The organism is Pseudomonas sp. GM79, from assembly GCF_000282495.1.
Taxonomy (GTDB): Bacteria; Pseudomonadota; Gammaproteobacteria; order Pseudomonadales; family Pseudomonadaceae; genus Aquipseudomonas.
In genome coordinates this window covers 1-57,671 of sequence record NZ_AKJE01000006.1, presented here as the reverse complement: position 1 = coordinate 57,671, position 57,671 = coordinate 1, and the positions used below count along the sequence as shown (strand labels likewise).

The window sequence follows — 57,671 nt, the reverse complement described above, 5'->3', positions numbered from 1 at the left end:
GAGCAGATGCGTATCGATGAAGAGCATCATGCTGAAAGTGCGCTGGATGCGGGTGGATTTCGTTTTCCGGCACCGGTGAAGTTCGGGATGAGTCTGTTGGCCAAGGTAATGACCAAGAGTACGTATCGGATCTAAGCATTGCAGCGCCCGCGACGTCCCCATCGCGGGCAAGCCCGCTCCCACAGGGACCGCGTTTCGGTAATAAAAAAGGCGACTACCCAATGTAGTCGCCTTTTTTGTACTCGGAACTCTTAGTTCAGCATGTTGCGCGCGTAGAAAATTTGCATCACCTGAGTCTGCACGTCGATTCAACCGAGCTCGATGATTTCGTAGTCGTGGGTAATCGCCACGCCAGCCGCGCCGAGCATGATCGAGGCCGAGCAATACTTCTCGGCCGACAGCTCGATGGCGCGCTTGACCTGGGCTTCTTTCAGCCCGCGGCCCTTGACCACGAAGTGCATGTGGATCTTGGTGAAAACCTTCGGATCTTCGGTCGCACGCTCGGCTTCGAGGAACGCTTCGCAGCTTTCGACGGCCTGACGGGACTTCTTGAGGATGCTGACCACATCAAAATTGCTGCAGCCGCCAACACCCAGCAGGAGCATTTCCATCGGCCGGACACCCAGGTTACGACCGCCGGCTTCGGGCGGTCCGTCCATGACCACGACATGACCGCTGCCGGATTCGCCGAGGAACATGGCTTCGCCAGCCCATTGGATGCGTGCCTTCATCGCCAAGACTCCACTGTCTAAAAAAGGGTCGCCAGCTTAGCACAGGGCCCTTGGTTGGCAGCGCTTCGCCTTCCTAGGACATAACCATCTGCGTCGTAGGCAAATTCTCGAATCCTGAAGGAATGCGTCTGTTAAGCTGACGCCAAATCAATGGCGTATCGCCAGCTTTGCAGCGAATAAAAGGACCGCAGGCTTCGCCAGCGCCTACAAAAAAACAAACATACCGTGCAGTCTTTTCGGGATACAACCATGGTTGCTATTACCCCCACACCCAAAATCAAGAACCTCGACAAACTGTTGATGCACTGCCAACGCCGTCGCTATGCCGCCAAGAGCAACATCATTTGTGCCGGTGACCGCTCGGACACGCTGTTTTTCATCATCAAAGGTTCGGTGACCATCCTGATTGAGGATGACGACGGCCGTGAAATGATCATTGCCTACCTCAACTCCGGGGACTTTTTCGGCGAGCTGGGTCTGTTTGAGCAAGCGGGGCTGGAACAGGAGCGCAGCGCCTGGGTGCGCGCCAAAGTCGAATGCGAAGTCGCGGAAATCAGCTACGCGAAATTCCGCGAGCTGTCCCAACAAGATCCAGACATTCTTTACGTACTCAGCGGACAAATCGCACAGCGCCTGCGCAATACCACGCGCAAGGTCGGTGACTTGGCATTCTTCGACGTGACCGGTCGCGTTGCACGCTGTCTGCTGGAACTGTGCAAGCAGCCTGACGCCATGACTCACCCGGACGGCATGCAGATCAAAGTGACCCGTCAGGAAATCGGCCGGATTGTCGGTTGTTCCCGCGAAATGGTCGGCCGCGTGCTCAAGGATCTGGAGGAGCGCAATCTGGTCGACGTCAAGGGCAAGACCATGGTGGTCTTCGGTACGCGCTAAGCTCGAAAACCAGGACCCGAGAATTTAAGCTCCGAGCATGTCTGCCAGCAACTGTCGGTACAGCGTATCGAGCCGTTCCAGTGCATCAGGAGCGGCAAACTTTTCATGCAGGGCGATGTGGCTTTCAGCGCGAACCCGCTGCTCCAGGCCACAGGCTTCGTTAAAACGATTGACCGCCGCCACCATCGACTCTCGCTCGTCATCGATCAACATCGCCCCATGCACCAGGCCGACCGGACGCTGACCGCCCTTGCTCTGGCGCCACCGCTGGGCGGTGCCGACCATCTTTCGACCATCAAGGTTGACGTTGAAACGGCCGTCGCAGAACGCGCCCTCAATTTCGCCCAACGACGAAGTGCCGCCCAGCTCATCGAGTAACTGACAGATCGGATCGCACAGACGCCGGTAGCCGGTTTCAATGCGGTTCAGATCGCTTTCACTGCGTGGCGGGGCATAAACCAGTGCAATGTTGATGGTCGAGGCCGATTGCGGCACTGGTTCACCGCCGGTTTCGCGCAGCAATACCGGCCAGCCGGCGGCAGCGGAGACTTCGCAGGCATCCTCGAACTGTGGCAGACGATTCAAGCGACGAGGCATGACCAATGCGCGGTCAGTGGGTTGCCAGAACAGCAGACCGAATTCCGACTCACCGGTGCACACATGGGCCAGCAGGTCCTGCTCGGCGAGCAGGCCGGCTTCGATGGTCAGGGGGATTGGTGAGGTCATAAGGTCTTCCATAGGACGGTCAGTCTGTGGTGCATCTTATGCCGCCTTCGCGAGCAAGCCCGCTCCCACAGTGGATTCGCGTTGTCTGGATGAACGCGGACTAATGTGGGAGCGGGCTTGCTCGCGAAGGGAGCGCCCCGATTTTCAATCAGTCGAGCGTAGAACCGCTCACTGGAATGCCACGCTCGGGAAAGAACAGGCGCTGCAGTTCGGTACCCGGGCTTTCGGCGCGCATGAACGCTTCGCCGACCAGGAACGCATACACGTCGCTGATTTCCATCAGCTCGACATCGGCCCGGTTAAGAATGCCACTCTCGGTAATTACCAGACGATCACGCGGGATACGCGGCAACAGGTCGAGGGTGGTTTCCAGATTGACTTCGAAAGTGTGCAGGTTGCGGTTGTTCACGCCCACCAGCGGCGTGTCGAGTGTCTTCAAAGCCCGCTCCAGCTCATCACCGTCGTGGACTTCCACCAGCACATCGAGACCGACGCTTTTGGCTACAGCCGCCAGCTCGGCCATTTTCACGTCATCCAGTGCGGAAACGATCAACAGCACGCAGTCAGCACCCAGCGCACGGGACTCGACGATCTGATACGGATCGATCATGAAATCCTTGCGGATCACCGGCAGCTTGCATGCCGCCCGAGCCTGTTGCAGATACGCATCGGCGCCCTGGAAGTAATCGATGTCGGTGAGCACCGACAGGCAAGTCGCCCCGCCCTTTTCGTAACTTTTGGCGATGTCGGCGGGAACGAAGTTCTCGCGAATCACGCCTTTGCTTGGCGAAGCCTTCTTGATTTCAGCAATGACCGCCGGCTGTTTCGTCTTGGCCTGATCGATCAATGCCTTGGCGAAACCACGGGGTGCATCGGCCGCCTTGGCCAGATTTTCCAGCTCCGCCAGGCTCACACGGGCGCTACGCTCGGCGACTTCCTGAACTTTGCGGGCCAGAATATTTTCCAGAACCGTCGGCACACTCATCCCTCATTCTCCACTTTGAATACCGCGGTAAATGCACCCAATTCCTCAAGTTTTTCCCGAGCGAGGCCTGTGTGCAGCGCATCGTGCGCCAGGGCAACGCCTTCTTTCAAACTGCTGGCATGGTCGGCGGCGTACAACGCGGCACCGGCATTGAGCACGATCATCTCGGCGGCTTTCTGACCGTTCTCGGTCTTGCGCTTGCCCAAGGCATCGCGAATCAGCTCAAGGGAAGCCGCCGGGCTTTCCACCGCCAGACCGTGCAGGCTCTGGCTCTTCATCCCCAAGTCTTCGGGTTCGACCCAATACTCGGTGATCTGGTCATTCTTCAATTCAGCCACAAAGGTCGGAGCCGCCAGACTGAACTCGTCCAGGCCATCCTTCGAATGCACCACCAGCACGTGTTTGCTACCCAGACGCTGCAAAACTTCGGCCAATGGCCGGCACAACGCCTGACTGAACACACCTACCACCTGATGTTTCACACCGGCCGGATTCGTAAGCGGGCCGAGCATGTTGAACAAGGTGCGCAAGCCCAACTCACGGCGCGGGCCGGCGGCGTGCTTCATGGCGCTATGGTGAGTCTGGGCAAACATGAAACCGATGCCCACGTTATCGATGCAACGCGCCACCTGTACCGGGGTCAGGTTCAGGTAGATACCTGCGGCTTCCAGCAGGTCGGCGCTGCCGCTTTTGCCCGACACCGCACGGTTACCGTGCTTGGCCACGGTGCAACCGGCCGCGGCAACGACAAACGAAGAAGCGGTGGAAACGTTGAAAATGTTCGCACCGTCGCCGCCGGTGCCGACCACATCGACCACGCCGTCGAGGGTGTTGAGTTCAACCTTGTCCGCCAACTCGCGCATCGCCGTCACGGCGCCGACGATCTCATCGATGCTTTCGCTCTTCATGCGCATGGCCATCATGAACGCGCCGATCTGCGCATCCGTGCATTGCCCGGTCATGATTTCGCGCATGACATCGCGCATCTCATCGGTACTGAGGTCGAGGTGGCCGACGATACGGCTCAGGGCTGTCTTGATATCCATGGAAAGTCCTTAGCGCGTGCCGCCGGTTTGTTTGAGGAAGTTGGCGAACAATTCGTGTCCCTGTTCGGTGAGGATAGACTCAGGGTGAAACTGCACACCTTCGATGTTTAGCGTCTTGTGGCGCAGGCCCATGATCTCGTCGACCGAGCCGTCTTCGAGCTGGGTCCAGGCGGTCAGCTCCAGGCAATCGGGCAGGGTTTCGCGCTTGACGATCAGCGAGTGGTAGCGGGTGACCGTCAACGGACGATTCAGACCTTCGAATACGCCCTTGTCCTCGTGGAATACCGGGCTAGTCTTACCGTGCATGACCTGACGGGCACGGACCACATCACCACCAAAGGCTTGCCCGATGGACTGGTGCCCCAGGCAAACGCCGAGAATCGGCAGTTTGCCGGCGAAGTGCTTGATCGCTTCGATGGAGATACCGGCTTCGGTCGGAGTGCAAGGACCAGGCGACACGACGATGCGCTCAGGGTTGAGAGCTTCGATTTCGGCAATGGTGAGTTCATCGTTGCGCACGACCTTGACCTCGGAGCCCAGCTCGCCAAGGTATTGCACAACGTTGTAAGTAAAAGAGTCGTAGTTATCGATCATCAGCAACATGGCGTTAAGAACCTCTTGAATTCACTGACTTTTAAGACGGCCTTCGAATGATTTACCCGCAGTGCGCTGCGCTTTGTCAGGTGCTGGAGTGGCGCCAGCAAAGCGGCATTTCATACAGGTAAAGAAGGCAAAGCGGTACAGGTCCGGCCAGGCCGGCAGAAAAGATTCAGGCGCGCCAACGCCAACGGGCGTGTGCCTTGATGACTTGATCCAGGAGTTTGCTGACGATCAACACGGGGAAGGTCTCATTCATACGTCTCGGCACAGTAACTTAGCTGGGCAGAGCGTGCAATATGGCCGGGGCGACAGCTCGCGAAACAATCAAAGGGTTCGCGACAGATGGCAAAGGGCCGGAAGTTTTTGGTACTGTCGTTTCGTTTACAACAACAATAAATAAACGGACTTGCTCATGATCAAACAGACGTTGTTTGTACCGCTCGCCGGATGCCTGCTCGCTGCTGCCTGTTCCCAGGCGATTGCCGCGCCCAACCCGTATTCGAATTTCGTCGTCTTTGGCGACAGCCTCAACGATGCCGGGCAGTTTACCGACACGGGTGGCCCTGCCGGTGCGACCCAGCGTTTTACCAACCGGACCGGGCCGGTCTACCTGGATGGCAGTGGTGAATTTCGCTCGCTGAATTCCACGCAATTGTTGGGCGGACGTCTCGGGTTCTCAGCAGACCAGACCGCCGCCTCGACGTCGGCTGTACGCGCCAATGAAGGGCTGGTGGATGGCAACAACTGGGCCGTGGGCGGTTACCGCACCGACCAGATTCTGGATTCGATCACTACCGAATCCGCCACGGGCGAACGCACCCGACCAGGCTATCTGCCGACGAACAATTTCCGCGCCGATCCGAATGCGCTGTATTACATCTCCGGGGGCGGCAACGACTTCCTTCAAGGCCGCGTACTCAATACCGCCCAGGCCAATACCGCGGCGAATCAACTGGCCGACAGCGTGCAGACCCTGCAAACCGCCGGCGCCAAATACATCGTGGTCTGGCTGCTGCCCGACCTTGGATTGACGCCCGCCGTCAATGGCACTCCATTACAAGCCTCGATCTCACAGCTGAGTACCGACTTTAATCAACAGTTGGTCACACGCCTGGCGGGGATCAATGCCGAAATTATCCCGCTGAACATTCCACTGCTGCTGCAGGAAACCTTCGCCGACCCGGCGCGTTTCGGCCTCGCCACCGGCCAGAACCTGACGGCCACCTGTTTTAGCGGCAGCGGTTGTACGGAGAACGCCGTGTATGGCATCAACAGTGCCACCCCGGACCCGAGCAAGCTGATTTATAACGACTCGGTTCACCCCACTGAAGCCGGACAAAAGCTGATAGCCGATTACGCCTATTCCTTGCTGTCGGCGCCTTGGGAACTGACGTTGCTGCCGGAAATGGCCCACGCCACCTTACGCGCCCATCAGGATGAACTGCGTAGCCAGTGGCAATCCGACTGGGAGAACTGGCAGGCCGTCGGCCAATGGCGCACGATTGTCGCCGGCGGTGGCCAGCATCTGGATGTCGATAGTCAAAGCAGCGGCGCCAGCGCCGATGGCAGCGGCTACAACCTGAATATCGGCGGCAGCTATCGCCTCAATGAAGCCTGGCGCGTGGGTGTGGCAGCAGGCTTCTATCGTCAGAACCTGGACGCCGGTAGTAACGATTCGGACTACAAACTCAATAGCTATCTGGCGACCGCCTTCGCCCAGTTTCAGCAGAATCGCTGGTGGGCCGATGCCGCATTGACCGGTGGCAAACTGGATTACGACAACCTCGAACGCAAATTCGACCTGGGTGTCAGCGAAGGTGGGGAAAAGGGTGATACCGATGGCCACCTCTGGGCCTTCAGCACTCGCCTCGGCTATGACATTGCGCAACCGGGCAGCGAATGGCATCTGTCACCGTTCATCAGCGCCGATTACGCCAAAGTGGAAGTCGACGGCTACTCGGAAAACAGCAACCGCTCCACGGCGCTGACCTTTGATGATCAGACCCGAGACTCGAAACGCCTGGGTGTCGGCTTGCAAGGCAAATACAACTTCACACGTCAGACCCAGGTATTTGGCGAATATGCCTACGAACGCGAATACGAAGATGACGTTCAGAAGGTAAACATCGCCCTCAACAGCCTGCCGGCGAACGACTTTACGCTGGAAGGTTATACGCCGCAGAGTCACTTGAACCGCGTGAGCCTGGGGGTCAGCCACAAGTTGACCGCCGACCTGGCGCTGCGTGGTGGTTACACGTTCCGCAAGGATGATGACTTTACCCAACAGGGCATCAGCGTTGGGGTGGCGCTGGATTTCTAAACCGCAGGCAATAAAAAACGCGGAGCCCTCACAGGCGCCGCGTTTTTTATGGTGGTGAGATCCATGTGGGAGCGAGCCTGCTCGCGATAGCGATGAACCAGGCAACATCAATGTCAGCAGTGCTGGCCCCATCGCGAGCAGGCTCGCTCCCACAGGTATTGCATGAACTCAGGTGTCCGGCGTCTGCTCGGCCAGGGCCACCGCGCGGAACATGGCGCGGCGCTTGTTCAGGGTTTCTTCCCATTCCAGTGCCGGCACAGAGTCGGCGACGATGCCGCCACCCGCCTGCACGTGCAGTTCGCCGTTCTTGATCACTGCGGTGCGGATCGCAATCGCAGTGTCCATGTTGCCGTTCCAGGCGAAGTAACCGACCGCGCCGCCGTAGACGCCACGCTTGACCGGTTCCAGCTCGTCAATGATTTCCATCGCGCGAATCTTCGGCGCGCCAGACAAGGTGCCGGCCGGCAGGATCGCCCGCAGTGCGTCCATCGCCGTCAGCCCGGCCTTCAATTGGCCAGTGACGTTGGACACGATGTGCATCACGTTGGAATAACGCTCGATCACCATCTTCTCGGTGAGTTTCACCGAACCGATTTCCGAAACCCGACCGGTGTCGTTGCGGCCCAGATCGATCAGCATCAAGTGCTCGGCGATTTCCTTGTCGTCCGACAGCAGGTCTTTTTCCAGCGCCACGTCAGCCTCTTCGTTGGCACCTCGCGGACGAGTGCCGGCAATCGGGCGCACGGTGATCAGGTTGTCTTCGACCCGCACCAATACTTCCGGCGAACTGCCGACGACGTGGAAGTCGCCGAAGTTGAAGAAGTACATGTAAGGCGTCGGGTTGAAGCAGCGCAGCGCCCGATACAGATCGATAGGCGCTGCCTTGAAGTCGATCGACATACGCTGGGACGGCACGACCTGCATGCAATCACCGGCCAGGATGTATTCCTTGATGGTGTCGACGGCTTTTTCGTAATCGTTCTGGGTGAAGCTGGAGCGGAACACCGGGTCAGCCGATTGCTGTTTGCTGAAGTCCAGGCCGCGGCGCGGGGTGATTGGCTGACGGAGTTGTTCGAGCAGCGCTTGCAGACGCGCCTGACCTTGTTCGAAGGCGTCTTCCTGCGATGGATCGGCCAGGACAATCGCGTGCATTTTGCCGGCGAGGTTGTCGAACACCACCACCGCATCGGACACCATCAGCAGAATGTCCGGTACGCCCAGTGGATCCGGGTTCGGGCATTTGCCCAGACGCTTCTCCACATAGCGCACGCAGTCATAACCGAAGTAGCCCACCAGACCACCATTGAAGCGCGGCAGACCGGCGATGGTCGGCACGTTGTAACGCGCCTTGAAGGCTTCGACAAAGGCCAGCGGGTCTTCAACATCGTGGCTTTCGATCTCGACGCCGTCGTGGGTCACGCTGACGTGGTGATCGTGAACCCGCAGCACGGTGCGGCACGGCAGGCCAATGATCGAATAACGGCCCCATTTCTCGCCGCCCTGCACCGACTCCAGCAGGTAGGAATTGGGCTCGTCGGCCAGTTTCAGGTAGATCGACAGCGGTGTGTCGAAGTCGGCCAGGGTTTCGCAGGCAAGCGGGATGCGGTTGTAGCCGGCAGCGGCCAAACGCAGGAATTCTTCGCGGATCATGAGGTGCCTCGTGGCTTGAGGGTCTAACGGTCAGGTGTGCAAACGCGCCGGTACGCCGGCCAGGAACAAGTCAGGCGCGCCAACGCCAGCGGGCCAGGGCCTTGATGACTTTCATCCAGAGTTTGCGAGTGACCACCACGATGGCGTTTCCAGGAGGGGATTGAACAGCGTCGGGCAACGTTATCTCAGCGGCCGGATCCAGGCAACCGGGAATTAGTTTGCGCAGATCATCGATCACCAGCGCCGGCGATTCTTCGGCGATTGGCCGACCGTGGTTATAGCCGTAACTGAGGGCCACGCATTTGACCCCCGCCGCTTTCGCCGCCAGCACGTCGCTGCGCGAGTCGCCGACGAACAACGATTGGGACGCTGGAATGTTGGCCATTTTCATCACGAAAAACAGCGCGGCCGGGTCGGGTTTCTTATTCGGTAGAGTGTCGCCACCGATGATCCATTTGAAGTAACGGCCGATCTTCATCTGATCCAGCAGCGGCGCGACGAAGCGTTCCGGCTTATTGGTGATCAGCGCCATTTCGACGCCTTGTTTGTTCAGCCACTTGAGGGTGTCACGCACGCCGGGGTAAACCACCGTCAGTTCGTGACCGTCCTCATAAAAGCCGTTGAACAATTCCAGGGCTTGCTCGGCCTCGACCTCATCGACACCCTCGGCGTCGATGTGGTTGGCCAAGGCCCGGCGCACCAGCACGTGCACGCCGTTGCCGACCCACTCCCGTACCGCTTCGATACCGGCAGGTTGGCGCCCGAGTTTGAGCAGCATGTTATCCACGGCCGCCGCAAGGTCGGGGACTGAATCGACCAGCGTGCCATCCAGATCGAACATCACCAGCCGCGGCAGACGCCCGGGGAACAGCTGCTCAAAACCGCTCATGGGCGAGCCAGCGCCAGTTCGGAGCGCATTTTTTCAATCACTTCCTGGTAGTTCGGCGCATTAAAGATCGCCGAACCGGCCACGAAGGTGTCGGCGCCAGCAGCAGCGATTTCGCGAATGTTGTTCACATTCACGCCACCGTCGATCTCCAGGCGGATATCACGACCGGAGGCATCGATCAGTGCCCGCGCTTCACGCAGCTTGTCGAGCGTGCCGGGAATGAACTTCTGCCCGCCGAAGCCCGGGTTGACACTCATCAGGAGGATCATGTCGACCTTGTCCATCACGTACTTGAGCACGTCCAGCGGGGTCGCCGGGTTGAACACCAGGCCCGCCTTGCAGCCGCCCTCGCGGATCAGTTGCAGGGAACGGTCGACGTGCTGCGTGGCTTCCGGGTGGAAAGTAATGTAGGTCGCACCGGCTTCGATGAAGTCACCGACGATGCGGTCTACCGGGCTGACCATCAAGTGCGCATCGATCGGCGCGGTCACGCCGTACTTGCGCAGCGCGGCACACACCATCGGGCCGATGGTCAGGTTTGGCACGTAGTGGTTGTCCATGACATCGAAGTGCACGAAGTCGGCGCCGGCGGCCAGGACGTTGTCCACTTCCTCGCCCAGGCGGGCGAAGTCGGCGGAGAGAATCGACGGAGCAATGACGAAGGGCTGCATGACGCACCTTTTTTGAGCAGAATCACGATGGCGCGCATTGTATACCTCATGCTTTGACCCGCGCACCGTGCTGCGATGATTGGGTACTAATAGGCCGCCCGGTAGATCTTCTCGATATCGACGGTACTCAACTTGCGCGGATTGTTACGCATCAGGCGCTCAATCCCAGCGGCTTCCACGGCCATGGCGGGAATCGCATCCTCGGGGACCCCGAAACTGCGCAGGCCCAGCGGGATTTCTACCGCTGCACACAGCTCGGTCATCGCCTCCACGGCTTTGTCCGCCGCTTCATTGGCGCTCAGATGAGCAGTCTTCACCCCCATGGCCTCGGCAATATCCTGCATGCGCTCCACGCAAGCCATCTTGTTCCAGGTCATGACATACGGCAGCAGCAAGGCATTGCTGACGCCATGGGCAATGTTGAAACGCCCGCCCAGTGGATACGCCAACGCATGCACCGCGCCGACCCCGGCATTGCCGAACGCCATGCCGGCCATCAGGCTGGCGGTGGCCATGTCTTCGCGGGCTTGCAGGTGGGATGGATTGGCGTAGGCCTTGGGCAGCGCCTGGGTAATCAGCTTGATTGCGCCAATGGCCAGGGCATCGGTGATTGGCGAGGCATTGAGCGACAGGTAGGACTCGATGGCGTGCACCAGCGCATCGACGCCACTGGCAGCGGTGACACTGCGCGGGCAGGTCAGGGTCATTTGCGGGCTGATCAGTGCCACGTCCGGCAACAGGTAATCGCTGACAATACCTTTCTTCAGTTGCGCGATTTTGTCGGAGAGGATGGCCACGTTGGTCACTTCTGAACCGGTACCGGCAGTGGTCGGGATAGCAATCAGCGGCGGGCCTTTGCGCGGCACCTGATCGACGCCGAACAAGTCTTCCAGAGCGCCGTGGTAACCGGCATAGGCTGCAACACTCTTGGCGATGTCGATGGCACTGCCGCCACCGAGGCCGATCAATCCGTCATGCCCGCCTTCACGGTAAACCCGCATGCAATCTTCGACGATGGCGATTTCCGGATCCGGCAGCACCCGGTCGAAAATCTCGTAACTGCGCTCGCCCAGCTGCGCCAGCGCCAGCTCTACCGTGCCGGACTTGACCAGTGCAGCATCGGTGACGATCAGCGGGTTATCGATGTCCAGACGTGTGAGCTCAGCCGCCAGTTGCTCGATGGCACCTGCGCCAGTGATCAGTTTGTGAGCGATTTTGAAAGAGGAAAGACTCATGTGCGCAGCCTCTTATAGATAGGGGAGCTGGGCACAATAGTAGCTGGGGATTGGGGGTTGTCTGCTATTAAGTTGGTGAATGACCGCCGATCCTGAAAACCACACAAGTGTGGGAGCGGGCTTGCTCGCGAAGGCGGAGTGTCAGCCGACGTGTAGGTCGAATGTTCCACCGCTTTCGCGAGCAAGCCCGCTCCCACATTTTGAGCTGTGTGTAATTTCAGACCTGCGCGGTACGCAGTTTTTCGCTACGCCCACGCAGCCATTCCAGTGTCAGCAACAGGACCACCGAGAACGCAATCAGCAGCGTCGCGGCAGCGGCAATCGTCGGGCTGAGGTTTTCGCGGATGCCGCTGAACATCTGCCGAGGCAATGTCGCTTGTTCGGGACCTGCGAGGAACAGCGTCACCACCACTTCATCGAATGAGGTGGCAAAGGCAAACAGCGCACCGGAAATCACGCCCGGCGCAATCAACGGCAAGGTCACCCGCCGGAATGCGGTCAACGGCGAAGCCCCCAGGCTTGCAGCGGCCCGTACCAGGTTCTGGTTAAACCCCTGCAACGTCGCCGATACCGTGATGATCACAAACGGCACACCCAAGACGGCGTGCACGACGATCAGCGAGGTATAGCTGTTGCCAAACCCCAGTGGGGCAAAGGTCAGGTAACTGGCCACACCAATGATCACAACCGGCACCACCATCGGCGAAATCACCAGCGCCATCACCAGCGGTTTGCCCGGGAAATCGCCCCGGGTCAGGCCGATCGCTGCCAGCGTACCGAAGATCATCGCCAGCACGGTCGCCGCCGGAGCCACAATCATGCTGTTCTTCAACGAACGCATCCATTCCGCCGAAGCAAAGAAGTCCTGGTACCAGTGCAGTGAGAAGCCTTGCAGCGGATAGACCAGAAAACTCCCCGAGTTGAACGACAGCGGAATGATCACCAACACTGGCAAGATCAGGAACAACAAAATCAAGCCGCAGAGAATCCGCAAGCTGTAGAACCACACCCGTTCGATGGGCGACATGTAAGGACTCAGCATTTCATTCTCCCCTTAGCTCAGGCGCAGGCGACTGGCGCCCACCAGCCAGCTGTAAATCAGATAAAGCACCACCGTCGCCAGCAGCAACAGCCCACCGAGCGCGGTCGCCATGCCCCAGTTGATGCTGGTGTTGGTGTAGAAGGCGACGAAATAACTGACCATCTGATCGTTCGGGCTGCCCAGCAACGCCGGGGTGATGTAGTAGCCGATGGCAAGGATGAACACCAACAGGCAACCGGCGCCGACACCGGCATAGGTCTGTGGGAAATACACCCGCCAGAAACTGGCGAACGGGTGGCAGCCGAGGGAAATCGCCGCGCGCATGTAAGTCGGCGAGATGCCTTTCATTACGCTGTAGATCGGCAGAATCATGAATGGCAGCAGGATGTGCACCATCGAGATATAAACCCCGGTGCGGTTGAACACCAGCTCCAGCGGCTTATCGATAATGCCCATGGCCATCAGCCCGCTGTTGATCAAACCGCCCGACTGTAGCAACACGATCCACGCGGCGACCCGCACCAGAATCGAGGTCCAGAACGGCAACAGCACCAGAATCATCAACAGGTTGCTTTGCCGCGACGGCAGGTTCGCCAGCAGGTAGGCCAGTGGATAGGCCAGCACCAGGCAGATCACGGTGATGATCAGGCCCATCCAGAAGGTCCGGGCAAAGATATCGAGGTAGATCGCCTGATCGGGGGTGGCCGGGGCCAGCTCACCAAGGTCGTCGATACGATGATCGACAGCGGCCAGCAGGTAATAAGGCGTCACATTACTGGTATTGCGGCGCACGACCTGCCAATAGGCCGGATCGCCCCAACGCTCGTCCAGCGCTTCGAGCGCTTCCTTATAGGAAGTCGGCTCGGTGGCGAACGGCAAGGCGCGTGCGGTTTTGGTCAGCAGGCTGCGGTAGCCGGCCAACTCCATGTTCAAGCGCTTGGACAAGTCACCCAAGGTCTGATTCTTGCGGGCTTCGGCGAGGTCTTCGCTGGCGGCCTTATACACAGGCTCTGCCGGCAGGCCTCGGCCATCCCAGCTGGCGATGGCTGCCACGGTGCGCGGCATGGCGCCAACCACTTCGGGGTTACCGACGCTTTTGTAGAGCAGCGCCACGATCGGCACCAGGAACACCAGCAACAGAAACAGCACCAACGGCGCGATCAAGGCTTGAGCTTTCCAGCGGTTGATCCGCTCGGCGTGCTTGAGCCGCTGCTTCAAGGTGGGGTCGGTGCCCGCGTTCAGGGGAATGGCGGTGGCCATGGCGTACTCCGGAAATCTTTGATCAATACAGAGATGGGAACACCACCTCGATCGTTATGTGGGAGCGGGCTTGCTCGCGAAGGCGTCGGCACAGCCGGCATCAATGCCGATTGATCTACCGCTTTCGCGAGCAAGCCCGCTCCCACAGGGTGGGCAAGCCCACCATCACAGGTCGTGGTTACTTCGCAGCCCAGGAATTGAAACGCTGCTCCAGTTGCTCGCCGTTGTCAGCCCAGAAGCTGACGTCGATCTGCACCTGGTTGGCGATGTTTTCCGGGGTGGTCGGCATGTCTTTCAGGACATCCTTGGACAGCAACGGCACGGCTTGGGTGTTGGCCGGGCCGTAGGCGATGTTTTCCGAGTAGGTCTTCTGCTGCTGCGGAGCTACCGAGAACGCGATGAATTTCTTCGCCGCTTCAGCACGGGTCTTGTCCAGACCTTTTGGAATCGCCCATGCGTCGAAGTCGTAGATACCGCCGTTCCACACCACTTTCAGGTTGCTTTCTTTCTGTACCGCCGCAATCCGGCCGTTGTAGGCAGAGCTCATGACCACGTCACCGGAGGCGAGGTATTGTGGCGGTTGAGCGCCGGCTTCCCACCACTGAATGCTTGGTTTGAGCTCATCGAGTTTCTTGAACGCACGATCCTGACCATCCTTGCCGGCCAGTACTTTGTAGACGTCTTTCGGCGCAACGCCGTCAGCCATCAGTGCGAATTCCAGGGTGTACTTGGCGCCTTTACGCAAGCCACGTTTGCCCGGGAATTTCTTGGTGTCCCAGAAATCCACCCAACTGGTCGGTGCGGAAGCCAGTTTGTCGGCGTTGTAGGCCAGCACGGTCGACCACACGAAGAAGCCCACGCCGCATGGCTGGATGGCGCCTTTGACGTAGTCTTCGGTCTTGCCGAACAACTTCGGATCAAGCTGCTCGAACATGTCCTCGTCGCAACCACGGGACAGTTCTGGCGATTCAACTTCTACCAGGTCCCAGGACACGCTCTTGGTGTCGACCATGGCTTTGACCTTGGCCATTTCGCCGTTGTACTCGCCCGCCACGATCTTGCCGTTACCTGCCGCTTCCCACGGTGCGTAGAAGGCTTTGACCTGCGCCGCCTTGTTCGCCCCGCCAAAGGACACCACAGTCAGGTCCGGGCCCGCCGCCATTGCTTGTGCCGCACCGATCATGCCCATGACCAAAGCGGTGAATTTCAGGGATCTCAACATTTATTGTTCTCTCCACGTGCAGGGTTGGTGTTGGTGAAGCAGGGGGCGATCAATGCGCCTCTAAAAGTGGGTCGAGCGCGCGAACGTGTTCGACCTGCCAGCCAAGCGGTACCACGTCGCCGACAGCGAGCGCGGGATCGAGCTCGGCAATCGGTTGTTTCACGAAGAAGTCGGTCTTGCCGCAGACTTCCAGACGAACCCGGACGTGGTCGCCCAGATAGATGAATTCCGCCACCCTCCCTGAGAAGCGGTTGACGCAGGACTCGCTCGAACCATTGAGGCTCACGCGTTCCGGACGAATCGACAGTGTGACGGGCTCGCCAGTCTTGCCGACGTTGACCGCCAGCGCTTCGACCTTTTCGCCGCGACCGAGCTCGACCACGCAGCGGTCGCCGGTGTGGCTGTGCAAGCGGCCGTTGAGGCGGTTGTTCTCGCCGATGAAGTTGGCGACGAAGGTATTTTTCGGCTCTTCGTAGAGCGTGCGCGGTGGCGCGATCTGCTGAATCTCGCCCTGATGGAACACGGCGACGCGGTCGGACATGGTCAGGGCTTCCCCCTGGTCGTGGGTCACATAGACCACGGTCACACCGAGGCGCTGGTGCAGGTGTTTGATTTCCATCTGCATGTGTTCGCGCAGTTGTTTGTCCAGTGCGCCGAGAGGCTCATCCATCAGCACCAGTTGCGGTTCGAACACCAACGCACGGGCCAAGGCCACACGCTGTTGCTGGCCGCCGGACAGTTGCGCTGGATAACGCTGGGCGAAGGTGTCGAGCTGAACCATGCTCAAAACACGTTTGACACGGTCACTGACATCATTCTTGTTCAAGCCGCGCACGGTCAGCGGGAACGCCAGGTTCTCGGCGACCGTCATGTGCGGGAACAACGCGTAGTTCTGGAACACCATGCCGATGTCGCGTTTATGCGGCGGCACGTTGTTGATGGAACGCCCGGCCAGCTGAATTTCCCCGGCGGTCGGCGTTTCGAAACCGGCGAGCATCATCAGACTGGTGGTCTTGCCGGAGCCGGACGGCCCGAGCAAGGTGAGGAATTCGCCTTTGCGAATATCCAGGTTGAGGTCTTTGACGATCAGGTTCTCGCCGTCGTAGCTCTTTTGCACTCCACGAAAGCTGACCAGAATATCGCTGGCCCCTGCGCTTGAATCAACCTGGCTCATACCCACACCTTTGTTATTGATGACTGCTGTGGACTAAGCCTAGTGGACGCTGGGAGGGGCGCAAATCGGGGCGCAGGAGAGAATCGCCTCAGCCGGATGGAAGATTGGGGGTAGGGATTGCCCTACAAGGATGGCGGGGATGGATAGGAGCAGCGGCAAGCTTGAAGCTGCAAGCCGCAAGAACGGGTAAAAGCGGCTTTGTGAGCATGTCGCAAATGGACATGCCACAACGATCCCGTAGGAGCGAGGCTTGCCCGCGAAGGCGCCCTCAAGTGCGCTAAAAGCTTCGCGGGCAAGCCTCGCTCCTACGGGGGATCGCGTTCAGAATCAGAGGAGTTTGTGTTCCATCGCGTACTTCACCAGTTCGGCCAGGGAGGTGATGTTGAGTTTTTGCATCAGTCGCGCTTTGTGGGTGCTGATGGTTTTGCTGCTCAGGGCCAGTTGTTGGGCGATGTCGTTGACGTTGGCGCCTTGGGCCAGGCGTTCGAACACCGAGAACTCACGCTCCGACAGCAACGAGTGCAACGGCCGCGAATCCGTCAGGCCGACTTCGAAGACCATGCGGTCGGCCAGGTCCGGGTCGATGTATCGCCCGCCCGACGCGACTTTGCGGATTGCCGTCAGCAACAATGCCGGATCGCTGTCCTTGGTCGCATAGCCTGCGGCGCCAACCTTCAACGCCCGAGCGGCCATTTGCGCTTCGTCATGCATCGATAACACCAGAATCGCCGGGGGATTGTTCAAGGCGCGAATCCGCGGAATCGCTTCCAGGCCGTTGACCCCTGGCATGGAGATATCCAGCAACACCACTTCGCAGGGAACATGGCGCAAGGTCTCGAGCAACTGCTCGCCATTGCTCGCCTCCCCTACCACCAGCAAGTCCTTGGCCAGGCCGATCAATTGCTTGATGCCTTCGCGAACGATGGTGTGGTCTTCGGCTACCAGTACACGGATCACGTTCTTCTCCAGATTCAAGATCTATCGCGGGCAAGCCCGCTCCCACAGTGATTTGGGGGTATCAAAGATCTGTGCACTTACACAAACCCCTGTGGGAGCGGGCTTGCCCGCGAAGGCGCCAGCTCAAACAACACAAAACCATCAGGCTTAATCCAGCGGCACTCTTACCGTCAGGGTCGTACCCTCCCCCGGCTCACTCTCAAGTGATAACTGCCCGCCCATGATCAACACCCTCTCACGCATGCCGACCACTCCAAAGGATGTCGGCCTGCCAGTGACGGCGACAAATCCTACGCCATCATCGCTGACAGTCAGGCAGAGTTCATCGCCCTCAAGGGCCAGCGTCAGTTCAACAGTATGCGCCTGGGCGTGGCGCATGACATTGGTCAGCGCTTCCTGAAGGATCCGGAACAGCCCGATGGCCTTGGCATCGCTGAGCACCGGCAAGTTATCCGGCACCTGCACCAGACACGGGATCTGCGTGCGCGCCTCGAACCGCCGGGCCTGCCATTCAATGGCCGAGGCAATCCCGGCATCGAGAATCGGCGGCCGTAGCGCTGTGGCCACATCGCGCACCAGTTGAAACAGCTGCGCGATCAACCGCTTCATGCTGTTCAAGCGCTCATGCAGGCCCGGATCGAGCTGGGCGTAGGCCAATTCGCACATGGACGTTTCCAGCTTCAACACGGTCAGCATCTGACCCAATTCGTCGTGAACTTCCCGGGCGATGCGGGCCTTTTCCTCTTCCCGAACGCTCTCCAGGTGGGCGGACAACTCGCGCAATTGCTCGCGGGAGCTGGCCAGTTCCAGTTCGATGCGCTTGCTCTCGGTGATGTCCCAGACGATCCCGTCCCAGACATAGGCGCCGTCATCGAGGCGGCGAGTGATGGCCTTGATCTCGGCCCAGCGCTGCTCGCCCTGACGGGTCAGAATCCGGCCCTGCCACGACCAGTCACTGTCGGTGTCCAGTGCATGGTCCTGAGTCTGGTGATAACTGGCTTTGTCATCCGGATGCACCAGGCTGCGCAAGCCTCTGTCGCGATGGGCCAGCGTGGCCGGCGAGTAGCCCACCAGGCTCTCGCTGCCTTCACTGATGTAGGCAAAGTCGATCTGCCCGGTCACCGGCGCGCGCTCCAGACGAAAGACCAGGCCAGGGACGTTGGCGGCGATCCCTTGCAGGCGCGCTTCGCTTTCCTGCAACGCGGCCAGGGCGCGACGACGCTCGGTGACGTCATTGAGGTAAACCACCAGGTATTCACCATCGCGAAAACGCAAGAAGCTCAACGAAACATCCGCCGGCAGAATACTGCCGTCCGCTCGCACGCAATGGGTCTCGAAGCTTTGCGGCGCTTCGTCACTGGCCCGGGCGCGTTTCCACAGGCTCAGCCAGCGGTCCATGTGCAAGCCGGGTTCGAAGTCGATCAATGGCCGATCAATGATCCCGCCCACCGGGTAGCCGAGCATGGTTTCAGCCGCCCGGTTGGCATAGCGCACATGGCTGTCCCAGTTGACCCAAAGGATGCCGACGGTGCTCTGATCGATGGAAAACTGCGTGAGGCGCAAGGCCTCTTCGCTGGCCTCGCGCAGGGCAATGTCTTCGCGCGCCGCCAGCAATCGCTGCTCCAGACTGTGTTGCTGGCGACGTTGCCAGAACACAATGGCCAAGCTGCTCAGCAGCAACACCACCAAGAGCAGGCAGAGGTTTTGCCAGAAACCCGGCGACTCGGACAGCCGCGGATACTTGGGTTGCACCCATTGATTGTGCAGTTGCTCCAGATCCTTGGCCGGGATCGCCCGCAGCGCGCTTTCGACAATGCCGGCCAACTCCGGCCAATCCCGGCGCGTGGCCACTCGCAGCAGTTGCGGGAAACCGATATCGCCCACCACCGCCAGCCCGGAGAACTCAGGCTCGGCAGACAGACGCCCGAACTGCGCTTCATCGACCACGGCGTAGCCGGCCTGCTGACTCAACAACAGTTGCAGCGCCTGGCGCTCCAGAGGCACGCCCTGCAAGTTCAGATGGGGATAATTGCTGCGCAGATAATCGGCGGTGACGCTGGGCATGCGCACGGCAACGCGGGTCTGGCTGTCGAGTTTTTCCAGTTCTACCGCCCCGGTGCTTTTCTGGTCGCTGACCACCAGTTGCGACACCCGCATGTATGGGTCGGAAAATTGCCAGAGCCGCAAACCCACGGGGGTTTGCGTCAGACCTGGCGCGATATCGATGTCGCCTTCACGGGCCGCGGCTTCCAGTTGCGCAAGATCGGGATAATTACGCCAGCTCAGCTCGATCTTGAGCGCCTTGGCCAGCCACTTCATCAGCTCGATATTAACCCCGGACAGGCGCTGCAAACGGCGATCGTATTGGGCATAAGGCGTTTGCAACACCACGCCGACCCGCAACTCGCCATGCTGCGCCAGCCATTGCTGTTGCGCTGGCAACAGCTGCACGACGTGCGCCGGTGGCGCGGGCGCCGCCCAGCCCATCAAGGGAAACCATAAACAGCCGATAACCCACAGGCAGCGAAAATGCATCATCGAAGTCTCACACACTGACAAATACTGACCAACCCATTAGGCTGCCGGAATAACTTCTGGCCTGGAATATCCGATGCCCCCTGTCTACCGCCTGGCACTGCCAGCATTGTGCCTGTCGTTGATCCTGCCTTGCGCGTTTTCCGTCGAAGCGGCTGACCCGGCACCTGCCGCCGCGGAAAAACCCGCAGAAGAAAAACCGGTTGAACGCCAGCGGCTGCTTGAGCGTAGTCAGGAAGAAGCGGCAGCACTTGAGCGAAAAATCCCTGCGCAGGAACAGCAACAACTGCAAGCCGGCACCGACAGCTTTCTCGCCTTGTGGAAACCGGCCAATACCGCCGAACCCAAAGGCGCGGTGATTATCATCCCGGGCGCCGGAGAAACCGTTGACTGGCCGCAAGCGATCAGCCCATTGCGCCGTAAATTGCCGGACGCCGAGTGGAGCAGCTTGAGTATCACCTTGCCGGACCTGCAAAGCGACGCCATTGCGCCACGTATCGTCGAAGTGGCGCCAGCGCCCAAAACGCCTGATGCCGGCAGCAAAGACGCGACGACTGCGGCGCCCATCGAACAGGCGGCCGGCGGCGAAGCGGAGGTGACTGACAAGGCCATCGTCGAAACCACCGAAGAACAAGCCAAAGCCGACGCGGAGCGAATCTTCGCCCGTATCGATGCCGCCATCGCCTACGCCGAACAGCAAAGTGCTCGCAGTATTGTCGTGCTGGGCCATGGCACCGGCGCTTACTGGGCCGCGCGTTATCTGAGCGAGAAGCAGCCATCGCAAGTCGAGAAATTCGTGATGATTGCCGCCCAGACGCCTGTTACAGCAAAACCGGGACTGGCTGAGCTCACCCCCACCTTGAAGCTGCCTACCGCAGACATTTTCTATATGGATAAGCCGGTGGATCGTAACGCGGCGCTGGAACGTTTGCAGGCCAGCAAGCGCTTGAAAACTTCGGGGTTCAGTCAGGTGTCGCTCAAGGCTTTGCCGGGGAATGCCAAGGCCGAGCAAGAGCAGTTGGTGCGTCGGGTGCGCGGGTGGTTGAATCCGCAGCCTGTGGCGGACTGATAGATCGGCGGCGCGCCCTTCGCGAGCAAGCCCGCTCCCACATTAGATCGCGTTCAGACAGGCAACGCCGATCAAATGTGGGAGCGGGCTTGCTCGCGAAGACGGAATCACTGACAACACAACTCTACCCGGCTAACGAAAATCCCGCCGCTCACGAATCAACGTATAAGCGGTATGCAATTCACGAGTCTTGTCCGTTGCCTCACGAACCTGCAACGCCGTCGCACCGCTGCCGGCAATCTTGTCCGGATGATGGCGACTGAGCAGGCGTCGATAGGCGTGCTTGATCTGTGCCGGCTCACTCGTGGCTGACACTCCCAACAGTCGCAAGGCATCCTGATACGTGATCGCGCTGGTGACCAACGGTCGCTTCTGCGGCTCGTAATCGCTGGCCAGCGCCTGCACCTGATGCGACGTCCAGCCGAGCCATTTGCCCCACTGGGCTATCAGCTCGCGCTCATTGCTACCGGCGCGACCATCAGCCCAGACCATCCGCCAACAGGCACGCAACACACCTTCCGCCGCATGGGGTTGAGCGCCCAGGCGTCGCAGATAACCGCGCAACCGGTCGTGTCCCGACTTACCGCGATTGAATGCTGCAATCGCCCGACGTTGCGCCGACTCGGTCATTTCCAGCGAACGCATTTCCTGCCGCGCCTGCTGGATGTGCCCATCCACTACCCGCCCATCGCTCTTGGCCAATCGGCCTAGCAACACGAACAGCAGCTCATCGTTGCGCAGCACCGAGCGACCGCCGAATTTTTCCCATAAGTGCGCCCAGCTCTGCAGGTGCAAACGCCGGTCCAGCGCCTGCCCCAACAAAGCGCCGAGCATGGCCCCCGGAATGCTGGCTATAGCAAAGCCCGCTCCGGCTCCAATCAGAGTCCCTGGCCACAACATGTCAGCGTCTCGCTTCTATCAGAATGTCTACTTCAGCCAGGCGCTCGTGGGTGCCGACATCCACCCAATGCCCACTCAGGCGTTCACCGGTCACTTGCCCGTCAGCCATGGCTTTGCGCAGCAGCGGCGCAAGCTTGAAGGCACCGGCCGAGCATCCGTCAAACAGCTGCGGGTGCAGCACAGCGATGCCGCTGTAGGTCAAGGTTGATGTCTCCGGCCGACCGTCCTGCACATGGCCATCGACCAAAGCGAAATCCCCACTCGGATGATGCGCCGGGTTGTCCGCCAATACCAAATGAGCAAGCCCGGCGATGGGCTGATGCAACACGCTGAAGTCGTAGTCGGTCCAGATGTCACCGTTGACCACCACAAAGGCCTCGTCTCCCAACAACGGCAACGCACGGAAAATACCGCCACCGGTTTCCAGCGGCTCACCTTCCGCCGAATACTGGATGCTCACGCCGTACCGCGAACCATCGCCCAGATAATCTTCGATCTGCTGACCGAGCCAGGCATGGTTGATCACGATCTCGCTAAACCCTGCAGCCGCCAAGGCGCGCAGGTGATATTCGATCAGGGGCACTCCGCCGGCGCGAACCAGCGGTTTTGGCGTGGTCAGGGTCAACGGACGCATGCGCTCGCCTTTACCCGCGGCCAGAATCATTGCCTTCATGCAGTCGCTCCAGCACGCAGACTGGCCAGCAATTCACCCAGCTCCGCCAGTTCAGGGCGACGGGCGATGACCGCGTCTATATAAGCAAAGAAGCGCGGCACGTCGCCGAGGTAGCGCGGCTTGCCGTCGCGATGGCAGATACGGGCAAAGATGCCGATGACTTTCAGGTGGCGTTGCACGCCCATCAGGTCGCTGGCGCGCAGGAAATCTTCAAAGTCTGGCTGCACCGGGATGTCGAGTGCGCCGGCTTGCTGCCAGTAACCCTCCAGCCAGCCACGCACGCGCTCTTCAGGCCAGCTGAGGAAGGCGTCCTTGAACAGGCAGGTCACGTCGTAGGTCACAGGACCGTAAACCGCGTCCTGAAAATCCAGCACGCCGGGATTCGGTTCGCTGAGCATCAGGTTGCGCGGCATGTAGTCGCGATGCACCAGGACTTTGGGCTGAGCCAGAGCGCTGTCGATCAGCAGGTCGCTGACCTGCTGCCAAAGTGTTTGCTGCGCCGAGTCGAACTCGATGCCCAGCTCACGTTTCACATACCACTCGGGGAACAGTTCCAGCTCGCGACGCAGCAGCGCCACGTCATAACTCGGCAGCGGCGCCACCATCGGCAACTGCTGGAAAGCCAGCAGCGCTTGCAGGGCATCCTTGAACAAATCGTCGGCGTTTTCGCTGTCGATCACGTCCAGATAAGTCTTGTTGCCCAGATCATTGAGCAAAAGAAAACCACGTTCGAGGTCTTCGGCATAAATTTTCGGCACGTTTATTCCGGATTTCGCCAGCAGAAAAGCGATATCCACGAAGGGTTTGCAGTTTTCCTGGGGCGGCGGCGCGTCCATCACGACAAAACTTCTGCCTGCGCCTTCCCAGCGAAAATAGCGCCGAAAACTCGCGTCGCTACTGGCCGCAGTCAACGTGGCCGGGGGTACGGCGCCCCAACCTTGTTCTGCAAAGAGGATAGCCAACTGTTCATCGAGCCAAACTTTCAGGTGTTGCAAACGTACATCTTGGTCAGGCATTGCAAGGGTCTCCGACGGCGCTAGCCGTCAAGCGGGTCATGCTTTATTATCCAGCATCTTTTTCAGACCATCGAGAGGCGTGCGGCCCACACCGCGGGCAGATGGCACGCAGGAAGCCCGGACTAATAAGATGGCATTGAAATCCCCCGCGTTTCGTAAAAAATTTCCGTTGTTGGTCACCGGCAGTCTGCTGGCCCTGCAACCTCTAGCCACTTCGTTCGTGGTCGCCGCGGAACAGTATGACTGCTCAGTCTCTGCTTCGGGTGCCTGGGACTGTGCGCCAAAGGCACCGGCTGCTGCATTGCCGCCACGCCCCGTCCATGACGGCAGCGCAGTTTCCGCCACTGGCGAAGCTGCGGCAGACACCGGCTCCAGCGCAGACACCGGCGCCAAGCCTGTCCTGGTTACCGAGTCCAAGGGCCGTGGCCTGAAGTCGCGTAGTGAAGACTACAGTCACCTCGACTGGGTTCCGCGCGAGAAGCTCACCGCAGCGCAATTGGCCGAAACCGGTCCTTACTGCTCTGGTTCCTATATCGAACCGATTCGTCCTGGCATGAATGACAAGACGAGTAAAAGTGACGCTCCGACCTTTCTCGGTGCCAAAGCCTCTCGCTATAAGCAGGATGAGCAGGTCGCTACTCTGGCCGGTGACGTCGTTATGCGTCAGGGCAGCATGCAGGTAGAAGCCGACGAAGCGAACCTGTACCAGGCCGAAAGCCGTGGCGAACTGAGCGGCAACGTGCGTGTTCGCGACAACGGCGCACTGATCGTGGGCGACCACGCCGACGTGCAGCTCGACACCGGTGAAGCCAAGGTCGACAACGCCGAATACGTGATGCACAAATCGCGTATCCGCGGTAACGCGCTGTACGCCAAGCGTGCCGAGAACGCGATCATCCGTCTCAAGGATGGTACGTACACCACGTGCGAACCGGACAGCAACGCCTGGCAACTCAAGGGCAACAACATCACCTTGAACCCGGCGACCGGCTTCGGTACTGCGACCAACGTGACGCTGCGGGTCAAGGACATTCCGGTTCTGTACACGCCGTACATCTATTTCCCGATCGACGACCGTCGCCAGTCCGGCTTCCTGCCACCGACCATTGGCACCGGCAGCGATACCGGCTTCCTGCTGGTCACCCCGTACTACTTCAACCTGGCACCGAACTACGATGCCACGTTGTACCCACGCTACATGAGCAAGCGTGGCCTGTTGATGGAAGGCGAGTTCCGCTACCTGACCGAATCCAGCGAAGGTCAGTTCGGCGCCGCATACCTCAACGACGAGAACGACGATCGCAAGCTGCAGAGCGACTACGAAAAAACCCGCTACATGTACAACTGGCAGCACAAGGGTGGTCTGGACTCACGCGTAATGACTCAGGTCGATTACACCAAGATCAGCGATCCGTATTACTTCCAGGATCTGCAGACTGACCAGATTGGTGTGAAGAGCTCCGATTACGTGAACCAGCAGGGTTCTGTCACCTATCGTGGCGACAGCTACACCGCTCGTTTGAATGCCCAGGCTTATCAGCTGGCGACCGTTTCGAACATCACACCGTATGATCGATTGCCGCAAATCACCTTCAATGGTCAGCTGCCGTACCATCCGGAAGGTTTGAACTTCGATTACGAGACCGAGATCGTTCGCTTTGATCGCGACCTGAAGAGTGGAACATTCGTCCAGGAGGACGGGATTACCACCGAGCCACGTCTGGATAACAACATCTTTGGTCTGGCACGCGCCAACGGTGAGCGTTTGAATCTCAAACCAGGTGTCAGTCTGCCGCTGAACTGGACATATGGCTTCCTCAAGCCATCGCTCAAGTACCAGTACACGCAGTATCAACTGGATCTGGACGGCAGGGGTAAAAGCGACATCGCTTCGCAAAGCGCGGAGCAGGACAGGGTCAACGGCACGTTCAGCAGCAACCAGAACCGTGGAGTACCGATCGCCAGCATCGACAGCGGCCTGTACTTTGACCGCAACACTTCCTGGTTCGGAAAAAACTACCGTCAGACCCTGGAACCGCGCCTGTTCTACCTCTATGTACCTGAGGAAGACCAGAAGGATATTCCGGTATTCGACACCAGCGAATACACCTTCAACTATGCCTCGCTGTTCCGCGACAACCGCTTCTCCGGCTCCGACCGTGTCGGCGACGAGAACAAGCTGTCGCTGGGCGTGACCAACCGCTGGATTGAAGATAACGGCTTCGAACGTCAACGCATCAGCGTCGGCCAGGCCTTGTACTTCAAGGACCGCGAAGTACAGTTGCCAGGTATCGATGCGAAAACCCGCGATGATGCAAAATCCAGTGTTTCGCCTTATGCGCTGGAATACGAATACCGCTGGAACCGCGATTGGCGCACCACCGCCGATTACAACTGGGACCCGGACAGCCGCAGCCCTCGCTCGGGCAGCGCGATGTTCCACTACCAGCCTGAAGACAACCCGAACAAGGTCATCAACGCCGGTTATCGCTATCGCAATGACCAGGTCCGTTATGACCAGAACACCGGTAAATGGTCGGTAGGCGGCGGTGACTACGGTACTCCGGGCACTCCTGGCTATGTGAAGGACTACTACAAGATCAAGCAGCACGACTTCTCGGTGATCTGGCCGATCGTGCCGCAGTGGAACGCCATCAGCCGCTGGCAGTATGACTACAACCGCAACCGTACTCTGGAAGCCTTTGGTGGTTTCGAATACGACAACTGCTGCTGGAAATTGCGCCTGATCAACCGTTACTGGGTCAGCTATGACGAGTTCAGTCAGAACGCCCCGGAAAACGAAAAAGGCGACCACGGCGTCTTCCTCCAAATTGTTCTGAAGGGACTCGGCGGCCTCACTGGCGCCAAGGTAGAGAGCTTCCTCGACAAAGGCATCCAAGGTTATCGTGAACGTGAAGACCAAGCTTTCTGATTGTCTGCGCCCGCTGATGCTGGGCGCGCTGTTCCTGGGTACCGCGGCCAACGCCGCGGTACAGTCCATCGATAAAGTGGTGGCCATCGTCGACAACGACGTGGTCATGCAGAGCCAACTGGACCAGCGCGTTCACGAAGTTCAGCAAACCATCGCCAAACGCGGTGCTGCCGTACCGCCTGCCGGCGTGCTGGATCAGCAGGTGCTCGAACGTCTGATCGTCGAAAACCTGCAACTGCAGATCGGCGAGCGTTCCGGCATCCGCATTACCGATGAAGAACTGAACCAGGCCGTCGGCACCATTGCCCAGCGCAACAACATGTCGATTGAGCAATTCCGCTCCGCTTTGTCTCGCGACGGCCTGTCTTATGACGACGCTCGTGACCAGATTCGCCGCGAAATGATCATCAGCCGTGTACGTCAGCGCCGTGTGGCTGAACGCATCCAGGTGTCCGAGCAGGAAGTGAAGAACTTCCTGGCGTCCGACCTGGGCAAGATGCAGCTGTCCGAAGAGTTCCGTCTGGCCAACATCCTGATTCCTACACCGGAAAGCGCCAACTCCGACGCGATTCAGAATGCAGCCAAACAAGCCGACGCGGTTTACCAGCAACTCAAGCAAGGCGCTGACTTCGGTCAGTTGGCAATCGCCAAATCCGCCAGCGAAACCGCACTGGAAGGCGGCGACATGGGCTGGCGTAAAGCCGCTCAACTGCCACCTCCGTTCGATCGCCTGCTGGGCTCCATGGCCGTTGGCGATGTAACCCAGCCTATGCGTACCCCGGGCGGCTTCATCATTTTGAAGATCCTCGACAAGCGTGGCGGCGAGACCCAGGTGCGTGACGAAGTGCATGTGCGTCACATCCTGGTCAAACCAAGCCCGATCCGCGACGAAGAAAAAACCAAAGCCCTGGCTCAATCGCTCTACTCCCGTATCGAAGCGGGCGAAGATTTCGGCGAGCTGGCGAAAAGCTTCTCGGAAGACCCGGGTTCCGCCCTCAACGGTGGCGACCTGAACTGGATCGACCCGAATGCACTGGTGCCTGAGTTCCGCGAAGTGATGGCCAAGACCCCACAAGGTCAGCTGTCCAAGCCGTTCCAGACTCAATATGGCTGGCACGTTCTGGAAGTCCTTGGCCGCCGCGCCACCGACAGCACCAGCCAGGCCCGCGAACAGCAAGCGATGACCGTACTGCGTAACCGCAAATACGATGAAGAGCTGCAAACCTGGCTGCGTCAGATCCGTGACGAAGCGTATGTAGAAATCAAGCTCCCTGGTGCAGACCAGGCAACGCAGTGAAACCCAAGCGTTTCGCGTTGACCCCCGGCGAACCGGCCGGCATAGGTCCCGACCTGTGCCTGCTGCTCGCCTCGCAAGCCCAGCCACACCCACTGATTGCCATTACCAGCCGCGACCTGCTCATCGAGCGGGCCGCGCAGTTGGGCGTGGTTGTTGATCTGCTGTCGGTAACGCCCGACAGCTGGCCGGATGCTCCCGCACCTGCCAACAGCCTGTATGTGTGGGATACGCCGCTTAATGCCAAGGTCATCGCCGGGCAACTGGACAAGGCCAATGCGGCTTTCGTTCTGGAAACCCTGACGCGTGCTGGCCAAGGCTGCCTGGACGGGCATTTCGCCGGCATGATCACCGCGCCTGTACACAAGGGCGTGATCAATGAATCCGGAATCGCTTTTTCCGGGCACACGGAATTTCTCGCAGACCTGACTCATACCACGCAAGTGGTGATGATGCTCGCCACCCGCGGCTTGCGCGTAGCGCTGGTTACTACTCACCTGCCCCTTCGCGAGATTGCCGATGCAATCACACCGGAGCGTCTGGAACGGGTCACGCGGATCCTGCACGCCGACCTGCAAGAAAAATTCGGCATCGCCCAGCCACGCATCCTGGTTTGCGGGCTTAACCCGCACGCCGGTGAAGGCGGTCATCTGGGCCATGAAGAAATCGACATCATCGAACCTACATTAGAGCGCCTGCGCGGCGAAGGCATGGACCTTCGCGGTCCCCTGCCCGCCGACACTCTGTTTACCCCCAAATATCTGGAGCACTGCGACGCGGTGCTGGCGATGTACCACGACCAGGGCCTGCCCGTGCTGAAATACAAAGGCTTCGGCGCGGCAGTCAACGTGACCCTTGGCTTGCCGATCATCCGCACTTCGGTCGACCATGGCACCGCCCTGGATCTGGCCGGCAGCGGCAAAATTGATACCGGCAGCCTGCAAGTCGCCCTGGAAACCGCCTACCAGATGGCCGAGACCCGTTTATGACCGAGCATTACCAACACCGGGCGCGCAAGCGCTTCGGCCAGAACTTCCTGCACGATGCCGGCGTTATCGACCGCATCCTGCGTTCCATTCACGCCAAACCCGAAGACCGTCTGCTGGAAATCGGCCCGGGCCAGGGCGCATTGACCGAAGGCCTGCTCAACAGCGGCGCCCAACTGGACGTGGTGGAGCTGGACAAGGACCTGATCCCTATCCTCAACCAGCAGTTCGCCAGCAAGAGCAATTTCCACCTGCATCAGGGTGACGCGCTGAAGTTCGACTTCAACAGCCTGAACGCCGCGCCGAACAGCCTGCGAGTGGTCGGCAACCTGCCGTACAACATCTCTACGCCGCTGATTTTTCATCTGCTGCACAACGCAAGCCTGATTCGTGACATGCACTTCATGCTGCAAAAAGAAGTGGTCGAGCGTCTGGCGGCGGGGCCTGGTGGCGGTGACTGGGGTCGCCTGTCGATCATGGTTCAGTACCATTGCCGGGTCGAACATCTATTCAACGTCGGCCCGGGCGCATTCAATCCGCCGCCGAAAGTCGACTCGGCCATCGTGCGCCTGGTGCCTCACGCGGTACTGCCGCATCCAGCCAAAGATCACAAACTGCTGGAGCGCGTCGTGCGCGAAGCCTTCAACCAGCGCCGTAAAACCCTGCGCAACACGCTGAAATTGTTGCTGAGCAACGCTGAAATCGAAGCCGCCGGCGTCGATGGCAGCCTACGCCCCGAGCAGCTCGATCTGGCGGCCTTCGTTCGTCTGGCCGACAAGCTCAGCGAACAAGTCCTACACAAGCCTGCCACCGACTGAAAGGCGATGAGCGCTATCGGGTAGGACGCCACTCTGGTTTACTACCCGATACTTGGCCTAGACTGAGTTCTATCAGCTATGCCCCGCGTCCCGCTTCGTTTCTAAGGCCTTTTGCATGTCCGATCCTCGTTATCAGGTCGACGTCAGCGTCGTCACCCGCTATCTGGCAGAACAATCGCAACCCGAGCAAAATCGCTTTGCCTTCGCCTACACCATCACCGTGCAGAACAATGGCCTGGTGCCCGCCAAACTGCTTTCACGGCACTGGGTGATTACCGACGGTGATGGGCATGTCGAGGAGGTTCGTGGTGCAGGCGTCGTCGGCCAGCAGCCGTTGATCGACGTGGGCAAGAGCCACACTTACAGCAGCGGCACCGTCATGACCTCCAAGGTCGGCACGATGCAGGGCACTTATGAGATGGTCGCCGAGGACGGTAAACACTTCGACGCCATCATCGCTCCGTTTCGCCTGGCAGTACCCGGAGCCCTGCACTGATGGCGACGTATGCCGTCGGCGATTTGCAAGGTTGCCTTGAGCCGCTGCAATGCCTGCTCAAGCAAGTCGCTTTCGACCCGGCAAAGGATCGCTTGTGGCTGGTGGGTGACCTCATCAACCGTGGCCCACAGTCGCTGGACACCTTGCGCTTCCTTTATAGCATCCGCGAATCGCTGGTGTGCGTACTCGGCAACCACGACCTGCACTTGCTGGCCGTCGGGCAAAACATCGAACGCCTGAAGAAGGCCGACACGCTGCGCGAGATTCTTGAAGCACCCGATTGCGCGGAGCTGCTGGAGTGGGTTCGGCAACAAAAGCTCATGCATTACGACGAGCAGCGCGATATCGCACTGGTCCATGCCGGCATCCCGCCTCAATGGTCGCTGCGCAAAGCCTTGAAGTGCGCCGCCGAAGTCGAAGACGCCCTGCACGATGACAATCGCTTCGCGCCTTACCTTGACGGCATGTACGGCAATGAACCGGTGAAATGGGACAACGATCTCAAAGGCGCGGCTCGCCTGAGAGTCATCACCAACTATTTCACCCGGATGCGTTTTTGCACCAGCGACGGCAAACTCGACCTCAAGGGCAAGGAAGGTATCGACACCGCACCGCCGGGTTATGCGCCGTGGTTCACCCACAAGGAGCGCAAGACCAAAGGCCTGAAGATCATCTTCGGCCATTGGGCGGCGCTCGAAGGCCAGTGCAACGAGCCGGGCCTGTTTGCGCTCGACACCGGTTGCGTCTGGGGTGGCGCCATGACCCTGATGAACGTCGACACCGGCGAGCGCCTGCAATGTAAATGCGACGCCCATGGCCACACTCGGCCGGCTGTCGCCGCCCCTATTCCCGAACAAACGTCAGCCAGCGCCCCGCGCTAGACTGCGCTTTCAGCCGAGCCACAGGAGCCCGCCATGAGCGAATTCAAACGTATCCCCCCAGAACAGGCCCAGGCCCTGCGCGAACAAGGCGCGGTGGTGGTCGATGTCCGCGATCCGGCAACGTTTGCCGCGCTGCACATTGCCGGCTCCAAGCATCTGGACAACCATTCTCTGCATGCTTTCATTCAGGGCGCTGACCTGGACGCGCCGACGGTAGTGGTCTGCTATCACGGAAATTCCAGCCAAGGCGCGGCTGCCTATCTAGTCAGCCAAGGCTTCTCCGACGTCTATAGCATGGATGGCGGTTTCGAGTTGTGGCGTACGACCTATCCTTCGGAAACGGCGCAAGGCACTTCCGAATAATTTTTTTCAATACGCGCAAGCCCCGGTCCCCGCGGGCTAGCGCGGTGACAGACGAACGGTCTGCCACAACTTATTACGCATCTTGCATTTACCTTCCGAATTCCCAACTATCCTTAAGCGCAGGCCATCCAAAACAGGGGAGAGCCGGTACACCGGCGCGCGGGTCATCGGGAGTAGCTTTCGGAGTCGTCAGCTCCGGGAGAGTTCTGGGGGGTAAACAGCAACTGCCTGTTCGGTTGCTGCCAGCATCGACTGAGTGATCCGGCGTCGGCTCCACGTATCGAGCGAGGTGACGTCATGAGTATCTTTAGCCACTTCCAACAACGCTTCGAGTCCACGCGCCAGGAAGAACTCTCTCTGCAGGAGTACCTGGAGCTGTGCAAAAAGGACCGCAGCGCCTACGTTTCCGCCGCCGAGCGTCTCTTGCTGGCCATCGGAGAACCGGAGCTGCTCGACACCTCGACCAACTCGAGGTTGTCGCGAATCTTTTCCAACAAGGTGATCCGCCGCTATCCGGCCTTTGAAGACTTCCACGGGATGGAAGAATGCATCGACCAGATCGTGTCGTATTTCCGCCATGCGGCCCAGGGTCTGGAAGAGAAGAAACAGATCCTCTACCTGCTCGGCCCTGTCGGTGGCGGTAAGTCGTCCCTGGCCGAAAAGCTCAAACAACTGATCGAGAAAGTGCCCTTCTACGCAATCAAGGGCTCGCCGGTTTTCGAGTCGCCCCTGGGTCTGTTCAACGCCACCGAAGATGGCGCGATCCTCGAGGAAGACTTCGGCATTCCCCGGCGCTATCTCAATACCATCATGTCGCCATGGGCCACCAAGCGCCTGGCCGAATTCGGCGGCGACATCAGCCAGTTCCGCGTGGTGAAACTCTATCCATCGATCCTCAACCAGATCGCAGTCGCGAAAACCGAGCCGGGAGATGAAAACAACCAGGACATCTCGGCACTGGTGGGTAAGGTCGATATTCGCAAACTGGAAGAGTTCCCGCAGAACGACGCCGATGCCTATAGCTACTCGGGGGCGCTGTGCCGGGCCAACCAGGGCTTGATGGAGTTCGTCGAAATGTTCAAGGCACCGATCAAGGTGCTGCACCCATTGCTGACGGCTACCCAGGAAGGCAACTACAACAGTACCGAAGGCCTGGGGGCGATTCCGTTTACCGGGATCCTGCTGGCCCACTCCAACGAATCGGAATGGCACACCTTCCGCAACAACAAGAACAACGAAGCATTCATCGACCGGATCTATATCGTCAAAGTGCCGTACTGCCTGCGCGTCAGCGACGAGGTGAAGATCTACGACAAGCTTCTGTTCAACAGCTCGCTGGCCAAGGCCCATTGCGCGCCCGACACGCTGAAAATGCTCGCGCAGTTCACCGTACTCTCGCGCCTCAAGGAGCCGGAAAACTCCAACATCTACTCCAAGATGCGCGTATATGACGGCGAAAACCTCAAGGACACCGATCCGAAGGCCAAGTCGATCCAGGAATACCGCGACGCAGCGGGTGTCGACGAAGGCATGAACGGTCTGTCGACCCGCTTCGCCTTCAAGATTCTTTCGAAGGTCTTCAACTTCGATCCGCACGAAATCGCCGCCAACCCGGTACATCTGCTCTACGTACTGGAACAGCAGATCGAACAGGAACAGTTCCAGGCCGAGACCCGGGAACGCTATCTGCGCTTCCTGAAAGAGTACCTGGCGCCGCGTTATATCGAATTCATCGGCAAGGAGATCCAGACTGCCTACCTTGAGTCTTACAGCGAGTACGGTCAGAACATCTTCGATCGCTACGTGCTGTACGCCGACTTCTGGATTCAGGATCAGGAATACCGCGACCCGGAAACCGGCGAGATCCTCAACCGCGTAGCCCTGAACGAGGAACTGGAGAAAATCGAAAAACCGGCCGGCATCAGCAATCCGAAAGATTTCCGCAACGAAATCGTCAACTTCGTACTGCGCGCCCGAGCCAACAACAACGGCAAGAACCCAACCTGGCTCAGCTACGAAAAACTGCGGGTGGTCATCGAGAAGAAAATGTTCTCCAACACCGAGGATTTGCTGCCGGTCATCAGCTTCAACGCCAAGGCCAGCAAAGAGGACCAGCAGAAGCACAACGACTTCGTCACACGGATGGTCGAGCGGGGCTACACCGACAAACAGGTACGACTGCTGTCCGAGTGGTACCTGCGGGTCAGAAAATCACAGTAACCCGCTGCCGGTCAGACCGGTTGTCGTTAGCCCGAGGCCTGTTTACGCTTTTTCTGTTACACAGGCCTCTGGAGGTGTCCGAAATGCGGTAGCGAGGTTCAGGCAGCATCAAAGCGCTTGGGGGAAGCGTGTACACCCTCCGGCACTGGCCTTATGCTGCGTTAACGCTCGCCCATTTCAGGACAGCTTCTAAGGAGCAGTCATGAGCTATGTGATCGACCGACGTCTCAATGGCAAGAACAAGAGCACGGTAAACCGCCAGCGGTTTCTGCGGCGCTACCGTGATCACATCAAAAAGGCTGTCGAAGAGGCGGTCAGCCGGCGCTCCATTACCGATATGGAACACGGCGAGCAGATCAGCATTCCCGGCCGCGACATCGACGAGCCGGTGCTTCACCACGGTCGTGGCGGCAAGCAAACCATCGTGCATCCCGGAAACAAGGAATTCACCAGCGGCGAGCACATTGCCCGCCCGCCAGGAGGTGGCGGCGGCAGAGGCCCTGGCAAGGCCGGTAACACGGGTGAAGGGATGGACGAGTTCGTCTTCCAGATTACCCAGGAGGAATTCCTCGAGTTCATGTTCGAGGACCTTGAACTGCCTAACCTGGTAAAACGCCACCTGACCGGCACCGACACCTTCAAGACCGTACGCGCCGGTATCAGCAACGAGGGCAACCCGTCACGGATCAACATTATCCGCACACTGCGTTCGGCCCATGCCCGACGCATTGCCTTGTCCGGCAGCAGCCGGGCGAAATTGCGCGAAGTCAAAGAGGAACTGCTGCGACTTAAACGGGAAGAACCGGACAACTTCGGCGATATCCAGGAGCTCGAAGCAGAAATCGAGAAGCTCAGCGCGCGCATTCACCGAGTGCCGTTTCTCGACACCTTCGACCTCAAGTACAACCTGCTGATCAAGCAGCCGAACCCCAGCTCCAAAGCCGTAATGTTCTGCTTGATGGACGTGTCCGGCTCCATGACCCAGGCGACCAAGGACATCGCCAAACGCTTCTTCATCCTGCTGTACCTGTTTCTCAAGCGCAACTACGACAAAATCGACGTCGTGTTCATTCGCCACCACACCAGCGCCCGTGAAGTGGATGAGGAGGAGTTTTTCTATTCCCGGGAAACCGGCGGCACGATCGTCTCCAGCGCCCTGAAATTGATGCAAGAGATCATGGCCGAGCGTTATCCGAGCAACGAATGGAATATCTATGCCGCTCAGGCGTCCGACGGCGACAACTGGAACGACGATTCGCCGATCTGCCGCGACATCCTGATCAATCAGATCATGCCGTTCGTGCAGTACTACACTTATGTTGAGATTACCCCGCGCGAACACCAGGCCTTGTGGTTCGAGTACGAACGCATCGCCGAAGCCTTCTCTGACACTTTTGCCCAGCAGCAACTGGTCTCGGCCGGGGATATCTATCCGGTCTTTCGTGAACTCTTCCAGCGCAGGTTAGTGACATGACCGCCAAAGAGCAGAAGCGCCAACCCATTTCCACCGGCTCCGAATGGACATTCGAGCTGATCCAGGCCTACGACCGCGAAATCAGTCGTCTCGCGGCCCGCTACGCGCTGGATACGTATCCCAACCAGATCGAAGTGATCACCGCCGAGCAGATGATGGACGCTTATGCCTCTGTCGGCATGCCCTTGGGTTATCACCATTGGTCCTATGGCAAACACTTCCTCAGCACCGAAAAATCCTACAGTCGCGGCCAGATGGGGCTGGCCTACGAGATTGTGATCAACTCGGACCCCTGCATCGCCTATCTGATGGAAGAAAACACCATCTGCATGCAGGCGCTGGTGGTGGCTCACGCCTGCTATGGCCATAACAGTTTCTTCAAAGGCAACTACCTGTTCCGCACCTGGACCGACGCCAGCTCGATCATCGATTACCTGGTGTTTGCCAAGCAGTACATCATGCAGTGCGAAGAACGCCACGGCATCGACGCGGTAGAGGACTTGCTCGACTCCTGCCATGCGCTGATGAATTACGGGGTCGACCGGTATAAACGCCCGTATCCGATTTCCGCCGAAGAAGAACGCCGTCGGCAGAAGGATCGGGAAGAGCATCTGCAGAAGCAGATCAACGATTTGTGGCGGACCATTCCAAAAGGCGCGGACAAGTACAGCGACAAGGACAACGCACGCTTCCCCGCCGAACCTCAGGAAAACATCCTGTATTTCATCGAAAAACATGCGCCGTTGCTGGAGCCCTGGCAGCGCGAAATCGTGCGAATCGTACGCAAGATCGCCCAGTATTTTTATCCACAGCGCCAGACCCAGGTGATGAACGAAGGCTGGGCCACGTTCTGGCACTACACCTTGATGAACGACTTGTATGACGAAGGCCTCGTCACCGATGGCTTCATGATGGAGTTTCTGACCTCCCATACCAGCGTGGTCTTCCAACCCGGTTTCGACAGCCCCTATTACAGTGGAATCAACCCCTACACCCTGGGTTTTGCCATGTATCGCGATATCCGCCGGATATGCGAACACCCCACCGAAGAGGACTATCGCTGGTTTCCGGAAATCGCCGGCACCGACTGGCTGTCCAGCATCAAATTCGCCATGAGCAGCTTCAAGGACGAGAGTTTCATCCTGCAGTACCTGTCACCCAAAGTGATCCGCGACCTCAAGCTGTTCAGCATCCTCGATGACGATCAGAAGGACGATCTGCTGGTTCCGGCGATACACGACGAAGACGGCTATCGAACCATTCGTGAAACCCTGGCGGCGCAATACAACCTGGGCAATCGCGAACCCAACATACAGATCTACAGCATCGACCGACGTGGCGACCGCTCCCTGACCTTGCGCCACCAACAACACGACCGCAAACCGCTGGGCGATTCCACTGATGAAGTGCTCAAGCACCTGCACCGCCTCTGGGGCTTCGACATTCACCTGGAAACCCTGCAAGGGGATCAGGTGATGAAAACCCACCATGTTCCGCCCAGAAGTGAACACGGCGATGGGGATTATGGCCGGCTGGACCTGGCAGTCATTCATCTTTGATCCTGTTTTTCTGCCTCCGGAAGTTCGACGCAAAGGTTATTCTGTCGGGCTAACGGAGGTTTTTTATGCAGATTTATAAAGTCGGCGGTGCGGTCCGCGATCGCCTGCTAGGCAAACCCGTCACCGATATCGACTGGGTCGTTGTAGGCGCCACCACCGAAGAAATGCTCGCCAAGGGCTTTCGTCCGGTGGGCGCGGACTTCCCGGTGTTTCTTCACCCCAAAAGCGGTGAGGAATACGCCCTCGCCCGCACCGAGCGCAAAAACGGGCGCGGGTACGGCGGCTTCATCTTTCACGCCAGCCCTGATGTCACCCTCGAAGAAGATCTGATTCGCCGCGACCTGACGATCAACGCCATGGCCGAGGACGATCAACAGAACCTGACCGACCCTTACCACGGTCAACGGGACCTCGAGGCTCGCTTGCTGCGTCACGTTTCCCCCGCGTTCGCCGAAGATCCGCTCCGTGTATTGCGCGTTGCCCGCTTTGCCGCGCGTTATGCGGAACTGGGGTTCACCGTCGCCCCCGAGACATTGGAGCTGATGCGTCAACTCAGCGAATCAGGTGAATTGGAGGCGTTGACGCCCGAACGCAGTTGGAAAGAAATCGCCCGCGCGCTGATGGAAGACCAACCCCAAGTATTCATCGAGGTTCTGCGCGAATGCGGTGCTCTCAAGGTACTGATGCCGGAAGTCGACGCGCTGTTCGGTGTACCGCAACCCGAAGCCCATCACCCGGAAATCGACACGGGCGTGCATACCCTGAGCGTGCTGGAGCAAGCGGCGCTACACAAACAACCGCTGACCGTACGCTGGGCCTGCTTGCTGCATGACTTGGGCAAAGGTTTGACGCCCGAGGAAGAATGGCCCCGCCACATAGCCCACGAGCACAAAGGCCTGAAGCTGATCAAAGCGGTCAATGAGCGCTTCAGGGCACCGAAAGACTGTCAGGAGCTGGCGCTGCTAGTGGGCAAGTATCACACCCATGGCCATCGTGCTCTGGAGCTGAAACCGTCGACCTTGCTGGAGTTGCTGCAGAGTTTCGACGTCTATCGTCGACCTCAGCGCTTTGAAGAATTTATCGCGGCGTGCGAGATGGACGCTCGAGGGCGTAAAGGCCTGGAGCAGAGAAGTTACCCACAGGCGGATTATTTACGGGGCGCGGCAACTGCTGCGCGAAGTGTTGCCGTTCAGCCGTTGCTGGAGAAGGGATTCAAGGGACCGGAGTTGGGCGAGGCGATCAAGGGCGAGCGCCTCAAGGCGTTGAAGGCTTACAAAGAGGCGGCGCCTGCTTGAAAAGCATCGCGGGCAAGCCCGCTCCCACAGGTGCGAGTCGTTTGTCGATTATGTAAACGACGCTAACTTGTGGGAGCGGGCTTGCCCGCGATGGCGTCATCCGCATCACAACAAATTCAAAGGAGTCAACTGCTCACCGCGCCACTCAAAAGCCACTGGCGCCAACACCTGATTGATCTGCGCCTCATCCCACAGGGTTGCAAAGCTCTTGCCTACGCCCGGATGCACTCTATCCGGCGCAATCAGCGACAACGGCCACAGCACGAAGGCATTTTTCAGAATTTCTGCCCGTGGCAAAATCAAGCCATCGAAGTTACCCACCAGATCGCCGAACAGCAGCACGTCGATATCCAGCGGCAAGCCCTTGCGGTCGGGCGCGTAACGGCCGTTATCCGCCTCGATGAATTTCAACCGTCGATCAAGCTCCATCAGCGGCAGATCGGTGAAGGCCGAGACCACAAAGTTGAAAAACGGCCCGCTCTTGATCCCCACCGGCTGGCTTTCGAATACCGCCGAGCAGCGCATATCCACCAGGAAACCCGCCAGGGCGTCCAGGCCTGCCTGCAAATGGGCTTCGCGCTCGATGTTGCTACCGAGCCCGAGATATACCTGAGTCAGCGACATCCGCGCTCGATCTCCACGCCAACACCACCCGTGGCAGCCGGAATGGCACCTGGCTTGGTCAGCTTGAGGCGCATCCAGGTGATCTTGAATTCGCTCATCAGCACTTGCGCCAGACGCTCGGCAAAGGTCTCTACCAGCTGAAACTGCGCCTGCTCGGCAAACGCCTGAATGCGCGACGAAACGCTCGCGTAGTCGAGCGCCAGGGTCAGATCATCACCGGCGGCGGCCGGACGATTGTCCCAGGCGAAGCTCAGATCAAGTCGAAGACACTGTCGGATGCCTCGTTCCCAGTCGTAGGCACCGATGACGGTGTCGACTTCCAGGCCCTCGATAAACACTCTGTCCAAGCACTTCTCTCCACTGCACGACAAGGGCGCAATGCGCCGTTAGAATCAGGGCGTCCTCGCCCGGAATAGTTAGCATGTTTTGGTTACTGGCGATCCTCGCCTACCTGCTCGGCTCTCTGTCCTTCGCCATTTTGCTCAGCCGCCTGACCGGTAACCCCGATCCGCGAATGAGTGGCTCGGGCAATGCCGGCGCCACCAACATGTTGCGCCTGGCTGGCAAGAAACTCGCCATCCTGACCTTGCTCGGCGACCTGAACAAAGGCCTGCTGCCCGTATTGATCGCAAGTGCAATAGGCCTTTCACTACAAGAACAGGCCTGGATCGGCGTCTGCGCCGTTATCGGTCACCTGTTTCCGCTGTACTTCCGCTTTCGCGGTGGCAAGGGTGTCGCCACCGCGGCTGGCATGCTGCTGGGGCTCTACCCGCCCGCCGCGTTGCTGGCGGTCTGCGCCTGGCTGCTGACGTTCTACCTGACCCGTACCAGTTCACTCGCAGCCCTGATTGCCACACCACTGACCCTGCCGCTGCTTGCCTGGCAAGAACCGGCGGCACTGCTACCCATGAGCGCGCTCACAGGCCTGATCGTCTGGCGTCATCGCGGCAATCTACGCGACCTGTTTGCCGGGCGCGAACGGCATTTTTAAATACCGCACGTGAACGCCGCTCATCACAGCGCCGACAATTGCTCCATCGGCCAGCGCGCCTGCACGCTGATCGCCAGGCTTTCATGCTGGCCGGCCTGCAAGCGCTGGCAACCGGCAAACGCAATCATCGCGCCATTATCGGTGCAGAACTCCGGACGGGCATAAAACACATCGCCCTTCATGTCGCCGAGCATTTTTTCCAGTGAAACCCGCAGTGCTTTGTTGGCGCTGACACCCCCTGCGATCACCAGACGCTTGAGACCCGCCTGTTTCAGGGCACGCTTGCACTTGATGGTCAAAGTCTCCACCACGGCCTGCTGGAACGCCAGCGAGATGTCGCAACGGGCTTGCTCGCTGTCGTCCCCGGCGCTGACGCTCTGCTGCCAGGTGTTCAGGGCGAAGGTTTTCAGGCCGCTGAAGCTGAAAGCCAAGCCTGGACGATCACACATCGGACGCGGAAAAGTGAAACGTCCTGCAACGCCCTGCTCCGCCAGACGCGCGATCTCCGGGCCGCCCGGATAATTCAGGCCCATCATCTTCGCGGTCTTGTCGAACGCTTCGCCGGCAGCATCGTCGAGGGTCTCGCCCAAGAGCGTGTATTGGCCGATCCCATCGACCTGAACCAGCTGCGTATGACCACCCGACACCAACAAAGCGACGAACGGGAACTGCGGTGGTTGCGGCTCCAGCATCGGCGCCAGCAAGTGACCTTCCATGTGGTGCACGCCCAAGGCCGGAACGCCCCAGGCAAAGGCCAGCGCCTGGGCGCAGGAAGCCCCCACCAGCAAGGCTCCGACCAGGCCAGGACCCGCGGTATAAGCGATGGCGTCGATCTCGGTCGGCATACAGCCGGCCTCGGCCAGAACCTGACGAATCAAGGGCAGCATGCGTTTGACGTGATCACGCGACGCCAGCTCCGGCACCACGCCGCCATAGGCACGATGCAGATCGATCTGACTGAACAGCGCGTCGGCCAACAACCCGCGTTCACTGTCGTAAAGTGCGACACCGGTTTCGTCGCAAGAGGTTTCTAATCCCAGTACTAGCATGGGTTTGCGCCTTGTAGAGGCTGAATTCGAAGGCGCGCATAATAGTCGTCGCGTGATGCCCCGACCAGCGGTTTTCGATCAGAGGCTTTGCATTCCGAGCGATGAGGGGTTAACATCCGCAACCCTTAAAAACCGACGTCTTCAAGTGCTCTTTTGCCGCGAGGATGTTGACCCCGGTAATGAATGAAGGTAGCTCTGGATGCCAGCCGTCAAAGTAAAAGAGAACGAACCCTTCGACGTAGCTCTGCGTCGTTTCAAGCGCTCCTGCGAAAAAGCCGGTGTACTGGCTGAAGTTCGTAGCCGCGAATTTTACGAGAAGCCAACTTCTGAGCGTAAGCGTAAAGCAGCAGCCGCTGTTAAGCGTCACGCCAAGAAAGTTCAGCGCGAACAGCGCCGCGCCGTTCGTCTGTACTAATACGCAGACGATCGTAGCAAGCTTCTGCCAAGCCCGGCCCCAAGCCGGGCTAATGGCATTTGCGGACAACGCTTGATGCTTCACCGTCAAAGCCGCAGACGCGACCGAGACAAATCTGCTTCACAGCGTCAGACCTGGCTCTTTTGCCAGCGGTGCACGTCTTTTCTGACGAGCCTTCCAAGGCTACTGACGAGCACACCCACTGATTCCTCTCACGACGATCAGCCCAAGGCACCTTCTTGCGTGCCCGCTTATGAGCTATCCGAGGCCAATGACTGGCCGTCGCCGGATTCAGCGAAACACTTTCAAATAGTCGAATACTGATTGGTATTAACGTCAGTGGATTTTCGGCAGATACACTTCCCGACAGCGATACGCAGACGACACAGGTCGAGCCGCACACCCTGCGTGCCTCGAACAACGACCCGCGTTTGGCCGCCCTTCGTTTTGGGTCCATTTCAGCGCAGATGACGAGAACGCCATGGCCGGGCTAATTCCCCAGAGCTTCATTGACGACCTTCTGAACCGCACCGACATCGTCGACGTGGTCAGCTCGCGCCTGCAAATGAAAAAAGCCGGCAAGAACTACACTGCCTGCTGCCCGTTCCACAAAGAGAAAACCCCCTCCTTCAGCGTCAGCCCCGACAAACAGTTCTATTACTGCTTCGGCTGCGGCGCTGGCGGTAACGCCCTCGGCTTCATGATGGACCACGACAATCTGGATTTCGTCCAGGCTGTCGAAGAACTGGCCAAAGCCGCCGGCATGGAAATTCCCCGCGAAGAAAGCGGTCGGGCGCACAAACCGCGCCAGCCTACTGATTCGCCGCTGTATCCGCTACTCACCGCCGCCGCCGACTTTTATCGTCAAGCCCTGAAAAGCCATCCGTCGCGCAAAGCCGCCGTGGATTACTTGAAGGGTCGTGGACTGACGGGTGAAATCGCCCGGGACTTCGGACTCGGTTTTGCCCCACCCGGCTGGGACAATCTGTACAAGCACTTGAGTAGCGATACCCTGCAGCAAAAAGCCATGATCGATGCCGGCCTGTTGATCGAGAACGCCGAAACCGGCAAGCGCTATGACCGCTTCCGCGATCGCGTGATGTTCCCGATCCGCGACAGTCGTGGGCGAATCATTGCCTTTGGCGGCCGGGTACTGGGCGACGACAAGCCGAAATACCTGAATTCACCTGAAACTCCGGTTTTCCATAAGGGCCAGGAACTCTACGGCCTTTATGAAGCACGCAAGAACAATCGCAACCTCGACGAAATCATCGTCGTCGAAGGCTACATGGACGTCATCGCCCTCGCCCAGCAAGGCCTGCGCAATGCCGTCGCAACACTGGGCACCGCCACCAGCGAAGAACACATGAAGCGCCTGTTTCGTGTCGTGCCCAGCGTGCTGTTCTGCTTTGATGGCGACCAGGCGGGCCGAAATGCCGCCTGGCGGGCGCTGGAGGCAACCCTGCCATGCCTGCAAGACGGACGTCGGGCGCGCTTTCTGTTCCTGCCTGAAGGCGAAGATCCGGATACCCTGGTCCGCTCCGAGGGCACTGACGCCTTCCGCGCACGGATCAATCAGCACGCCCAGCCGTTGGCCGATTACTTTTTTCAACAGCTGACCGAGGAATCGGACCCGCGCTCCCTCGAAGGCAAGGCCCATATGGCCACCCTCGCCGCACCGCTGATCGACAAAGTCCCGGGCGCCAACCTGCGCATCTTGATGCGCCAGCGCCTGAGCGAAATTACCGGGCTTAGTGGTGAAGCCGTGAGCCAACTGGTGCAAAGCACGCCTCAACCTCAGGAAGCGCCACCCGCTTACGATCCAGGCATCGATTACGACGCCATGCCGGATTACAGCGACTACCATCAGCCGCAGGCACAAGAGATGTACGCGCCGCAGCAGGAGTGGACGCCGAAGAAGCCTGGCGCAGGCGGCAAGAAATGGGACAAGAAGCCGTGGGACAAGAACGGCAAACGTGGCGGCGAGCGTGATCAACCGCGCGCGCCACGGGTGCCGGCCGCTGTAGAGCCGCCCACCCTGGCCGCCTTGCGCACGTTGCTGCACCACCCACAACTGGCCGAGAAAGTCGAGGATGCCGGGCACTTCGCTGCCGAGGACCATACCAACACGCAACTGTTGGTCGCCCTGCTCGAAGCCGTACAGAAGAATCCCAAGCTAAACTCATTTCAACTGATTGCGCGTTGGCACGGCACCGAACAAGGCCGACTGCTCAAAGCGCTGGCAGAAAAGGAATGGCTGATTGATGGAGATAACCTTGAACAACAGTTTTTCGACACCATTACTAGCTTGTCAGCCCGCCAACGCGAGCGAAACCTGGAACAACTTCTTCGAAAAGCACGTCAAAGTGAATTGAGCGCCGAAGAGAAAAATCAACTGCGCGACCTTTTAAGTCGCAATGTTTCCGTATCAAGCCCGACCTCAACTGGCGCGTGAGGTCATAGCTCAGGTATAATCCTCGGCTTGTTTTTTGCCCGCCAAGACCTTCAGTGGATAGGGTGTTATGTCCGGAAAAGCGCAACAGCAGTCTCGTATCAAAGAGTTGATCACACTTGGTCGTGAGCAGGGCTACCTGACTTACGCGGAGGTCAACGACCACCTGCCGGAGGATATTTCAGATCCGGAACAGGTGGAAGACATCATCCGCATGATTAATGACATGGGGATCAACGTATTCGAGGTTGCGCCAGATAAGGATTCCCTTATGCTGGCCGACGCCGATACCGACGAAGCCGCGGCCGAAGAGGCAGCAGCAGCGTTGGCAGCGGTCGAGACCGACATTGGTCGCACCACCGACCCAGTGCGCATGTACATGCGTGAAATGGGTACGGTAGAGCTCCTCACACGTGAAGGCGAAATCGAAATCGCCAAGCGTATTGAAGAGGGCATCCGCGAAGTGATGGGCGCAATCGCGCACTTCCCTGGCACGGTTGACCATATTCTCTCCGAGTACACTCGCGTCACCACCGAAGGTGGCCGCCTGTCCGACGTCCTGAGCGGTTATATCGACCCGGACGACGGTATTGCGCCGCCTGCAGCCGAAGTGCCACCACCTGTCGACCCGAAGGCCGTGAAAGCGGATGACGACACCGACGATGATGACGCCGAAGCGAGCGATGACGAAGAAGAAGCCGAAAGCGGTCCGGATCCGGTCATCGCCGCACAGCGCTTTGGCGCTGTCGCCGATCAGATGGAAATCACCCGCAAGGCCCTGAAAAAGCACGGTCGTGGCAACAAGCTGGCAATCGCCGAGCTGATCGCCCTGGCTGAGCTGTTCATGCCGATCAAACTGGTGCCGAAGCAATTTGAAGGCCTGGTCGAGCGTGTTCGCAGTGCCCTGGATCGTCTGCGTCAGCAAGAGCGCGCGATCATGCAACTGTGCGTTCGTGATGCCCGTATGCCGCGTGCCGACTTCCTGCGCCAGTTCCCGGGCAACGAAGTCGACGAAAGCTGGACCGATGCACTGGCCAAAGGCAAAAGCAAATACGCCGAAGCCATTGGTCGCCTGCAACCGGACATCATTCGTTGCCAGCAGAAGCTGACCGCGCTGGAAACCGAAACCGGTTTGACGATCGCCGAGATCAAGGACATCAACCGTCGCATGTCGATCGGTGAGGCCAAGGCCCGCCGCGCGAAGAAAGAGATGGTCGAAGCGAACTTGCGTCTGGTGATCTCCATCGCCAAGAAGTACACCAACCGTGGCCTGCAATTCCTCGATCTGATCCAGGAAGGCAACATCGGTCTGATGAAAGCGGTAGACAAGTTCGAATACCGCCGCGGCTACAAATTCTCGACTTATGCCACCTGGTGGATCCGTCAGGCGATCACTCGCTCGATCGCCGACCAGGCCCGCACCATCCGTATTCCGGTGCACATGATCGAGACGATCAACAAGCTCAACCGTATTTCCCGGCAGATGCTGCAGGAAATGGGTCGCGAACCGACCCCGGAAGAGCTGGGCGAACGCATGGAAATGCCTGAGGACAAGATCCGCAAGGTATTGAAGATCGCTAAAGAGCCGATCTCCATGGAAACCCCGATCGGTGACGACGAAGATTCTCATCTGGGTGACTTCATCGAAGACTCGACCATGCAGTCGCCAATCGATGTCGCCACTGTTGAGAGCCTTAAAGAAGCGACTCGCGAAGTCCTGTCCGGCCTCACTGCCCGTGAAGCCAAGGTTCTGCGCATGCGCTTCGGTATCGACATGAATACCGACCACACCCTTGAGGAGGTTGGTAAGCAGTTCGACGTGACCCGTGAACGGATTCGTCAGATCGAAGCCAAGGCGCTGCGCAAGCTGCGCCACCCGACGAGAAGCGAGCACTTGCGCTCCTTCCTCGACGAGTGATCACAGAACCCCCGGCCCAGGCCGGGGGTTTTGCTTTATGCAGATTAAATGCCCCGTACATCCCCCCCGCCGCATAGCCCGTCTACACTCGAAGCATTCCCCCAAGCCGTAACGAGACCGTTATGCCCAGATGGCCGACCGTGTTTTATTTGCTGTCGCTGATGACCTGGACCGCAACGGCTGGCGCGTTGACTCTGACCGACGAAGAACGTAGCTGGCTAACGGCTCACCCGGAATTGCGCCTGGGCGTGGACGCGTCCTGGCCGCCGTTTGAGTTTCGCGACGAGCACGGGCGTTATCAGGGCCTGGCAGCGGACTACATCAACGTCATCCGTCAACGGCTGGCCATCAAACTCACGCCCATCGAGCCGGTCAGCTGGACTGAAGTCTTGCAGCAGGCCAAACAAGGCAAGCTAGACATCTTGCCGGGCATTATGTCGACTCCCGAGCGTCAGACGTATCTGTCGTTCACTCGCCCCTACCTCGACTTTCCGATTGTCATTCTGGCTCACGTCGGAGGCCCCCAACCGCGCAAACTCGAAGACCTGTACGGGCTGAAGATCGCCGTGGTGGAAAACTACGCCCCCCATGAACTATTGCGCACCCGCCATCCCGACCTGAATCTGGTGGCGATGCCCAACGTCAGCTCGGCGCTGCAAGCGCTCGCCACCGACGCCGTGGACGCCGTAGTAGGCGATCTCGCCTCCAGTGTCTGGAGCCTGCGCCAGCTCAAGCTCGACGGACTTTACGTCAGCGGTGAAACGCCCTATCGCTACCAATTGGCGATGGCTGTACCACCGAACAACAAACTGTTGGTCAGCATCCTGGACAAAGTCCTGGCAGACATGACCCCAAGTGAAATCAGTGCTATCCAGGAACATTGGGTCGGTAACGTCCTGGACCATCGAACCATCTGGCTCGACGTGCTGATTTACGGCCTGCCTGGATTACTGTTTCTGATGATCGTGCTGGCAGTGGTTATCCGGATCAACCGCCGACTCAGTTCGGAAATTGCCCGACGGGTCGCTCTGGAACAGGAGCTGCGCAGCAGCGAATACCATTATCGCGGGCTGGTAGAGAGTCTTTCGGCCATCGCCTGGGAAGCCCGGATCAGCGATTACACCTACAGCTACGTGTCACCTCATGCTGAGGAGCTCCTTGGTTACCCATTGCCCCACTGGCTGATTCCAGGCTTCTGGCGCAACATCATCCACCCGGCGGATCTGACCCGGGCCCAAACCTTCTGCGACCGTGAAGTGGCAGCCGGGCGCGATCACAGCGTCGATTACCGGGTCATCACCGCCGACGGCCGCTGCCTGTGGGTCCGCGATATCGTCAGCCTGATCGAGCACGCCCATGAACCGGTACTGCGCGGGCTGATGATCGACATCAGCGAAGCCAAGCGCACCGAAGAGGCGTTGCGCCTGTCGGAACAGAAGTTCGCGTCGGTGTTCCAGCAATGCCCGGATATTCTGGTGATCGCCCGGCTTTCCGACGGTTGTCTGCTGGAAGTCAATGAAGCGTTCGAAGAGCAGATCGGCCTCAAGGCCGAAGATGTCATAGGCCAGACCGCCACCGACCTGAACATCTGGGGCGTACCCGGCGTGGGGCCGGGTTTGTTGCAGCGATTGCAGGCCGGCAGCATCCGCAACCTGGAGATGCCCTTTCGCCGCAGCAATGGCCAGGTGTTTACCGGCCTGATTTCCGCCGAGCCTTTCGATCTCGATACGACCCCGGCCCTGGTGGTCGTCGTGCGGGACATCAGTCAGCTCAAAGAAACCCAGCAACAACTGCAAACCTCCGAAGAAAAATTCGCCAAGGCCTTTCATGCGTCTCCCGACGGCTTGCTCTTGTCCCGGCAGAGCGACGGTTTGCTGTTGGAAGTCAACGAAGGCTTCAGCCGTATTACCGGTTTCAACAGCGCGATGTCCGTGGATCGGTCGGCCCTGGACCTGGGGATCTGGGTCAATCTCAACGAACGCAAGCAGATGCTCGAGTTGCTGCACCGGGATGGTTTCGTGCGCGACTTCAGTTGCCACATCCGTCGCAAAGACGGGCAGATCCGGCTCTGTGAGGTTTCAAGCCGGCCGTTGCCCATCGGCGATGAAGACTGCATGTTGACCATTGCCCGGGACATTACCGAGCGGCATCTGATGCAGGAGAAACTGCAGCAGGCCGCCACGGTGTTCGAGAGCACTGCCGAGGGTGTATTGATCACCGACACCCAGCAGCACATCAGTGCAGTCAATCGTGCGTTCACCGAAATTACCGGCTACAGCGAGAGCGAAGCGCTGGGCCATACTCCTCGCCTGCTCGCCTCGGGCCTGCATGACAGCGCATTTTATGCGGCGATGTGGCATCAGTTGACCGCCGACGGTCATTGGCAGGGCGAGATTTCCAACCGGCGCAAGAATGGCGAGCTCTACCCGAGCTGGCTGACCATCAGTGCAGTGCGCAACCGGGAAAAATTCATCACCCACTTTGTGGCGGTGTTCGCGGACATTTCCAGCCTCAAGCACGCTCAGGCCAAACTCGACTACCAGGCGCACCACGACCCGCTGACCGGCCTGCCAAACCGCACATTGTTCGAGAGCCGGCTGCTGACCGCACTGAACAGCCAGCAGGAAAACGGCGGCCAAGGCGCAGTGCTGTTCCTCGACCTGGACCGCTTCAAGCACATCAACGACAGCCTCGGCCACCCGGTCGGCGACCTGTTGCTCAAAGGCATCGCCGTGCGCCTCAAGGAGCAGCTGCGCGATATCGATACCGTGGCACGGCTCGGTGGCGACGAATTCATCATTCTGCTCCCGGGCCTGCAACAGTCCAGCGATGCCGACAACATTGCCACCAAGCTGTTGAACTGCTTCGCCGCCCCTTTCCAGGCCGGTGAACACGAGTTTTTCATCAGCGCCAGCATCGGCACCAGCCTGTACCCCAAGGACGGCTGCGACGTCGCCACGCTGGTCAAGAACGCCGATGCCGCGATGTATCGCTCCAAGGCCAAGGGTCGTAACCGGGTTGAAAGCTACACCCGCGACCTCACCGCCCAAGCCAGTGAGCGCGTGGCGCTGGAACATGAACTGCGGCGCGCCATCGAGCGCAATGAGCTGTTTTTGTACTACCAGCCAAAAATCAGTCTGGATGATCATCGAGTGGTCGGCGCCGAAGCGCTGATTCGCTGGCATCACCCCACCTTTGGCGATGTACCTCCCGAGCACTTCATTCCCCTGGCTGAAGAAAACGGCATGATCCTGCAAATCGGAGATTGGGTACTTGAGACCGCCTGCCGACAGATGTACGAGTGGAATCAGGTCTATGAGTGCCTGGGCCCACTCTCAGTCAACCTCGCAGGCGCGCAACTGCGCCAGCCGAACCTGCTCGGCCGGATCGAGCAATTGCTCAAAGACAACCACCTCAATCCCGGCTTCCTGCAACTGGAAATCACTGAAAACTTCATCATGAGCCAGGCCGAAGAAGCGCTGGCGGTGCTGCATCAACTCAAACGCCTGGGTGTGCAACTGGCGATCGATGATTTCGGCACCGGCTATTCGTCCCTGAGCTACCTCAAACGCCTGCCGCTGGACATCCTCAAGATCGACCAGTCCTTCGTCCGCGGCCTGCCGGACGACCCACACGACGCGGCCATTGTTCGCGCAATCATCGCCCTGGGCCGCAGCATGCAATTCACCGTCATCGCCGAGGGCGTCGAAACCCAGGCGCAGCAGCAATTTCTCACCACCGAAGGCTGCGAACAGATCCAGGGTTACATCGTCAGCCTGCCACTTCCCCCCGACGAATTCGCCGCGACGTTTCTTCGTACAGCCATATTGGATTTTTCGGATAGCACAGCCGAGAAACCATCGCTATAATCCGCGGCCTACTGAGGGCCTATAGCTCAGTTGGTTAGAGCAGGGGACTCATAATCCCTTGGTCGTAGGTTCGAGTCCTACTGGGCCCACCAAACACGAAAGCCGCGCAAATGCGCGGCTTTTTCGTGTCTGTCGTTCAGGTTTTCCTAACGCTTTTTTCTTTTAATGCAGCTGAAACGTCCACAAAGTGTCCAAATCGATTTTTGCAGCGAGACACACAATAGAATTTGACCAATCTTGCACTTTAGGATGGCACAACCTATAAATATTATAGAAAACTAATGAACATCCTTCTCCCCTTTCCTCTACCCAAAAAGAAAGCGCTTGAAATAATACGTGAGCTTTCGGAGGTATCGGAGCGCATCTCTAATCGCTGCACGCCAGGGCGCGGATGATTGAACGAGGCGTGAGCATGCCGGATGTAATGGACTGTTTAGGTAAGGGGCAGATCACCGAGGGGCCGTTTCAGCAGCCTGGGGGTGATTGGAGGTTTACTATTTCCTGGTTTAGGGCTGGGTCACCTCTCCAGGTCGTCGGCGCAATCGACATCGATGACGACGGGACATTTCTCGTCATAGTGACCACGATACAAAAGAAGGGGTGAGTTTTATGTACCACTACGTAGAAAGCGGCCTACCGAACGTATGGCTTAGCAATGGCTTCGTGGTGAAAGAGACCGCATATGGCGAGTCTGTTGCCATCACGGATGTGAAAGGCCTACATGACGTAATCGGCAAGGCCATCGCGGAGAAGCCTTCATTACTGACAGGCGCCGAGTTCAGATTTTTGAGAAAAGAGCTTGGGCTGTCCCAGGAAAGCCTCGCCGAAATCGTAGGTTTGACGAGCCAGGCCGTCGCGATCTGGGAAAAAACCGACAAAATCCCGATGGTGAACGACCGGTACTTGCGGGGTCTTTATCTTGAAGCCAAAACTGGCGAAGCGGATCTGATGGCCGCTATCAATACCATCAACAAATTGGACCACGACCTTTACAAACTCAATCTGGAGTTTGCAGGCGAATGGCACAATCAAGACAAAGCATGCGCTTGAGCCTGAATGCGGCGATAGAGCCCGGCAAAAATGCCGGGCTTTTTTAGGCACTTTTCAGCCCCAGACACTCAACAATGGAATGGCCTGTACAGGCCGCAACCGCTCAAGCATTTCCCTCGTCAACACGACCTCATAAGTATCCGCCGGCCTACCCCATTGCTCCACGATGACCATGCCGTCTACCAGCGCCGCGCCCAATCCGGTAATCGTATCGGCCAATTCCTCTACGAGTTGTTGAGTCCGCAGCCACACACGATCAGTGATTTCTTTAAGTTCGGCAGTTATGCGCTCGGATGACGCTGGATCCGTATCAGGGTAGGAGATATTTCGCAGCAAGTGCCGTAACTCCCTTACTTTTGCGTAATCCTGTTCTGCCCCGAGCTCTCCATTCAGGATGGCTGTCGCTTTCGATTTATCGACGAGTTTCCTGGCTGAATGCTTTGCAGGTAAGGTCTGACTCATGGCTCCTGCAAAGAGGACGATCAGCCGACCTTCCAGATGCTCCTTCAGCTCTTCTATCGAGGAGATCGACCGCGTCAAGATAATGGAAGCCCCGGCCTGATGCCTCAGGTCCATGGTGACTTTCAAGGTCACATCACCCGTTTCAAATCCCAAGGCTCGGGCAACCACGTAGTGCCCCATTTCATGATTCGCGATCTGCAATGCATGTTCCCGTATAGCGGGGGGCATTTTCTTCATCATTCCCATCATCTCCCGTCACAGCCCTCCGTTGCGTATTCGACTATGAGAGTAACGGCTCGTGTCCATGCTATCGACCAGTGTTTGCCAACCTAAATCAATCATTAACCATTTCGTTTCTGTTACCCCTGCGAAAACAAAACAACGCACGACTGCGTGATGAGACCATCGCCTGGCTGAAAACACGCGGCTTTCGCTGCACAGCGTCGCAGGCGAACTGCTTCATGATTGATGTCGGGCGCCCGGGGGATGAAGTCGTGAAGGCACTGGCCGATCGTGTCGTGCGGATTGGTCGGGTCTGGCAGAGCTGGCCGACCTGGGTTCGGGTCAGTGTGGGGACCGACGCGCAAATGCGACGGTTTCGCGAGGCGTTTGGTCAGGTCATCCAAGGCTAGTCCAGACAACCGCCACGAGCACCGTGCGGGATGTGCCTGTAACATGCCTGCCCATTGCTCTATACCGCTGGAGATGCCCCTTTGCCTGACACCCGCCCGCCCGTCCTTGACGAAATCGACCGCCAATTGATCGCGGCCTTGCAGATTAATGCCCGCGAAAGCGTGGCCATGCTCGCCCGTCAACTGGGTATCGCCCGCACCACCGTCACGTCGCGCCTGGCGCGGCTGGAAAAGGCCAGAGTGATCACCGGTTATGGCGTGCGCCTGGGGCAACGGGTGGTGGATGGCGGATTGCAGGCATACGTCGGGATCACGGTGCAACCACGGTCCGGCAAGGAAGTGCTGCGTCGTCTCAGCGCCATGGCGCAGGTGCAGCAGCTGTGCGCAGTGAGTGGCGAATTTGATTATGTGGCGTGGTTGCGCACCGATTCGCCGGAGCAGCTGGATCAGTTGCTGGATCAGATCGGCAGTGTGGACGGGGTGGAGAAGACGACGACTTCGATCATCTTGAGCAGCAAGATTGATCGGGGGCAGCCGGTTTGAGTTTCTGACGATAGGTCTTCGGTGTTTGGTCGGACCTCTTCGCGGGCAAGCCTCGCTCCTACAGTATGTAGCGGCACGTCGTCATAGTGCGCAAACAATGTGCAAAACGACGACACATTGCGTCTTATTAACGTGTTCTACGCTCTCTAAAATGGCTGCCATCTTTTCCTATACTCAGACGCGCACTCTGCGTCAGGTCGCCAGCAAGGTCAGCCATGAACAAGAACAATCGCCATCCTGCAGACGGTAAAAAACCGGTCACCGTTTTCGGCCCGGACTTTCCTTTCGCTTTCGACGACTGGATCGAGCACCCGGCCGGTCTGGGCAGCATTCCGGCACACAATCACGGCGCCGAAGTGGCGATTGTCGGCGCCGGCATTGCAGGCTTGGTAGCCGCCTACGAATTGATGAAGCTGGGTCTTAAACCCGTCGTCTACGAAGCCTCGAAGATGGGCGGCCGCCTGCGCTCCCAGGCCTTCAATGGCGCTGAAGGCATCATCGCCGAGCTTGGCGGTATGCGTTTCCCGGTGTCGTCCACTGCGTTTTATCACTACGTCGACAAGCTCGGCCTCCAGACCAAACCCTTCCCGAACCCGCTGACGCCTGCGTCGGGCAGCACGGTAATCGATCTGGAAGGCAAAACTCATTACGCACAGAAACTGGCGGATCTTCCTGCACTGTTCCAGGAAGTCGCTGACGCCTGGGCCGATGCTCTGGAAGCCGGCTCGCAGTTCTCCGATATTCAGCAAGCGATCCGTGACCGCGACGTGCCGCGCCTCAAGGAACTGTGGAACACCTTGGTGCCGCTGTGGGACGACCGCACGTTCTATGATTTCGTCGCCACCTCCGAAGCCTTCGCCAAGCTATCGTTCCATCATCGCGAAGTGTTCGGCCAGGTCGGTTTCGGTACTGGCGGCTGGGACTCGGACTTCCCCAACTCGATGCTGGAAATCTTCCGTGTAGTGATGACCAACTGCGACGATCACCAGCACTTGGTAGTCGGCGGCGTGGAGCAGGTGCCGCTGGGCATCTGGCGCCATGTGCCGGAGCGTTGCGTGCATTGGCCTGAAGGCACCAGTCTCAGTTCGTTGCACAGTGGCGCGCCGCGCTCCGGCGTGAAAAAAATTGCCCATGCACCGAACGGGCGTTTTACCGTCACCGATAACTACGGCGACACACGCGAATACGCGGCCGTACTGACCACCTGCCAGAGCTGGCTGCTGACCACCCAGATCGAATGCGACGAAAGCCTGTTCTCGCAAAAGATGTGGATGGCCCTGGACCGCACCCGCTACATGCAATCGTCGAAGACTTTCGTGATGGTCGATCGCCCATTCTGGAAGGACAAGGACCCGGAAACCGGGCGCGACCTGATGAGCATGACCCTCACTGATCGCCTGACCCGCGGCACGTACCTGTTCGATAACGGCGACGACAAGCCAGGGGTGATTTGCCTGTCGTACTCGTGGATGAGCGACGCCCTGAAAATGCTCCCGCACCCGGTGGAAAAACGCGTGAAGCTGGCGCTGGACGCGTTGAAAAAGATCTACCCGAAAGTCGACATCGCCGCGCGGATCATCGGCGATCCGATCACCGTTTCATGGGAAGCCGACCCGCATTTCCTCGGGGCTTTCAAAGGTGCGCTGCCCGGCCACTACCGCTACAACCAGCGCATGTACGCGCACTTCATGCAGGACGACATGCCGGCCGAGCAGCGCGGGATTTTCATCGCCGGCGACGACGTTTCGTGGACGCCGGCATGGGTCGAAGGCGCGGTGCAGACGTCGCTCAACGCGGTGTGGGGGATCATGAAACACTTCGGCGGTGAAACTCACGCCGAAAACCCGGGTCCAGGAGATGTGTTCAACGAGATCGGTCCGATCGCCCTGCCCGAGTAAGAGGAATCCGAAATGCGCGTAGCCCTTTACCAATGTCCACCGCTGCCCCTGGATGTCGCAGGTAATCTGCAACGCCTGCATCAACTGGCGCTGGAGGCCAAGGGCGCAGACTTGCTGGTGCTGCCGGAGATGTTCCTGACCGGCTACAACATCGGCATCGATGCGGTCAGCGTGCTGGCGGAGGTGCACAACGGTGAATCGGCGCAGCAAATCGCGCGCATTGCCAAAACGACGGGGATCGCCATTTTGTATGGCTACCCGGAGCGTACCGAAGACGGGCAGATCTACAACGCCGTGCAGTTGATCGACGCCAATGGAGAGCGGTTGTGCAACTACCGCAAGACTCACTTGTTCGGCGACCTCGATCACTCGATGTTCAGCGCCGGGCCGGATGAGTTTCCGCTGGTTGAACTCAACGGCTGGAAGCTTGGCTTTTTGATCTGCTACGACCTGGAGTTCCCGGAAAACGCCCGACGTCTGGCCTTGGCCGGCGCCGAGCTGATCTTGGTACCGACGGCGAACATGATTCCCTACGATTTCATTGCCGACGTTACCGTCCGCGCACGGGCCTTCGAAAACCAGTGTTATGTGGCTTACGCCAACTACTGCGGGCAAGAAGGCGACATCCAGTATTGCGGCCAAAGCAGCATCGCCGCGCCGGATGGCAGCCGCATCGCCCAGGCCGGACTTGATGAAGCGCTGATTGTCGGTGAACTGGATCGTCAGCTGATGATCGATTCCCGCGCCGCCAATCGCTACTTCCTCGATCGCCGTCCCGAGCTATACGGCGAGCTGAACAAGCCCTAATCCGCTAGCATTAGCGCTTCTCTGTTCTGGAAGTGCTCATGCCTGCGCTGAATCACCCTCGCCTCCACACTGAAACTCTCGCCAATGGCCTGCGGGTGACGTTGCGTCATGCGCCGGATTTGAAGCGCTGCGCCGCTGCGTTGCGGGTCGCTGCCGGCAGTCACGATGTGCCACTGGCCTGGCCGGGGCTGGCGCACTTTCTTGAGCATTTGCTGTTCCTGGGTACAGAGCGCTTTCCCGCAGGGCAAGGGCTGATGGCCTACGTGCAAGGTCATGGCGGGCAGGTGAATGCGCGAACCAGCGAACGTACGACGGACTTCTTTTTCGAGCTGCCGCCTCAGGCGTTTAACGGTGGGCTGGAGCGTTTGTCAGACATGCTCGCTCATCCGCGTATGAATCCAGACGATCAGCGGCGAGAACGGGAAGTGCTGCACGCCGAATTTGTCGCTTGGTCGCGGGATGCGGCGGCCCAACAACAGTTCGCGCTGTACGATGGACTCTCGGCGGCTCATCCATTGCGGGCGTTTCATGCGGGAAACCGTTACAGCCTGCCGGTGCCGCAACCCGAATTTCAGCAAGCGCTGAAGGACTTCTATCAGCGGTATTACCAGACCGGGCAGATGACGCTGAGTTTGGCCGGGCCACAGAATCTCGATGAATTGAAGGGGATGGCACAGGCGTTTGCCGTTGCTATTCCCTCCGGCGAGAAAGTCCCTCAGACAAAACCCACCCTGTTGATAGATTCTTCAGACAATAGTTATCAACAGGCTGGAGAACGTCGGCTGGATCTGCTGTTCACCTTCGAAGCACTGCCCGACTCATCGCCCGAAGCGCTGGCGTTCCTGTGCCACTGGCTGAACGCCGAAAAAACCGGCGGCCTGTTGGCGCAGCTGCGAGAGCATGGGCTGGTGGACAACCTGAAAGCCACGCCGCTCTATCACTACGCTGGCCAAGCCTTGTTACACATCGAATTCACACGGCCCGCCCACGCTACGCAACCGGACAATGTGATCGGCGAACGGCTTCTGGATTGGCTGGGCTTTTTTGCCTCCCGTCAGGATTGGGCCGAATTGCGCGAAGAATATGCAGCTCTGCTGCAGCGCCAACAGCAAGTCAGCAGCGCCTTGCAACTGGCCCGACGAGACAGCGAACAGCTTGAAGCCGGGTTGTCTGAACAGGGCGTTGTCACCCTCAAGGCAATCCTCAAACAAATCGGCGCTGTGGATAACTTCACCGGCCAGTGGCAACTGCCGACCTCCAACCCGTTTTTGCGCGCCGAGACGCCAGCCCCAAATGCCGGATTGATTCGCGGCCAGACCAGCGCCCATCGCGGCCTGCGGACGTTTGCCCAGGATCGCTCACGCAGTCGCCGCGAACGATCATCGATGCAGTTCAGTCAGGCGTTGCCGGATAACACGGATGAAGGTGCGGTTTATCTGCGCTGGCGCCTGGAGGTCGCGCCTCACAGTCGCCTTCAGTCGAATCTGGAAAACAACCTGCGGATGCTGCGCGAAGATGCGCGTCAGGCCGGTGTCGACTTTTCCTTCAGTGCTTCGGGCAACGAATGGCTGTTGAAAATGACGGGGCTGCAGGAGCCGATGCCGACAGTCCTCGAACATGCGCTGAAAGAACTGACAAAACCTGATGCCGATTTCTCACAGGAAGCGCCGGCGGCCGTTACATTGATGCCGATTCGACAGCTTCTCAAAGCATTGCCCGATCTATGCCATGAGCACAGCGTAGTCTCGGATGACCTGCAGCAACTCTGGTCGAGCGCACGCTGGGATGGCCTGGCGGCCGGCCTGTCAGCCCAGACACAAGCGGCGATGGGGCTTGCCTTGAGTCGTATTCCCGGCACTGCGGACAGTCAACTGACGCCGCCTCCGTCGATTCGCTCGCAGTATCTCTGGAACTCCGTCGATACCGCCTCCAGCGAACACGCACTGTTGCTCTTTTGTCCGACAGCCACCCATGACATCGCCGATGAAGCCGCCTGGCGTTTGCTCGCGCACGTGTGCCAGACGCCGTTCTACCAGCGCTTGCGAGTGGAGCAGCAACTCGGTTACGCCGTATTCAGCGGACTACGCCAGTTAAACGGTCAGACCGGGCTGCTGTTTGGCGTGCAATCACCGAGCGTCGCGCCCCTGGATTTACTGGAACACATCGAACAGTTCTTCAGCGAATTGGAAGGGATGATCGAAAGCATCGATGACGCGACCTTCATTTCTCAACGCCAAGCCCTGGCCGATCAATTCGACAACACCGCCCTGCCCAACGCCCAGGCCGCCGAACTGCTCTGGCAAGGCAAACTGGCTGGCCACTCGTCGGATTACCTGAAACATCTGCCTCAGGCGATTCTGATGATCGACCGTGAAGCCTTGCTGGCGGCGTCACAACGACTGAACCGAGCCGACGGTGGATGGCGCTGTCTGGCCAACGGACCGTGCCCCACTACGCTTTGGCAAGTGGCAAAATGATCATTACCGGTGCTGCAATTAGCTTTCTCAAAGATTCGTGGCCAATCGCTCTGTAATTTTGAGTAACATAGCCACCTAACTATCTGAACATCTCCGGCTGGAGGTGGACTATATGTATAGGTCTCAACTGTCCCATCCACCTGAAGGAGCGCTTCTATGTCCTGGTCCAAACCTGCTTACACCGACCTGCGTATCGGCTTCGAAGTCACCATGTACTTCGCAAGCCGCTAAGCTCTGCCGTCTGGTAGAGAATGCAGTGCTACGCCTCGGCTCGCCGGGGCGTTTTTATTTTCAGCTTTCAATGATGGAGCGGCCATGTTTGTCCAGATTCTAGGTTCCGCCGCCGGCGGCGGTTTCCCCCAGTGGAACTGCAACTGCGTGAACTGCGCAGGTTTTCGCGACGGCAGCCTGCGGGCCGAGGCTCGTACCCAGTCGTCCATCGCGATTTCCGATGACGGCGTGAACTGGGTGCTGTGCAATGCTTCGCCGGACATCCGCGCCCAGCTCCAGAGTTTTGCGCCAATGCAGCCGGGCCGCGCGCTGCGTGACACCGGCATCAGCGCAATCATCC

At 58.9% G+C, this 57,671-nt stretch carries 50 protein-coding genes, 1 tRNA gene and 1 pseudogene (1 of these 52 running past the window's edge); 30 read left to right on the top strand and 22 right to left on the bottom strand.

The window, feature by feature from the left end:
• On the top strand, positions 1 to 135 hold the 3' portion of the coding sequence (coq7, locus tag PMI36_RS27640) for a 2-polyprenyl-3-methyl-6-methoxy-1,4-benzoquinone monooxygenase (protein WP_008008345.1). 513 nt of this gene lie to the left of the window's left edge; only the last 135 of its 648 coding nucleotides appear in the window; the start codon falls outside the window, past its left edge; its stop codon occupies positions 133 to 135.
• A gap of 173 nt (positions 136 to 308) precedes the next feature.
• Here the strand turns inward: coq7 and PMI36_RS27645 are convergent, their stop codons facing one another.
• Positions 309 to 731 carry an OsmC family protein gene (locus tag PMI36_RS27645; RefSeq protein ID WP_003176451.1) on the bottom strand — a complete coding sequence of 141 codons (423 nt, stop codon included), beginning with the start codon at positions 729 to 731 and terminating at the stop codon, positions 309 to 311.
• Between the two features lie 249 nt (positions 732 to 980).
• Between PMI36_RS27645 and crp the strand changes: the two genes are divergently transcribed.
• Positions 981 to 1,625: a cAMP-activated global transcriptional regulator CRP gene (crp, locus tag PMI36_RS27650; RefSeq protein WP_007941656.1), complete on the top strand. Its 645-nt coding sequence runs from the start codon at positions 981 to 983 to the stop codon at positions 1,623 to 1,625.
• A 24-nt stretch (positions 1,626 to 1,649) separates the two neighbouring features.
• Here crp and PMI36_RS27655 read toward each other — a convergent pair whose 3' ends face one another.
• The 4 genes from PMI36_RS27655 to PMI36_RS27670 form a co-directional block, all read right to left on the bottom strand.
• The gene (locus tag PMI36_RS27655) at positions 1,650 to 2,351 is read right to left on the bottom strand and encodes a lipoate--protein ligase family protein (RefSeq protein WP_008067460.1); all 702 of its coding nucleotides are present in this window, start codon (positions 2,349 to 2,351) and stop codon (positions 1,650 to 1,652) included.
• A 148-nt stretch (positions 2,352 to 2,499) separates the two neighbouring features.
• Positions 2,500 to 3,336: an indole-3-glycerol phosphate synthase TrpC gene (trpC, locus tag PMI36_RS27660; protein ID WP_008067459.1), complete on the bottom strand. Its 837-nt coding sequence runs from the start codon at positions 3,334 to 3,336 to the stop codon at positions 2,500 to 2,502.
• Entirely contained in the window at positions 3,333 to 4,382 is a 1,050-nt protein-coding gene (gene trpD / locus PMI36_RS27665; protein ID WP_007906883.1) for an anthranilate phosphoribosyltransferase, read from the bottom strand. The genes trpC and trpD overlap by 4 nt, the downstream gene beginning before the upstream one ends.
• Positions 4,383 to 4,391: 9 nt before the next feature.
• Positions 4,392 to 4,985, bottom strand: coding sequence for an aminodeoxychorismate/anthranilate synthase component II (locus PMI36_RS27670; protein ID WP_008067458.1), 594 nt, complete (start codon positions 4,983 to 4,985; stop codon positions 4,392 to 4,394).
• A 409-nt stretch (positions 4,986 to 5,394) separates the two neighbouring features.
• Between PMI36_RS27670 and estP the strand changes: the two genes are divergently transcribed.
• A complete protein-coding gene (gene estP / locus PMI36_RS27675) occupies positions 5,395 to 7,302 on the top strand; it encodes an esterase EstP (RefSeq protein ID WP_008067457.1) in 1,908 nt (635 codons plus the stop codon).
• 168 nt (positions 7,303 to 7,470) lie between these two features.
• Here the strand turns inward: estP and trpE are convergent, their stop codons facing one another.
• From trpE to PMI36_RS27725, 10 genes are all read right to left on the bottom strand, one after another.
• Positions 7,471 to 8,952 carry an anthranilate synthase component I gene (trpE, locus tag PMI36_RS27680; protein ID WP_008067450.1) on the bottom strand — a complete coding sequence of 494 codons (1,482 nt, stop codon included), beginning with the start codon at positions 8,950 to 8,952 and terminating at the stop codon, positions 7,471 to 7,473.
• 70 nt (positions 8,953 to 9,022) lie between these two features.
• Complete coding sequence (locus PMI36_RS27685; RefSeq protein ID WP_008067448.1) at positions 9,023 to 9,841, bottom strand: phosphoglycolate phosphatase; 819 nt, start codon at positions 9,839 to 9,841, stop codon at positions 9,023 to 9,025.
• Entirely contained in the window at positions 9,838 to 10,512 is a 675-nt protein-coding gene (gene rpe, locus PMI36_RS27690) for a ribulose-phosphate 3-epimerase (protein WP_007906892.1), read from the bottom strand. The genes PMI36_RS27685 and rpe overlap by 4 nt, the downstream gene beginning before the upstream one ends.
• An 86-nt stretch (positions 10,513 to 10,598) precedes the next feature.
• On the bottom strand, positions 10,599 to 11,747 hold the full coding sequence (locus PMI36_RS27695; protein WP_008067446.1) for an iron-containing alcohol dehydrogenase: 1,149 nt from the start codon (positions 11,745 to 11,747) through the stop codon (positions 10,599 to 10,601).
• A gap of 217 nt (positions 11,748 to 11,964) precedes the next feature.
• The gene (locus PMI36_RS27700; protein WP_008008331.1) at positions 11,965 to 12,789 is read right to left on the bottom strand and encodes an ABC transporter permease; all 825 of its coding nucleotides are present in this window, start codon (positions 12,787 to 12,789) and stop codon (positions 11,965 to 11,967) included.
• Between the two features lie 12 nt (positions 12,790 to 12,801).
• Complete coding sequence (locus PMI36_RS27705; RefSeq protein WP_008067444.1) at positions 12,802 to 14,049, bottom strand: ABC transporter permease; 1,248 nt, start codon at positions 14,047 to 14,049, stop codon at positions 12,802 to 12,804.
• 178 nt (positions 14,050 to 14,227) lie between these two features.
• A complete protein-coding gene (locus PMI36_RS27710; protein ID WP_008067442.1) occupies positions 14,228 to 15,271 on the bottom strand; it encodes an ABC transporter substrate-binding protein in 1,044 nt (347 codons plus the stop codon).
• Between the two features lie 49 nt (positions 15,272 to 15,320).
• On the bottom strand, positions 15,321 to 16,445 hold the full coding sequence (locus tag PMI36_RS27715; RefSeq protein WP_008067440.1) for an ABC transporter ATP-binding protein: 1,125 nt from the start codon (positions 16,443 to 16,445) through the stop codon (positions 15,321 to 15,323).
• Between the two features lie 327 nt (positions 16,446 to 16,772).
• Positions 16,773 to 17,402, bottom strand: coding sequence for a response regulator (locus PMI36_RS27720; protein ID WP_008067439.1), 630 nt, complete (start codon positions 17,400 to 17,402; stop codon positions 16,773 to 16,775).
• Between the two features lie 147 nt (positions 17,403 to 17,549).
• Positions 17,550 to 19,940 carry a PAS domain-containing sensor histidine kinase gene (locus tag PMI36_RS27725; protein WP_008067438.1) on the bottom strand — a complete coding sequence of 797 codons (2,391 nt, stop codon included), beginning with the start codon at positions 19,938 to 19,940 and terminating at the stop codon, positions 17,550 to 17,552.
• A gap of 73 nt (positions 19,941 to 20,013) precedes the next feature.
• On the opposite strand from PMI36_RS27725, the gene PMI36_RS27730 reads away from it, so the two are divergent.
• The gene (locus tag PMI36_RS27730) at positions 20,014 to 21,006 is read left to right on the top strand and encodes an alpha/beta hydrolase family protein (RefSeq protein WP_008067437.1); all 993 of its coding nucleotides are present in this window, start codon (positions 20,014 to 20,016) and stop codon (positions 21,004 to 21,006) included.
• Between the two features lie 132 nt (positions 21,007 to 21,138).
• Here the strand turns inward: PMI36_RS27730 and PMI36_RS27735 are convergent, their stop codons facing one another.
• Genes PMI36_RS27735 through PMI36_RS27745 form a run of 3 tightly spaced genes read right to left on the bottom strand, consistent with a single transcriptional unit; the run spans position 21,139 to position 23,595 of the window.
• A complete protein-coding gene (locus PMI36_RS27735; protein WP_008067436.1) occupies positions 21,139 to 21,906 on the bottom strand; it encodes a TerB family tellurite resistance protein in 768 nt (255 codons plus the stop codon).
• A gap of 1 nt (position 21,907) precedes the next feature.
• Positions 21,908 to 22,579: an N-acetylmuramate alpha-1-phosphate uridylyltransferase MurU gene (gene murU, locus PMI36_RS27740; protein ID WP_008067435.1), complete on the bottom strand. Its 672-nt coding sequence runs from the start codon at positions 22,577 to 22,579 to the stop codon at positions 21,908 to 21,910.
• Positions 22,576 to 23,595 carry an aminoglycoside phosphotransferase family protein gene (locus tag PMI36_RS27745; RefSeq protein WP_008067434.1) on the bottom strand — a complete coding sequence of 340 codons (1,020 nt, stop codon included), beginning with the start codon at positions 23,593 to 23,595 and terminating at the stop codon, positions 22,576 to 22,578. Before PMI36_RS27745 ends, murU begins: the two co-directional genes overlap by 4 nt.
• Positions 23,596 to 23,725: 130 nt before the next feature.
• Between PMI36_RS27745 and PMI36_RS27750 the strand changes: the two genes are divergently transcribed.
• From PMI36_RS27750 to PMI36_RS27800, 11 genes are all read left to right on the top strand, one after another.
• Positions 23,726 to 26,527: an LPS-assembly protein LptD gene (locus tag PMI36_RS27750; RefSeq protein WP_008067433.1), complete on the top strand. Its 2,802-nt coding sequence runs from the start codon at positions 23,726 to 23,728 to the stop codon at positions 26,525 to 26,527.
• Positions 26,508 to 27,824, top strand: coding sequence for a peptidylprolyl isomerase SurA (surA, locus tag PMI36_RS27755; RefSeq protein WP_032830064.1), 1,317 nt, complete (start codon positions 26,508 to 26,510; stop codon positions 27,822 to 27,824). Before PMI36_RS27750 ends, surA begins: the two co-directional genes overlap by 20 nt.
• Entirely contained in the window at positions 27,821 to 28,810 is a 990-nt protein-coding gene (gene pdxA, locus PMI36_RS27760; protein WP_008067429.1) for a 4-hydroxythreonine-4-phosphate dehydrogenase PdxA, read from the top strand. Before surA ends, pdxA begins: the two co-directional genes overlap by 4 nt.
• Positions 28,807 to 29,625 (top strand): 16S rRNA (adenine(1518)-N(6)/adenine(1519)-N(6))-dimethyltransferase RsmA, encoded by an 819-nt coding sequence (gene rsmA / locus PMI36_RS27765; RefSeq protein ID WP_008067426.1) that lies wholly within the window; start codon positions 28,807 to 28,809, stop codon positions 29,623 to 29,625. The genes pdxA and rsmA overlap by 4 nt, the downstream gene beginning before the upstream one ends.
• A gap of 115 nt (positions 29,626 to 29,740) precedes the next feature.
• Positions 29,741 to 30,121, top strand: a complete 381-nt coding sequence (gene apaG, locus PMI36_RS27770; RefSeq protein ID WP_008067418.1) for a Co2+/Mg2+ efflux protein ApaG — start codon at positions 29,741 to 29,743, stop codon at positions 30,119 to 30,121.
• A complete protein-coding gene (locus tag PMI36_RS27775) occupies positions 30,121 to 31,002 on the top strand; it encodes a symmetrical bis(5'-nucleosyl)-tetraphosphatase (RefSeq protein WP_008067416.1) in 882 nt (293 codons plus the stop codon). Before apaG ends, PMI36_RS27775 begins: the two co-directional genes overlap by 1 nt.
• Positions 31,003 to 31,035: 33 nt before the next feature.
• Positions 31,036 to 31,365, top strand: coding sequence for a thiosulfate sulfurtransferase GlpE (glpE, locus tag PMI36_RS27780; protein ID WP_007904261.1), 330 nt, complete (start codon positions 31,036 to 31,038; stop codon positions 31,363 to 31,365).
• A gap of 297 nt (positions 31,366 to 31,662) precedes the next feature.
• Positions 31,663 to 33,585 (top strand): PrkA family serine protein kinase, encoded by a 1,923-nt coding sequence (locus PMI36_RS27785; protein ID WP_007904259.1) that lies wholly within the window; start codon positions 31,663 to 31,665, stop codon positions 33,583 to 33,585.
• Between the two features lie 202 nt (positions 33,586 to 33,787).
• Positions 33,788 to 35,059: a YeaH/YhbH family protein gene (locus PMI36_RS27790; RefSeq protein WP_007904257.1), complete on the top strand. Its 1,272-nt coding sequence runs from the start codon at positions 33,788 to 33,790 to the stop codon at positions 35,057 to 35,059.
• Complete coding sequence (locus PMI36_RS27795) at positions 35,056 to 36,618, top strand: SpoVR family protein (RefSeq protein ID WP_008067414.1); 1,563 nt, start codon at positions 35,056 to 35,058, stop codon at positions 36,616 to 36,618. Before PMI36_RS27790 ends, PMI36_RS27795 begins: the two co-directional genes overlap by 4 nt.
• Before the next feature lie 65 nt (positions 36,619 to 36,683).
• Positions 36,684 to 37,913, top strand: a complete 1,230-nt coding sequence (locus tag PMI36_RS27800) for a multifunctional CCA addition/repair protein (RefSeq protein ID WP_008067412.1) — start codon at positions 36,684 to 36,686, stop codon at positions 37,911 to 37,913.
• 105 nt (positions 37,914 to 38,018) lie between these two features.
• Here PMI36_RS27800 and folK read toward each other — a convergent pair whose 3' ends face one another.
• Positions 38,019 to 38,537 carry a 2-amino-4-hydroxy-6-hydroxymethyldihydropteridine diphosphokinase gene (gene folK, locus PMI36_RS27805; protein WP_008067409.1) on the bottom strand — a complete coding sequence of 173 codons (519 nt, stop codon included), beginning with the start codon at positions 38,535 to 38,537 and terminating at the stop codon, positions 38,019 to 38,021.
• Positions 38,528 to 38,884, bottom strand: coding sequence for a dihydroneopterin aldolase (gene folB / locus PMI36_RS27810; RefSeq protein WP_007904249.1), 357 nt, complete (start codon positions 38,882 to 38,884; stop codon positions 38,528 to 38,530). Before folB ends, folK begins: the two co-directional genes overlap by 10 nt.
• 74 nt (positions 38,885 to 38,958) lie before the next feature.
• On the opposite strand from folB, the gene plsY reads away from it, so the two are divergent.
• Positions 38,959 to 39,528 (top strand): glycerol-3-phosphate 1-O-acyltransferase PlsY, encoded by a 570-nt coding sequence (gene plsY, locus PMI36_RS27815; protein WP_008067407.1) that lies wholly within the window; start codon positions 38,959 to 38,961, stop codon positions 39,526 to 39,528.
• Between the two features lie 23 nt (positions 39,529 to 39,551).
• Here plsY and tsaD read toward each other — a convergent pair whose 3' ends face one another.
• Complete coding sequence (tsaD, locus tag PMI36_RS27820) at positions 39,552 to 40,577, bottom strand: tRNA (adenosine(37)-N6)-threonylcarbamoyltransferase complex transferase subunit TsaD (RefSeq protein ID WP_008067405.1); 1,026 nt, start codon at positions 40,575 to 40,577, stop codon at positions 39,552 to 39,554.
• Positions 40,578 to 40,776: 199 nt separating this feature from the next.
• Here tsaD and rpsU point away from each other — a divergent pair, with 199 nt between their 5' ends.
• The 7 genes from rpsU to PMI36_RS27850 all read left to right on the top strand — a co-directional run bounded on the left by rpsU (position 40,777) and on the right by PMI36_RS27850 (position 50,281).
• Positions 40,777 to 40,992: a 30S ribosomal protein S21 gene (gene rpsU, locus PMI36_RS27825; protein WP_002551877.1), complete on the top strand. Its 216-nt coding sequence runs from the start codon at positions 40,777 to 40,779 to the stop codon at positions 40,990 to 40,992.
• Positions 40,993 to 41,473: 481 nt separating this feature from the next.
• Positions 41,474 to 43,447: a DNA primase gene (gene dnaG, locus PMI36_RS27830; RefSeq protein WP_008067403.1), complete on the top strand. Its 1,974-nt coding sequence runs from the start codon at positions 41,474 to 41,476 to the stop codon at positions 43,445 to 43,447.
• A gap of 67 nt (positions 43,448 to 43,514) precedes the next feature.
• Positions 43,515 to 45,362, top strand: a complete 1,848-nt coding sequence (gene rpoD / locus PMI36_RS27835; RefSeq protein ID WP_007904230.1) for an RNA polymerase sigma factor RpoD — start codon at positions 43,515 to 43,517, stop codon at positions 45,360 to 45,362.
• 122 nt (positions 45,363 to 45,484) lie between these two features.
• Positions 45,485 to 49,231 (top strand): bifunctional diguanylate cyclase/phosphodiesterase, encoded by a 3,747-nt coding sequence (locus PMI36_RS27840; RefSeq protein WP_008067399.1) that lies wholly within the window; start codon positions 45,485 to 45,487, stop codon positions 49,229 to 49,231.
• Positions 49,232 to 49,246: 15 nt separating this feature from the next.
• Positions 49,247 to 49,323, top strand: a tRNA-Ile gene (locus PMI36_RS27845).
• 281 nt (positions 49,324 to 49,604) lie between these two features.
• Complete coding sequence (locus PMI36_RS32360; RefSeq protein ID WP_443216673.1) at positions 49,605 to 49,835, top strand: DUF4258 domain-containing protein; 231 nt, start codon at positions 49,605 to 49,607, stop codon at positions 49,833 to 49,835.
• Positions 49,836 to 49,840: 5 nt separating this feature from the next.
• Entirely contained in the window at positions 49,841 to 50,281 is a 441-nt protein-coding gene (locus PMI36_RS27850) for a transcriptional regulator (protein WP_008067397.1), read from the top strand.
• A gap of 54 nt (positions 50,282 to 50,335) precedes the next feature.
• Here the strand turns inward: PMI36_RS27850 and PMI36_RS27855 are convergent, their stop codons facing one another.
• Positions 50,336 to 50,983: a hypothetical protein gene (locus tag PMI36_RS27855; RefSeq protein WP_008067395.1), complete on the bottom strand. Its 648-nt coding sequence runs from the start codon at positions 50,981 to 50,983 to the stop codon at positions 50,336 to 50,338.
• 77 nt (positions 50,984 to 51,060) lie between these two features.
• Here PMI36_RS27855 and PMI36_RS0129310 point away from each other — a divergent pair, with 77 nt between their 5' ends.
• The 7 genes and pseudogenes from PMI36_RS0129310 to PMI36_RS27880 all read left to right on the top strand — a co-directional run.
• A complete protein-coding gene (locus tag PMI36_RS0129310) occupies positions 51,061 to 51,375 on the top strand; it encodes an aminotransferase class I/II-fold pyridoxal phosphate-dependent enzyme (protein ID WP_032830060.1) in 315 nt (104 codons plus the stop codon).
• A gap of 81 nt (positions 51,376 to 51,456) precedes the next feature.
• Positions 51,457 to 51,918 (top strand): Lrp/AsnC family transcriptional regulator, encoded by a 462-nt coding sequence (locus PMI36_RS27860; protein ID WP_008067391.1) that lies wholly within the window; start codon positions 51,457 to 51,459, stop codon positions 51,916 to 51,918.
• 215 nt (positions 51,919 to 52,133) lie between these two features.
• The gene (locus tag PMI36_RS27865; protein ID WP_008067390.1) at positions 52,134 to 53,816 is read left to right on the top strand and encodes a flavin monoamine oxidase family protein; all 1,683 of its coding nucleotides are present in this window, start codon (positions 52,134 to 52,136) and stop codon (positions 53,814 to 53,816) included.
• Positions 53,817 to 53,828: 12 nt separating this feature from the next.
• Entirely contained in the window at positions 53,829 to 54,623 is a 795-nt protein-coding gene (locus tag PMI36_RS27870; RefSeq protein ID WP_008067388.1) for a carbon-nitrogen hydrolase family protein, read from the top strand.
• Between the two features lie 38 nt (positions 54,624 to 54,661).
• Entirely contained in the window at positions 54,662 to 57,100 is a 2,439-nt protein-coding gene (pqqF, locus tag PMI36_RS27875; protein WP_008067386.1) for a pyrroloquinoline quinone biosynthesis protein PqqF, read from the top strand.
• A gap of 156 nt (positions 57,101 to 57,256) precedes the next feature.
• Entirely contained in the window at positions 57,257 to 57,331 is a 75-nt protein-coding gene (gene pqqA / locus PMI36_RS30165) for a pyrroloquinoline quinone precursor peptide PqqA (protein ID WP_009045898.1), read from the top strand.
• Between the two features lie 84 nt (positions 57,332 to 57,415).
• Positions 57,416 to 57,671, top strand: a pseudogene (locus PMI36_RS27880) (pyrroloquinoline quinone biosynthesis protein PqqB); the annotation flags it as partial.

Coding starts and splice junctions, on each gene's coding strand:
- PMI36_RS27645 (WP_003176451.1), bottom strand. CDS start 731: ATGAAGGCACGCATCCAATGGGCTGGCGAAGCCATGTTCCTCGGCGAA.
- crp (WP_007941656.1), top strand. CDS start 981: ATGGTTGCTATTACCCCCACACCCAAAATCAAGAACCTCGACAAACTG.
- PMI36_RS27655 (WP_008067460.1), bottom strand. CDS start 2,351: ATGACCTCACCAATCCCCCTGACCATCGAAGCCGGCCTGCTCGCCGAG.
- trpC (WP_008067459.1), bottom strand. CDS start 3,336: ATGAGTGTGCCGACGGTTCTGGAAAATATTCTGGCCCGCAAAGTTCAG.
- trpD (WP_007906883.1), bottom strand. CDS start 4,382: ATGGATATCAAGACAGCCCTGAGCCGTATCGTCGGCCACCTCGACCTC.
- PMI36_RS27670 (WP_008067458.1), bottom strand. CDS start 4,985: ATGTTGCTGATGATCGATAACTACGACTCTTTTACTTACAACGTTGTG.
- estP (WP_008067457.1), top strand. CDS start 5,395: ATGATCAAACAGACGTTGTTTGTACCGCTCGCCGGATGCCTGCTCGCT.
- trpE (WP_008067450.1), bottom strand. CDS start 8,952: ATGATCCGCGAAGAATTCCTGCGTTTGGCCGCTGCCGGCTACAACCGC.
- PMI36_RS27685 (WP_008067448.1), bottom strand. CDS start 9,841: ATGAGCGGTTTTGAGCAGCTGTTCCCCGGGCGTCTGCCGCGGCTGGTG.
- rpe (WP_007906892.1), bottom strand. CDS start 10,512: ATGCAGCCCTTCGTCATTGCTCCGTCGATTCTCTCCGCCGACTTCGCC.
- PMI36_RS27695 (WP_008067446.1), bottom strand. CDS start 11,747: ATGAGTCTTTCCTCTTTCAAAATCGCTCACAAACTGATCACTGGCGCA.
- PMI36_RS27700 (WP_008008331.1), bottom strand. CDS start 12,789: ATGCTGAGTCCTTACATGTCGCCCATCGAACGGGTGTGGTTCTACAGC.
- PMI36_RS27705 (WP_008067444.1), bottom strand. CDS start 14,049: ATGGCCACCGCCATTCCCCTGAACGCGGGCACCGACCCCACCTTGAAG.
- PMI36_RS27710 (WP_008067442.1), bottom strand. CDS start 15,271: ATGTTGAGATCCCTGAAATTCACCGCTTTGGTCATGGGCATGATCGGT.
- PMI36_RS27715 (WP_008067440.1), bottom strand. CDS start 16,445: ATGAGCCAGGTTGATTCAAGCGCAGGGGCCAGCGATATTCTGGTCAGC.
- PMI36_RS27725 (WP_008067438.1), bottom strand. CDS start 19,940: ATGATGCATTTTCGCTGCCTGTGGGTTATCGGCTGTTTATGGTTTCCC.
- PMI36_RS27730 (WP_008067437.1), top strand. CDS start 20,014: ATGCCCCCTGTCTACCGCCTGGCACTGCCAGCATTGTGCCTGTCGTTG.
- PMI36_RS27735 (WP_008067436.1), bottom strand. CDS start 21,906: ATGTTGTGGCCAGGGACTCTGATTGGAGCCGGAGCGGGCTTTGCTATA.
- murU (WP_008067435.1), bottom strand. CDS start 22,579: ATGAAGGCAATGATTCTGGCCGCGGGTAAAGGCGAGCGCATGCGTCCG.
- PMI36_RS27745 (WP_008067434.1), bottom strand. CDS start 23,595: ATGCCTGACCAAGATGTACGTTTGCAACACCTGAAAGTTTGGCTCGAT.
- PMI36_RS27750 (WP_008067433.1), top strand. CDS start 23,726: ATGGCATTGAAATCCCCCGCGTTTCGTAAAAAATTTCCGTTGTTGGTC.
- rsmA (WP_008067426.1), top strand. CDS start 28,807: ATGACCGAGCATTACCAACACCGGGCGCGCAAGCGCTTCGGCCAGAAC.
- apaG (WP_008067418.1), top strand. CDS start 29,741: ATGTCCGATCCTCGTTATCAGGTCGACGTCAGCGTCGTCACCCGCTAT.
- PMI36_RS27775 (WP_008067416.1), top strand. CDS start 30,121: ATGGCGACGTATGCCGTCGGCGATTTGCAAGGTTGCCTTGAGCCGCTG.
- glpE (WP_007904261.1), top strand. CDS start 31,036: ATGAGCGAATTCAAACGTATCCCCCCAGAACAGGCCCAGGCCCTGCGC.
- PMI36_RS27785 (WP_007904259.1), top strand. CDS start 31,663: ATGAGTATCTTTAGCCACTTCCAACAACGCTTCGAGTCCACGCGCCAG.
- PMI36_RS27790 (WP_007904257.1), top strand. CDS start 33,788: ATGAGCTATGTGATCGACCGACGTCTCAATGGCAAGAACAAGAGCACG.
- PMI36_RS27795 (WP_008067414.1), top strand. CDS start 35,056: ATGACCGCCAAAGAGCAGAAGCGCCAACCCATTTCCACCGGCTCCGAA.
- PMI36_RS27800 (WP_008067412.1), top strand. CDS start 36,684: ATGCAGATTTATAAAGTCGGCGGTGCGGTCCGCGATCGCCTGCTAGGC.
- folK (WP_008067409.1), bottom strand. CDS start 38,537: ATGTCGCTGACTCAGGTATATCTCGGGCTCGGTAGCAACATCGAGCGC.
- plsY (WP_008067407.1), top strand. CDS start 38,959: ATGTTTTGGTTACTGGCGATCCTCGCCTACCTGCTCGGCTCTCTGTCC.
- tsaD (WP_008067405.1), bottom strand. CDS start 40,577: ATGCTAGTACTGGGATTAGAAACCTCTTGCGACGAAACCGGTGTCGCA.
- rpsU (WP_002551877.1), top strand. CDS start 40,777: ATGCCAGCCGTCAAAGTAAAAGAGAACGAACCCTTCGACGTAGCTCTG.
- dnaG (WP_008067403.1), top strand. CDS start 41,474: ATGGCCGGGCTAATTCCCCAGAGCTTCATTGACGACCTTCTGAACCGC.
- rpoD (WP_007904230.1), top strand. CDS start 43,515: ATGTCCGGAAAAGCGCAACAGCAGTCTCGTATCAAAGAGTTGATCACA.
- PMI36_RS27840 (WP_008067399.1), top strand. CDS start 45,485: ATGCCCAGATGGCCGACCGTGTTTTATTTGCTGTCGCTGATGACCTGG.
- PMI36_RS27850 (WP_008067397.1), top strand. CDS start 49,841: ATGTACCACTACGTAGAAAGCGGCCTACCGAACGTATGGCTTAGCAAT.
- PMI36_RS27855 (WP_008067395.1), bottom strand. CDS start 50,983: ATGATGAAGAAAATGCCCCCCGCTATACGGGAACATGCATTGCAGATC.
- PMI36_RS27865 (WP_008067390.1), top strand. CDS start 52,134: ATGAACAAGAACAATCGCCATCCTGCAGACGGTAAAAAACCGGTCACC.
- PMI36_RS27870 (WP_008067388.1), top strand. CDS start 53,829: ATGCGCGTAGCCCTTTACCAATGTCCACCGCTGCCCCTGGATGTCGCA.
- pqqF (WP_008067386.1), top strand. CDS start 54,662: ATGCCTGCGCTGAATCACCCTCGCCTCCACACTGAAACTCTCGCCAAT.